General features: G+C 62.8%; 48 protein-coding genes. 14 read left to right on the top strand and 34 right to left on the bottom strand.

The annotated features are described in order from the left end of the window. Window positions 1-191: hypothetical protein (locus tag J3350_RS12325; protein ID WP_207686826.1), on the top strand; the 191-nt coding region annotated here is incomplete at its 5' end. A 129-nt stretch (window positions 192-320) separates the two neighbouring features. Here the strand turns inward: J3350_RS12325 and J3350_RS12330 are convergent. From J3350_RS12330 to J3350_RS12410, 17 genes are all read right to left on the bottom strand, one after another. After that, a complete protein-coding gene (locus tag J3350_RS12330; RefSeq protein ID WP_207686827.1) occupies window positions 321-1,694 on the bottom strand; it encodes an MATE family efflux transporter in 1,374 nt (457 codons plus the stop codon). Between the two features lie 71 nt (window positions 1,695-1,765). Continuing rightward, window positions 1,766-2,590 (bottom strand): PHP domain-containing protein, encoded by an 825-nt coding sequence (locus J3350_RS12335; protein WP_207686828.1) that lies wholly within the window; start codon window positions 2,588-2,590, stop codon window positions 1,766-1,768. A gap of 6 nt (window positions 2,591-2,596) precedes the next feature. After that, the gene (gene hisIE / locus J3350_RS12340; RefSeq protein WP_097791791.1) at window positions 2,597-3,232 is read right to left on the bottom strand and encodes a bifunctional phosphoribosyl-AMP cyclohydrolase/phosphoribosyl-ATP diphosphatase HisIE; all 636 of its coding nucleotides are present in this window, start codon (window positions 3,230-3,232) and stop codon (window positions 2,597-2,599) included. A 68-nt stretch (window positions 3,233-3,300) separates the two neighbouring features. Next, on the bottom strand, window positions 3,301-4,056 hold the full coding sequence (gene hisF, locus J3350_RS12345) for an imidazole glycerol phosphate synthase subunit HisF (protein ID WP_207686829.1): 756 nt from the start codon (window positions 4,054-4,056) through the stop codon (window positions 3,301-3,303). Window positions 4,057-4,074: 18 nt separating this feature from the next. Continuing rightward, window positions 4,075-4,794: a 1-(5-phosphoribosyl)-5-[(5-phosphoribosylamino)methylideneamino]imidazole-4-carboxamide isomerase gene (gene hisA / locus J3350_RS12350; RefSeq protein ID WP_097791793.1), complete on the bottom strand. Its 720-nt coding sequence runs from the start codon at window positions 4,792-4,794 to the stop codon at window positions 4,075-4,077. 130 nt (window positions 4,795-4,924) lie between these two features. Continuing rightward, window positions 4,925-5,533, bottom strand: coding sequence for an imidazole glycerol phosphate synthase subunit HisH (hisH, locus tag J3350_RS12355; protein WP_207686830.1), 609 nt, complete (start codon window positions 5,531-5,533; stop codon window positions 4,925-4,927). Next, window positions 5,530-6,120, bottom strand: coding sequence for an imidazoleglycerol-phosphate dehydratase HisB (gene hisB / locus J3350_RS12360; protein ID WP_097791795.1), 591 nt, complete (start codon window positions 6,118-6,120; stop codon window positions 5,530-5,532). Before hisB ends, hisH begins: the two co-directional genes overlap by 4 nt. Before the next feature lie 3 nt (window positions 6,121-6,123). Next, entirely contained in the window at window positions 6,124-7,185 is a 1,062-nt protein-coding gene (gene hisC / locus J3350_RS12365; RefSeq protein ID WP_207686831.1) for a histidinol-phosphate transaminase, read from the bottom strand. A 141-nt stretch (window positions 7,186-7,326) separates the two neighbouring features. Further along, window positions 7,327-8,601 carry a histidinol dehydrogenase gene (hisD, locus tag J3350_RS12370; protein ID WP_207686832.1) on the bottom strand — a complete coding sequence of 425 codons (1,275 nt, stop codon included), beginning with the start codon at window positions 8,599-8,601 and terminating at the stop codon, window positions 7,327-7,329. Further along, window positions 8,598-10,190, bottom strand: coding sequence for an ATP phosphoribosyltransferase (gene hisG / locus J3350_RS12375; protein ID WP_207686833.1), 1,593 nt, complete (start codon window positions 10,188-10,190; stop codon window positions 8,598-8,600). Before hisG ends, hisD begins: the two co-directional genes overlap by 4 nt. Window positions 10,191-10,493: 303 nt before the next feature. Then, window positions 10,494-10,805, bottom strand: coding sequence for a thioredoxin (trxA, locus tag J3350_RS12380; RefSeq protein WP_207686834.1), 312 nt, complete (start codon window positions 10,803-10,805; stop codon window positions 10,494-10,496). 178 nt (window positions 10,806-10,983) lie between these two features. Further along, a complete protein-coding gene (locus J3350_RS12385) occupies window positions 10,984-11,322 on the bottom strand; it encodes a hypothetical protein (protein ID WP_097791800.1) in 339 nt (112 codons plus the stop codon). A gap of 108 nt (window positions 11,323-11,430) precedes the next feature. Next, window positions 11,431-11,772 (bottom strand): hypothetical protein, encoded by a 342-nt coding sequence (locus tag J3350_RS12390; RefSeq protein ID WP_097791801.1) that lies wholly within the window; start codon window positions 11,770-11,772, stop codon window positions 11,431-11,433. 204 nt (window positions 11,773-11,976) lie between these two features. Then, the gene (locus J3350_RS12395) at window positions 11,977-13,140 is read right to left on the bottom strand and encodes a DHHW family protein (RefSeq protein ID WP_207686835.1); all 1,164 of its coding nucleotides are present in this window, start codon (window positions 13,138-13,140) and stop codon (window positions 11,977-11,979) included. Between the two features lie 14 nt (window positions 13,141-13,154). Then, a complete protein-coding gene (locus tag J3350_RS12400; protein WP_097791803.1) occupies window positions 13,155-14,573 on the bottom strand; it encodes an MBOAT family protein in 1,419 nt (472 codons plus the stop codon). Window positions 14,574-14,633: 60 nt separating this feature from the next. Next, a complete protein-coding gene (locus J3350_RS12405) occupies window positions 14,634-15,209 on the bottom strand; it encodes a DUF4358 domain-containing protein (RefSeq protein WP_118553688.1) in 576 nt (191 codons plus the stop codon). Between the two features lie 161 nt (window positions 15,210-15,370). Continuing rightward, complete coding sequence (locus tag J3350_RS12410; protein ID WP_207686836.1) at window positions 15,371-16,285, bottom strand: M15 family metallopeptidase; 915 nt, start codon at window positions 16,283-16,285, stop codon at window positions 15,371-15,373. A 61-nt stretch (window positions 16,286-16,346) separates the two neighbouring features. On the opposite strand from J3350_RS12410, the gene J3350_RS12415 reads away from it, so the two are divergent. From J3350_RS12415 to J3350_RS12425, 3 genes are all read left to right on the top strand, one after another. Further along, window positions 16,347-16,787 carry a SpoVA/SpoVAEb family sporulation membrane protein gene (locus J3350_RS12415; RefSeq protein ID WP_097791806.1) on the top strand — a complete coding sequence of 147 codons (441 nt, stop codon included), beginning with the start codon at window positions 16,347-16,349 and terminating at the stop codon, window positions 16,785-16,787. A 111-nt stretch (window positions 16,788-16,898) separates the two neighbouring features. Then, on the top strand, window positions 16,899-17,921 hold the full coding sequence (locus J3350_RS12420) for a stage V sporulation protein AD (protein WP_207686837.1): 1,023 nt from the start codon (window positions 16,899-16,901) through the stop codon (window positions 17,919-17,921). Further along, entirely contained in the window at window positions 17,918-18,274 is a 357-nt protein-coding gene (locus J3350_RS12425; RefSeq protein WP_097791808.1) for a SpoVA/SpoVAEb family sporulation membrane protein, read from the top strand. The genes J3350_RS12420 and J3350_RS12425 overlap by 4 nt, the downstream gene beginning before the upstream one ends. Window positions 18,275-18,409: 135 nt before the next feature. Here J3350_RS12425 and rpsT read toward each other — a convergent pair whose 3' ends face one another. Then, on the bottom strand, window positions 18,410-18,670 hold the full coding sequence (gene rpsT, locus J3350_RS12430; protein ID WP_005929709.1) for a 30S ribosomal protein S20: 261 nt from the start codon (window positions 18,668-18,670) through the stop codon (window positions 18,410-18,412). A 178-nt stretch (window positions 18,671-18,848) separates the two neighbouring features. Between rpsT and gpr the strand changes: the two genes are divergently transcribed. Continuing rightward, entirely contained in the window at window positions 18,849-19,631 is a 783-nt protein-coding gene (gpr, locus tag J3350_RS12435; RefSeq protein WP_207686838.1) for a GPR endopeptidase, read from the top strand. Window positions 19,632-19,711: 80 nt separating this feature from the next. After that, complete coding sequence (spoIIP, locus tag J3350_RS12440; RefSeq protein WP_207686839.1) at window positions 19,712-20,818, top strand: stage II sporulation protein P; 1,107 nt, start codon at window positions 19,712-19,714, stop codon at window positions 20,816-20,818. Window positions 20,819-20,866: 48 nt separating this feature from the next. Here spoIIP and J3350_RS12445 read toward each other — a convergent pair whose 3' ends face one another. Continuing rightward, a complete protein-coding gene (locus J3350_RS12445) occupies window positions 20,867-22,360 on the bottom strand; it encodes a hypothetical protein (protein WP_207686840.1) in 1,494 nt (497 codons plus the stop codon). 502 nt (window positions 22,361-22,862) lie between these two features. Here J3350_RS12445 and asnS point away from each other — a divergent pair. The 6 genes from asnS to J3350_RS12475 all read left to right on the top strand — a co-directional run bounded on the left by asnS (window position 22,863) and on the right by J3350_RS12475 (window position 28,498). Next, window positions 22,863-24,251, top strand: a complete 1,389-nt coding sequence (asnS, locus tag J3350_RS12450; RefSeq protein WP_207686841.1) for an asparagine--tRNA ligase — start codon at window positions 22,863-22,865, stop codon at window positions 24,249-24,251. Between the two features lie 165 nt (window positions 24,252-24,416). Beyond that, entirely contained in the window at window positions 24,417-25,469 is a 1,053-nt protein-coding gene (gene mutY, locus J3350_RS12455) for an A/G-specific adenine glycosylase (protein WP_207686842.1), read from the top strand. 199 nt (window positions 25,470-25,668) lie between these two features. Then, on the top strand, window positions 25,669-25,851 hold the full coding sequence (locus tag J3350_RS12460) for a phosphatase (protein ID WP_097791814.1): 183 nt from the start codon (window positions 25,669-25,671) through the stop codon (window positions 25,849-25,851). Window positions 25,852-25,950: 99 nt separating this feature from the next. Further along, entirely contained in the window at window positions 25,951-27,255 is a 1,305-nt protein-coding gene (locus J3350_RS12465) for a murein hydrolase activator EnvC (RefSeq protein ID WP_207686843.1), read from the top strand. 88 nt (window positions 27,256-27,343) lie between these two features. After that, window positions 27,344-28,009 (top strand): zf-HC2 domain-containing protein, encoded by a 666-nt coding sequence (locus tag J3350_RS12470; protein ID WP_207686844.1) that lies wholly within the window; start codon window positions 27,344-27,346, stop codon window positions 28,007-28,009. 3 nt (window positions 28,010-28,012) lie between these two features. Next, on the top strand, window positions 28,013-28,498 hold the full coding sequence (locus J3350_RS12475) for an RNA polymerase sigma factor (RefSeq protein WP_207686845.1): 486 nt from the start codon (window positions 28,013-28,015) through the stop codon (window positions 28,496-28,498). A 54-nt stretch (window positions 28,499-28,552) separates the two neighbouring features. Here J3350_RS12475 and J3350_RS12480 read toward each other — a convergent pair whose 3' ends face one another. The 5 genes from J3350_RS12480 to J3350_RS12500 all read right to left on the bottom strand — a co-directional run bounded on the left by J3350_RS12480 (window position 28,553) and on the right by J3350_RS12500 (window position 33,083). After that, window positions 28,553-28,897: a type II toxin-antitoxin system RelE/ParE family toxin gene (locus J3350_RS12480; protein WP_207686846.1), complete on the bottom strand. Its 345-nt coding sequence runs from the start codon at window positions 28,895-28,897 to the stop codon at window positions 28,553-28,555. Next, window positions 28,890-29,144 (bottom strand): type II toxin-antitoxin system prevent-host-death family antitoxin, encoded by a 255-nt coding sequence (locus J3350_RS12485; protein ID WP_097791858.1) that lies wholly within the window; start codon window positions 29,142-29,144, stop codon window positions 28,890-28,892. The genes J3350_RS12480 and J3350_RS12485 overlap by 8 nt, the downstream gene beginning before the upstream one ends. A 124-nt stretch (window positions 29,145-29,268) precedes the next feature. Further along, window positions 29,269-30,252: an aldo/keto reductase gene (locus tag J3350_RS12490; protein WP_207686847.1), complete on the bottom strand. Its 984-nt coding sequence runs from the start codon at window positions 30,250-30,252 to the stop codon at window positions 29,269-29,271. 144 nt (window positions 30,253-30,396) lie between these two features. Next, on the bottom strand, window positions 30,397-32,001 hold the full coding sequence (locus tag J3350_RS12495; protein ID WP_097791819.1) for a peptide chain release factor 3: 1,605 nt from the start codon (window positions 31,999-32,001) through the stop codon (window positions 30,397-30,399). A gap of 224 nt (window positions 32,002-32,225) precedes the next feature. Continuing rightward, the gene (locus J3350_RS12500; protein WP_207686848.1) at window positions 32,226-33,083 is read right to left on the bottom strand and encodes a GNAT family N-acetyltransferase; all 858 of its coding nucleotides are present in this window, start codon (window positions 33,081-33,083) and stop codon (window positions 32,226-32,228) included. A 196-nt stretch (window positions 33,084-33,279) separates the two neighbouring features. On the opposite strand from J3350_RS12500, the gene J3350_RS12505 reads away from it, so the two are divergent. Then, window positions 33,280-34,671 carry a S1C family serine protease gene (locus J3350_RS12505; RefSeq protein WP_207686849.1) on the top strand — a complete coding sequence of 464 codons (1,392 nt, stop codon included), beginning with the start codon at window positions 33,280-33,282 and terminating at the stop codon, window positions 34,669-34,671. Between the two features lie 94 nt (window positions 34,672-34,765). Here the strand turns inward: J3350_RS12505 and pulA are convergent, their stop codons facing one another. Next, window positions 34,766-36,715, bottom strand: a complete 1,950-nt coding sequence (gene pulA, locus J3350_RS12510; RefSeq protein ID WP_207686850.1) for a type I pullulanase — start codon at window positions 36,713-36,715, stop codon at window positions 34,766-34,768. 157 nt (window positions 36,716-36,872) lie between these two features. Here pulA and J3350_RS12515 point away from each other — a divergent pair, with 157 nt between their 5' ends. Then, window positions 36,873-38,912, top strand: coding sequence for an AAA family ATPase (locus J3350_RS12515; RefSeq protein ID WP_207686851.1), 2,040 nt, complete (start codon window positions 36,873-36,875; stop codon window positions 38,910-38,912). A gap of 51 nt (window positions 38,913-38,963) precedes the next feature. On the opposite strand, the gene J3350_RS12520 is transcribed toward J3350_RS12515, so the two are convergent. The 9 genes from J3350_RS12520 to J3350_RS12560 all read right to left on the bottom strand — a co-directional run bounded on the left by J3350_RS12520 (window position 38,964) and on the right by J3350_RS12560 (window position 48,180). Further along, window positions 38,964-39,929 (bottom strand): YafY family protein, encoded by a 966-nt coding sequence (locus J3350_RS12520; RefSeq protein ID WP_207686852.1) that lies wholly within the window; start codon window positions 39,927-39,929, stop codon window positions 38,964-38,966. A 9-nt stretch (window positions 39,930-39,938) separates the two neighbouring features. Beyond that, a complete protein-coding gene (locus tag J3350_RS12525; protein WP_207686853.1) occupies window positions 39,939-40,802 on the bottom strand; it encodes a prephenate dehydrogenase in 864 nt (287 codons plus the stop codon). Continuing rightward, window positions 40,792-42,066 (bottom strand): 3-phosphoshikimate 1-carboxyvinyltransferase, encoded by a 1,275-nt coding sequence (aroA, locus tag J3350_RS12530; protein ID WP_207686854.1) that lies wholly within the window; start codon window positions 42,064-42,066, stop codon window positions 40,792-40,794. The genes J3350_RS12525 and aroA overlap by 11 nt, the downstream gene beginning before the upstream one ends. 66 nt (window positions 42,067-42,132) lie before the next feature. Then, window positions 42,133-43,149, bottom strand: a complete 1,017-nt coding sequence (aroF, locus tag J3350_RS12535) for a 3-deoxy-7-phosphoheptulonate synthase (RefSeq protein ID WP_097791828.1) — start codon at window positions 43,147-43,149, stop codon at window positions 42,133-42,135. A gap of 67 nt (window positions 43,150-43,216) precedes the next feature. Further along, a complete protein-coding gene (locus J3350_RS12540) occupies window positions 43,217-43,681 on the bottom strand; it encodes a type II 3-dehydroquinate dehydratase (protein WP_207686855.1) in 465 nt (154 codons plus the stop codon). Further along, window positions 43,662-44,924, bottom strand: a complete 1,263-nt coding sequence (locus tag J3350_RS12545) for a shikimate kinase (RefSeq protein ID WP_207686856.1) — start codon at window positions 44,922-44,924, stop codon at window positions 43,662-43,664. The genes J3350_RS12540 and J3350_RS12545 overlap by 20 nt, the downstream gene beginning before the upstream one ends. Next, complete coding sequence (gene aroC, locus J3350_RS12550; protein WP_207686857.1) at window positions 44,925-46,067, bottom strand: chorismate synthase; 1,143 nt, start codon at window positions 46,065-46,067, stop codon at window positions 44,925-44,927. A 2-nt stretch (window positions 46,068-46,069) separates the two neighbouring features. Continuing rightward, on the bottom strand, window positions 46,070-47,113 hold the full coding sequence (aroB, locus tag J3350_RS12555) for a 3-dehydroquinate synthase (protein ID WP_097791832.1): 1,044 nt from the start codon (window positions 47,111-47,113) through the stop codon (window positions 46,070-46,072). Beyond that, complete coding sequence (locus J3350_RS12560) at window positions 47,110-48,180, bottom strand: bifunctional chorismate mutase/prephenate dehydratase (RefSeq protein WP_207686858.1); 1,071 nt, start codon at window positions 48,178-48,180, stop codon at window positions 47,110-47,112. The genes aroB and J3350_RS12560 overlap by 4 nt, the downstream gene beginning before the upstream one ends. Between the last annotated feature and the right edge of the window lie 273 nt (window positions 48,181-48,453).

Genomic DNA, 48,453 nt, shown 5'->3' on the forward strand with positions numbered 1-48,453 from the left:
TCATTCCAGAACGGATCGAAGAAATCATCGAACAGGTTTTCATGGAAAACAGTCGGCATAAGCATAAATCATTCCTCCAATCCCGGCGTTCGGGTCGGGGCAAAAAATCTGAAGCGTCCACTCGGAAAGGCTTTCCGGAGCGCCTTGCGGCTCTCCGTTTGCCCTTCCTCCTGAGCACGGCCCTGTTATAGCACATGTTTTTAGCACTGTCAATAGCAGAGTGCTAAAATTCACAGAAGGATAACAGTTTGATAAAATCCCATGCGATTTTTCCTCAAATCATGCTTCTCTGCGTCTGTTTTCGGTTTGTGCGCTGCCGTTCAGCGCTTTTCCTGTTTCGGGAAGACGAAGGGGTCGTGCCGATAGACGGCCACGAGGTAGGCTGCCATGACGCACCAGATGATGGGCTCACAGAGGATGACCGCATCGTACCCGAACTTCGGGATGAACAGCACGACGAAGACGACCTTGCCCACCAGCTCGATGACGCTGGAGAAGAGCGGCAGCACCTTGTTGCCAAGGCTCTGCAGGGCGTAGCGGGTGGAGAGCAGGATGCCCAGCACCGCGTAGAACGGTGCGTTCCAGAGCAGGTAGCGGGCACCGTTTTCAAGCACGATGGGCTCACTGGAGCCGGAGACGAAGGCCACCATCCACGGCGCTGCCACCCGCATCAATAGAACCGCAGCTACGGTCATGACGACCGAGTAGAGGTAGATCTCCTTCATCCCCTTGCGGACGCGGCCCGGCTGGCCCGCGCCGCAGTTCTGGGAAACAAAGGTCGAACCCGCCGACGCCATGCTCAGCAGCGGCATATCGGTGAACATGAACATCTTGCGGGCGGCGGTGTGCCCGGCGATGACCAGTGTGCCCAGCCCATTGATGCCATACTGCAAAACGACCGAGCCCGCCGAGACGATGCTGCTCATCAGGCCCATGCAGATGCTCTGGCTGAACAGCTCCCAGTACAGATGCCGACCGACCTGGAAGTGTTTTTTCTCCGGGAGAAGCAGCTTGACTTTGGCGAACACATACGCGATGCAGAGCAGGACCGACACGCCCTGGGAGATGACCGTAGCCACCGCTGCGCCCTGCACCCCCATCCCCATCCGGGCGATGAAGAGCAGATCCAGCAGGATGTTCAGGCCCGACGAGAGGAGCAGGAAGACCAGCGGCATGAAGCTGTTGCCGATGGCGCGGAGCAGACCGGCACAGAGGTTGTAAGCGAACATGACGAGGACGCCGTAGTTGATGACGATGATGTACCGGTAGGCGTCTTCGAGGATCTCCGCCGGGGTGTCCAGCAGCACCAGCAGCGGGCGCAGGCCCACCGCACCGGCCAGCGTGATGCAGAGCGAGGCAATAAGGCCGATGACAAGGGAGCCTGCCACCGTCTTCTTGAGCAGATCGTGATCCTGCGCCCCGTAGGAGCGCGCTGCGACGATGGCAAGGCCGTTGCCGATGCCGAGGCCAAAGCCTACCAGAAGCTCGTAGATCGAGCCGCAGGAGCCAATGGCGGCCAGCGCCGTGTCGCCCAGCACATTGCCCACGATCATGGTGTCCACCGTGTTGTAGAGCTGCTGGAACAGGTTCGAGACGAAGATGGGCAGCATGAAGACGACCAGGCTCTTGAAAATGGGGCCGTGCATCAGGTCTACGTTCATCGTAAATGGGGATCTTTTTGCGGTTTGGGTCATGCAGTTCCTCCTATCAGACCGGAAAATGACCCTCTCCGTCTGGGACAGAGAGGGCCATTCTGATGATACCGTTACAGTTCCTGTGCTTCGAAGCCGTTGACGGTGAGCACATCCACCTGGGTGAAGCCTGCGGCCCGGAGGGCAGCGGCTGCTTCGTCAAAGTCGAAGGTCAGGCTGGCCGTGTCGTGGGCATCGGCCGTGATGATGACCCTGCCGCCCATCTTCTGCCACTCGCCCAGCAGCCAGGCACCGGGGTAGAAATCCTTGCGGTAGCCGCGGTAGACGCCGCCGGTGTTCACTTCTAGGCGGCAGTTATGCTCTTTGGCCACGGCCAGCGCCTTGAGGGCAGCGGCCTTGTAGCGGGGAGACTCCTCGTCGAAGAACTCGCCCTCGCCGTTCAGCTTCTTGATGAGGTCGATGTGGGCCAGGATGTCCGGGCCTTTGGCCGCCACCTTCGCCACCTCGGCATAGTAGGCCTCGACTGCGGCCAGCGGGTCGCCGTCGAAGTCATCGAAGATGCAGTCGTGCAGGTCCTGCGGGCGGAAGTCGATCTCGTAATACCGGCCGGTGTTCTTGCCGTACAGATGATGCGCGGCGCCGATCCAGTAATCGTAGTTTTCGGGCTTATCCTCACTCAGCACGTCCCACTCGATGCCGCAGAGGATGTCCACCTTGCCCCGGTACTCCGCCTTGAGCTTGGCGATGGTGGCCTTGTACTGCGCGGTGCGGCTGGGGCTCATGCAGTATTCGCGGTCGCGCTGGGTGTAGCTATGGCCGGAGAAGCCCAGTGTAGTCAGACCCTGCGCACAAGCGGCGCTGGCCATCTCCTGCAACGTATTTCTGCCGTCGCACATTGTCGAGTGGCAATGCACGCTGGACTTCCTGTAATCTGCCATAGAAACTCACTGCATCCTTTCCTGTTTGACCTTGTGGTCGATGACATGTCGTTTTTCAAGCTCACGGGTGATGTCCTCCACCGTGATGCCTGCCTGGACCATCAGCACCAGCACATGGTATGCCAGGTCGCTGATCTCGTAGATGGTCTCGGCGCGGTCTTCCTTTTCGCCTGCAATGATGACCTCGGTGCACTCTTCGCCCACTTTTTTCAGGATCTTCTCCTTGCCCTTTTCGAACAGGTAGGTGGTGTAGCTGCCCTCCTGGGGGTCGGTCTTGCGGCCTTTGATGAGCGCATAAAGCCCCTGCCAGCTGAACTGCTTGAGTTCCGGCGAGAGATACACTTCGTGGAAGAAGCAGCTCTCGGCACCGGTGTGGCAGGCGGGGCCGTCCTTGACCACCTCCACCACCAGCGCGTCGTTGTCACAGTCGGCGGTGATGGACACCACATGCTGGACATTGCCGCTGGTGTCGCCCTTGCGCCAGATCTCCTGGCGGCTGCGGCTCCAGAACACGGTCCGCCCCTCGGCGATGGTCAGTGCCAGCGTCTCGGCGTTCATGTAGGCAAGGGTGAGCACCTCTTTGGTGTAGTGGTCCTGCACGATGGCAGGAATGAGGCCCTTTTCATCAAATTTCAATTCCATCGTAGTTCTCCTCCCCCTCAAAAGGGGATACTTACAGTTTATCCTAAATGGGGCCGAAACGCAAGAGCTTAGACCCGCATTTCGATGCCATTTTCGTTCAGGTAGGCTTTCAGGTCGGCAATGGAGAGCAGTTTCTGGTGGAAGATGCCCGCCGCAAGGCCCGCGTCGATGCCCTTGTGGTGGAACAGTTCCAGAAAATCTTCTTTTCTGCCTGCGCCGCCGCTGGCGATGATGGGCACATGCACCCGCGCGGCCACGGCGTCCAGCATTTCGAGGTCAAAGCCGTTCCGCACACCGTCGGTGTCGATGCTGTTCAGGCAGACCTCCCCGGCCCCGTGCTCGGTGCACCAGGCGATCCAGTCCAGCGCATCGCGGCCGGTGTCCTCGCGCCCGCCCTTGGCAAAGACGCGGAACTGGCCGTTCACCCGCTTGACGTCGGCGGAGAGGACGACGCACTGGTCGCCGTAGCGCTGAGCGGCCGCCGGGATCAGACCGGGGTCCTGCAGCGCACCGGAGTTGACGCTGACCTTGTCGGCCCCGCACTTGAGCACCCGGTCAAAATCTTCCAGCGTGTGGATGCCACCGCCCACGGTCAGCGGGATGAAGATCTCGCTCGCCACCTGGGTGAGGATATCGGTGAAGAGGGCGCGGCCCTCAAAGCTGGCCGTGATGTCGTAGAACACCAGTTCATCGGCCCCGGCGGCGTTGTAGAGCTGTGCCATTTCCACAGGGTCGGCCACATCCCGGATACCCTCAAAGTTCGTGCCCTTGACCACCCGGCCATTCCGCACGTCCAGGCAGGGAATGATGCGTTTCGTTATCATGTTCTGCTCCCTTCCGGTTCAGCGCTGCACCCGCGCAGCGCAGCGTTTCAGGTCCAGCGCACCGGTGTACAGGCTCTTGCCCAGGATGGCCGCCGCCACGCCCATCCGGTCCAGCTCTTCCAGCTCGGCTTCCGACGAGATGCCGCCGCTGGCCGTGAAGGCCACGCCGGGCACTTCGGCCTGCAACTGCCGGTAGAGGGCCAGATTCGTGCCCTGCATCGCGCCGTCACAGGCAATGTCGGTGTAGATGATGGCCCGGCAGCCCGCCTCAGCCAGCCGCTTGCAGAAGTCCACGCCCTGTTCGGTACTGACCTCCTTCCAGCCATGGATGGCAACGTATCCATCCTTCGCGTCCACGCCCACGGCGATCCGGTCGCCGTACCGTTTCAGCATCCGGGCCGTGAAGTCGAAATCGGTCACGGCCACGCTGCCCAGGATGCAGCGGCCCACGCCGAGCGACAGATACGTCTCGATCCGCTCTTCGGTGCGGATGCCGCCGCCGACTTCAATGTACAGGCCGCCCTGTTTTGCCAGCGCGGCGATGGCCTCGTAGTTGGAAAGGGTGCCGTCCTTGGCACCGTCCAGATCCACGACATGGAGATTTTTTGCCCCGGCTTCCAGGAACTTCCGCGCCTGGGCACAGGGGTCTTCGCCGTAGACGGTCATCCGGTCGTAGTCGCCCTGCGTCAGGCGGACGACCTTTCCGTCCCGTAGATCAATGGCTGGAAATAATTGCATTATAGATCTCCTTTAACTGGCTTCCCCCTCTCAGGCGCTTCACGCCAGCTCCCCCAAAGGGGGAGCTTTTTAACCTCCCACTTCGGGGGAGGTGGCATCGCGTAAGCGATGACGGAGAGGGTTGGGCCGTTCACAATTCACTGAAGGCTTTCAGGATGCGCAGGCCGGTGTCTCCGCTCTTTTCGGGGTGGAACTGCGTTCCATACACCCGGCCCGCACGGACCACGCCGGTGACGGGGATGGAATAGTCGCTCACCGCCAGCGTACTCTCCGCACAGTTCGTGCCGTAGTAGCTGTGCACGTAGTAGACGTATTCGCCCGCGCGGATGTAGCGGAACAGCGGGTCGTCCCGGACGATGTGCAGCGCGTTCCAGCCGATCTGCGGCACCTTCAGCGTCCGGTCTGCAAGGTCGGGTTCCAGCGGGCAGACCTCGCCTTTCACAAAGCCCAGGCCCGCGTGTTCGCCGTACTCATAGCTTTTTTCAAACAGCAGCTGCATCCCCAGGCAGATGCCCAGCAGCGGCTTTTTGGTGGCTTCTTCCCGGAGGACGGGCACCAGGCCGGTGGCTTCCAGCTTGGCCATGGCGTCGCCGAACGCCCCCACACCGGGCAGGATGAGCCGGTCGGCCGCGCGGATGACCGCCGGGTCGGCGGTAACGACGGCCTCCTGCCCCAGATGGGCCAGGCTCGACTTCAGGCTGAACAGGTTGCCCACCCCATAATCAATGATCGCGATCATACCAGCAGTCCTTTCGTGGAGGGGATCTCGTCCCGGTGGGCGGCGTCGATCTTGACCGCTGCAGCCAGCGCGTGACCTGCGCCCTTGAAGCAGGCTTCGAGGATGTGGTGGGTGTTCTCGCCCGCAAACTGGACGAAGTGGACCGTGGCGGGCACGTTCCGGGCAAAGCCCAGCCAGAACTCTGAGGCGCACTCCACATCAAAATCGCCGACCTTTTCGGTCTTGCAGCGGACATCCCAGTTCAGGGTGCACCGACCGGACAGGTCCACGGCGCAGAGCACCAGTGCCTCATCCATGGGCAGATAGAAGCTGCCATAGCGGCAGATGCCCCGCATATCGCCCAGCGCCTTGGCAAACGCCTGCCCCAGTGCGATGCCGATGTCCTCGGCGGTGTGGTGGTAGTCCACCTCCACGTCGCCGTGGCAGGTAAGCACCAGGTCGAACCGGCCATGCCGCGCAAACAGCTCCAGCATGTGGTTCAGAAACCCGCAGCCGGTGTCCACCTGATACCGGCCTGCGCCGTCCAGATTGAGGGTCAATTCGATCTGCGTCTCGTTGGTGTTGCGTTCCAAACTCACTTCCCGCATGGGTCAGTCCTCCAGTATCTTGTCCAGTGCGGCCAGCAGCGCCTGCATCTGGGCCGGTGTGCCGATGGTGATGCGCAGCCAGCTGTGGATGCGCGGTGCATCGAAATGCCGCACCAGCACACCGTTTTCCTTCAGTTTTCGGTACAGAGTGCCGCCGTCCTGCCGTGCCGTACGGACGAACAGGAAGTTCGACCGGCTGTCCAGCACCGTGAAGCCGCGTGCTTCCAGCTGCTGCCGGGTCCAGCTGCGCGTCTCGACGATGGCGGCGCGGGTGGTGTCGAAGTAGGCGGTATCTTCCAGCGCGGCCTGCCCGGCTTTCAGGGTCAGGCGGTTGATGTTGTAGGGGTTCAGGCTGAACTTGACCCGGTTCAGGTCGGCGATGATCTTCGCGTTGCCCATGGCCAGACCCAGCCGGGCACCGGCCAGCTGGCGGGACTTCGAGAAGGTCTGCACCACCAGCAGGTTCTCGTACCGGTCGATGAGGGGCACACAGCTCTCCCCGCCGAAGTCCACATACGCTTCGTCCACGATGACCACATGGTCGGGATTGGCCTGCAGGATGCCCTCGATGGCGCTGCGGGGCAGGGCCAGACCGGTGGGGGCGTTGGGGTTGGCCAGCACGATGGTGGTGTTCAGGCCGTAATAGTCGGCAGGGTCCAGCGTGAAGTCCTCCCGCAGCGGGATGATCCGGCTGGGGATGTGCATCAGCCCGCACCAGACGCCGTAGCAGCCGTAGGTGATGTCCGCATAGGCCAGCGGGTGTTCCTCGTCGCAGAAGGCCCGCAGCGCGAAAAACAGGTTCTCATCGCTGCCGTTGCCGGGCATGATCTGGTCCGGCTGCAGCCCGAAGTGCTTTGCTGCTGCGTTCAGCAGCTCGGCACAGGCCGGGTCGGAGTAGAGCCGCAGCTTTTCCACCTCGGCACGGCTCACGGCCTCCAGCACCGCCGGGGAGGGCGGATAGGGGCTTTCGTTGGTGTTCAGCTTGATGTACTGCTGATCCTGCGGCTGCTCGCCGGGGGTGTAGGGGGTCACCGTATCCAGCCTCGGTGAAAGGAATCTACTCATACGCTTTATCTCCTTGTCAGCGTCCTCACCCTCTCAGGCCGCTTCGCGTCCAGCTCTCCCAAAGGGAGAGCTTTTCAACCTCCCACTTTGGGGGAGGTGGCATTGCGAAGCAATGACGGAGAGGGGAAAACGCCTTCCCATTTATTCGTACCGGATCGTCACGCTTCTGGCGTGGGCGTGCAGGCCCTCGCGCTCGGCAAAATCGGCGATGCGGGGGGCCACTGCCTCCAGCGCATCGCGGGTGTAATAGAGGAAGCTGGACTTCTTGACGAAGTCGTCCACGCCCAGCGGGCTGGAAAAGCGGGCCGTGCCGCTGGTGGGCAGGGTGTGGTTCGGGCCGGCGAAGTAATCGCCCAGTGCCTCCGGGACGTTCCGGCCCAGGAAGATGCTTCCCGCATTCTTGATCTCGTTCAGCACGCCGAAGGGGTCTTCCACGCAGACTTCCAGATGTTCCGGCGCAATGATGTTGCAGGCCTCAATAGCCTTGTGCAGGTCGGTGCAGACGATGATCTTGCCGTTGTCGTCCACGCTGGCGCGGGCGATGGCGGCACGGGGCAGCTGGGGGATCTGGACTTCCAGCTCTGCCTGCACGGCTTTGGCCAGCGCTTCGCTGTCGGTCACGAGGACGGGGCTGGCCAGCTTGTCGTGCTCGGCCTGGCTCAGCAGGTCTGCCGCCACCCAGGCCGGGTCACACCCGCCGTCTGCCAGCACCAGGATCTCGCTGGGGCCGGCGATCATGTCGATGCCCACCTTGCCGAAGACCTTCCGCTTGGCCGTGGCCACGTAGATATTGCCGGGGCCGACGATCTTATCCACGGCCGGGATGCTCTCGGTGCCGTAGGCCAGCGCTGCCCCCGCCTGTGCGCCGCCGGTCTTGAAGATCTTCGTCACGCCCGCCGTAGCGGCAGCGGCCAGGATGACCGGGTTCACCCTGCCGTCCTTTCCGGCGGGGGTGGTCATAACGATCTCCGACACCCCGGCCACCTTGGCCGGGATGACGTCCATCAGCACCGTAGAAGGATAAGCAGCCGTACCGCCGGGCACATAGACGCCTGCCTTTTCGATGGGGGTGTATTTCTGGCCCAGCACCACGCCGGGCTTGTCGTTCATCACAAAATTCTTGTGCACCTGCTGGCGGTGGAAGGCCTCGATGTTGGCAGCGGCCTCCTTCAGCGTTTCCAGGAAATAGGGGTCCATGTTCGCGAAGGCCTCGTCGATCTCCGCCTGGGTCACCTGCAATTCTTCGATGGACGCGCCATCGAATTTCAGGGCGTATTCCTTCAGGGCCGCATCGCCGCGGGCGCGGACGTCGGCAAGGATGCCGTCCACGACATCCTCCACATTCTTTTCGGCGCGGATGTCCCGGTTCAAGATCTCTTCCGGTTTCAGTTCGTCAAATTGGTACAGCTTGATCATTTTGCAGCCTCCTGTAAGGTCTCCCGCAGTTGTTCGAGCATTCGGTCCACTTCCCGGTGTTTGAACTGGTAGCTGGCCTTGTTGGCGATGAACCGGGCCGAGATGGGCAGAAATTCGGTCACGACCTTCAGGCCGTTCTCCCGCAGGGTCGTGCCGGTCTCCACGATGTCCACGATGACATCCGAAAGGCCCAGGATGGGGGCCAGCTCAATGGAACCGTTCAGCTTGATGATATCAATGTCCCGCCCGATGGACGCATAGTAGTTCTTGGCGATGTTCACGAATTTGGTAGCGACCCGCACCGGGCGGCTGGGGTCGTCCTGATAGTCGTTCGGCGCTGCCACGCACATCCGGCATCTGCCGAGGCCGGTGTCCAGCAGCTCATACACGTCGGCGGAGGCTTCGGTGAGGATGTCCTTTCCCACGATGCCCACATCCGCCGCGCCGTGCTCGACATAGATGGCCACATCGCTGGGCTTGACGAGGAAATACCGGATGCCCGCTTCGGGGTTCTCGACCACCAGCTTCCGGGTGGCATTGTAGTCCTCGGCGCAGCCGTAGCCGATGCGGGCCAGCAGGCCATAGACCTTATCGCCCAGACGGCCTTTCGGCAGAGCCACATTCAGCATCACCCGGTCGGTCTTCTGCTGCTGGACCGGCGGCAGCGGGGCGCTCAGGCGGTCCAGCTCATCCAGATAGACCGCAAACCCGATGGCGTCCGCGCCGGGGGTGAATTTCTGCATCAGCAGGTCGTAGCGTCCGCCCTTGAGCAGCGGGCGGGGCAGGCCCTGCAAATAACCCTGAAAGACCAGCCCGTTGTAATACTCCATCTCGCCCGTCAGCGAGAGGTCCAGCCGGACGCTCCCGCCCCCGGCGCTCAGAGAGCGCGTCAGCGCCCGCAGCTCGGCGGCAGCGGCCCGCATCCGGTCGTTTTTGCAGAAGGCCTCGGCGCGGGCCAGCGTCTCTTCGCAGCCGCCGCAGAGGGTCAGCAGCGCACACAGCGTATCGGCCCCGGCATCGTCCAGCCCGGCGGCCTTTGCGGCGGCCCGCAGCTCGTGGGCGTTCTTCTCGCGCAGCAGGTCCAGCAGGGCGGGGCGGGCCGTTTCGGGCACTGCCAGCGCATCCAGCAGACCGAACAGATACCCCATGTGGCTCAGCTCCAGCACCCAGGCCGCGCCCAGCTGTTCCAGCGATTTTGCCGCCAGCCCGACTGCCTGCTGCACCTGCGCTTCGCCCACGGCTCCCAGCATCTCCAGGCCCATCTGCGCGATCTCCTTGAAGGTGTGGCTCTCTGCCGAGGGGCGGTAGACGTTCTCGTGGTAGTAGTATTTCAGCGTCTCGCCGGGGGCGGGCTGGGCCGTCTTGGCAATGGAGAGGGTCACGTCCGGCTTGAGCGCCAGCAACCGTCCGTCCAGGTCGGTGAAGGTGATGACCTGTTCCGACGACAGAAAGCTCCGGTTCTCCTGATACAGACCGTATTCCTCAAAGCGGCCCATGTGGTATTTGCGGCAGCCCGCCGCCTCATACAGTGCCCGCAGCGCAAAGGAGGCCCGCTCCTTCGGCTGCAGATCCGACAGATCAAATCCCATTCTGGTTTCCCTTTCCTCTTTCCCGCCCTGTGCGCGGCACCGTCCGCGCCATTTGCTCTGCGAAATCGTTCTTGAATTTATTTTACTTTATCTTGATAAAGTTGTAAAGTACGAAAGTATCAAACTTTTCTCTTTTATCTTACCGTTTTTCTGTGCGTTTGTACAGAAACGCGAAATTGTTTCATCGTACCGGCAAATCAGATGATGCGTTCCGCAAACGCACCGCTCCCCAAAGCGCAAAAATGCCCCGCCGGGCGCAGGATGCGCACAGCAGGGCAAAACGCGATTCTTCGGGGGGCCGACTCAGCAATCCAGCAGGGCCAGCACACCGCTCTTCGGGCGGGCACCGACCGCCTGATTGACGAGCCTGCCGTTCTGGAAGACCAGCAGCGTGGGGATGCTCATGACGCCGAACTGAGCGGCGAGGTCCGGCTGCTCGTCCACATTGACCTTGCCCACCTTGACGTCGCTGCGCTCCTCGGCCACCTCGTCCACGATGGGCGAGAGCATCCGGCAGGGGCCGCACCAGCTGGCCCAGAAGTCCAGCAGCACCGGCTTTTCGCTGTGCAGCACCTCGGCGTCAAAGTTTTCGGTCGTGATCGTAATGGGTTCCATATCTTCTACCTCCTGCGGGTGTGTTTGTTGTTCGATGGTCTTAGTATACCCCAAATGCCGCCCCGCTTCCGTAACCGGGTCACAAAACACAACAAAAAGCGGCGGCCCGCCCCGGTTGGGGAGAGCCGCCGCTTTTCATTGTTCTTTGGAGTACTCCGGGCTGTCTGGCCTCAATGTTTTAGGCAGTGATGATGACCAGAGCGGTGATGGGCCACAGGCCGACAGCAGCCGAACCAGCGCAGATGCCCTTGAATGCGCTGATCAGATCCTTCTGCAGGTAGTTCACATAGGTGTTCATGCCGCCCTCCAGCAGAGCTGCGGTATCCTGGCCCTTGTGCGCTGCGACATAGTTGCGGGTAGCGACCATGCCCTTGTAGTAGTTGTACAGGCCCCAGATGCTGAATGCAGTGCCAGCCAGAGCAGAAACAGCACCAAAAGCGCTGCCGCCCTGCGTATAGGTCATTTCCTCTTCGTTCATGACGTTGTAGTTCGCGGGCATCTTCATCTTGTTTTCCATAATAACACTCCTTTGAAAAAGCAATAATATCCCAAGCAGTGCATTCGCTGCACTGCAGGTTTCCAAACAAATGCTAAGGGGTTCCAAGAGGCATCCGGGACTGTCTGCTCAGATGAGCATCAGCACCACGCTGACCGGGGCCAGACCCACCACCGCAGCGGTGGAGACCACATCCCGCAGGAAGTTGGACGGGCTCTGGCTCATGTCCTCGCCGATATCATCCAGCGCACGGCCGATCACCGTAAAGACATTGCCCTTGCGGTTCTCTTTCTGGTTCAGCCAGCTGCGGGCCGTTCCGATGCCCCAGACATAGCTGGCACCCAGCACTACGGCTCCTACGACCGTTGCCGCCGTCGAGAGCGCATCCAGATAGCTGCCGCCCTCAACATAAGTCATCTCATCTTCCGACACCACGGCGCAGTGTGCGGGCATCTTCAGTTCGTTCTTCATTCCTAATTTTCCCTCATTTCGACGGTTTCTGTTCCTCCGCCGCATACAGCAACCCTGCTGCATTCCTCACTCACTCTTTGTACGCTCATTTTACTACGTCTGTCGATTTTCTGCAATAGATTCTGTGCAAAACTATGAAAAATCGGAAAGTCGCATGAAAACTTCGCGAAAAGTTTGTGAAAAAGGACTGCGTTTTTTTACAGCTCAGCCTGCCACGCCCGCACGGTAGAGATACGGGTCGCTGGTAAAGCTGGAATAGCTGTACAACACCAGGATGGCGTCGTAGTCGTTGTCTGCGATGAGCTGGTCCAGACCGTAGTTGTAATTGCGGAAGTCCACCACGTCGATGGCCGCATAGTTTGCCGTCAGATACGGCACGAAGCTGTTGGCGTAGCTGTCCTTGATGACGAGGATCTTGCCGGTGCCGTCGCCCTCCACCCGGCTCAGGCCGTTGTTGCCGTGGAGGAACATGGCGTACTTGTCGTAAACGTCCAGCTTGCCCGTATCGTACAGGCCGGTCTGTGTGCCCTCGGTGGGCTGGCCCGGCGCAGTGACGTTCCAGATGGTGAGCCGATTCTGCAGATCATACCAGGTGATGGTGTCCGGCTCGGCATTCCAGGTGCGCGCCTTGGAGTAGTGGGTGCCGTAGAAGTTTTCCGCCGTCTCCACAGGATGCGCACTGCGGTCAAAGGGCGTCAGGCCCTGCGCTTCGCAGAACTGCTCGTAGGCGTAGTAAGCCCCCAGCGTCGTCCAGTGGTGGTCGGTGCGATAGTACAGATACTCGTCCTTGTGCGCCCGCAGCGCATCGGTGACGCGGAGAAACTGCACCGCCGGGAGCGCTGCCTGCGCTTCGTCGATCCGCCCTTCCTCGTCCATCTGGGGCGCAGCGAGGGGCAGGTCTTCCGGATAGAGCACGGAGGCCGACGGCACGAGCATGAAGCTCACCTTGCCGGGGTAACGCTCGCCCAGCGACTGCACCGCCGCCAGATTCTTGTTCCAGACCCGCTCTTCGGTGGGCAGAACGCGGTAGCGACGGGCAAACATCCGGTGCTCCCGCCCCAGCAGGATGCCGCCGCTCTGGGTCTTCTGGAACAGGGTCGTCTCGGCCAGGCTCTGCAGGCTGATCCACTGGTCCCGCCCGAAGACCTGATCCTTCACATACTTGGTATAGTTCGTAAAATAATTGTTCAGTCCATCCACCGACACGGCCGTCAGTTTGGGCCGCTGGGTGAGGGTAGTGTTTTCCAGCTCGCTGTAGGCGCGGTCCGGCGTCACCAGGTCCAGCACGAACAGCGCCGCGAAGAACAGGGTGAAGGCCGCCAGCACCGGGTACTGCTTCAGGGAGGAAACACGCTTTTTCGGATCCATGCTTTACGTCCTCCTCAGAAATTGAAATACAGGAACGGGCTGTTCGTGCTGCCCACGACATAGGCCGTGGAGAGCACCAGCAGCACCAGCACCGTGGCCACCCGCGTTGCGGTGCGCTTCTTCAGCAGGTCCCAGATTTTTTCGATGAGCGGGGTGCAGCAGACCACCGACACCGCCAGCAGCACACCGTAATTCCGCAGGAAATACACCGGCGACACACCGCCCGCAGGCACGAAGAGCTTATAGAACAGGTAGTTGAACCCGACGCCCCAGTCGTTGCCCACGAACATGGCCCAGCCCACCACCACGAGGAAGAGGGTGTAGACATGCGGCCAGACTTTGCCTTTTTCAAGGTATTTCAGCAGGAACAGCTTCTCGACGGCCAGCAGGATGAAGTAGTACAGACCCCAACAGATGAAGTTCCAGTCCGCACCATGCCAGATGCCGGTGAGCAGCTCCACGACGAAGAGGTTGAAGATCTGCCGCTTGAGGCCCTTGCGGTTGCCGCCCAGCGGGATATAGACATACTCCCGGAACCAGCCGGACAGGGTCATGTGCCAGCGCCGCCAGAATTCCGTGATGGAGCGCGAGATATAGGGGTAGTTGAAGTTCTGCGGGAAATCAAAGCCCAGCATCTTGCCCATGCCGATGGCCATCATGGAATAGCCGGAAAAGTCGAAATACAGCTGCAAGGAATAGGCGATGACGCCCAGCCAGACCAGCGCCGTGGAGGCATTGCCCAGACCCACATAGGTGGTGGAGGGACTGTTCTGGATGCCGATGATGTCGGTCCAGAGCGCGCCCACGGCATCCGCCAGCAGGACTTTCTTCGCCAGACCGAAGGTGAACAGGGTCATGCCCTCCTCGATCTGCCGGAGGCTGTAACGGTGTTCGTAGACATGCAGCTGAGCCGAGACATCGCGATATTTGACGATGGGGCCTGCGATGAGCTGCGGGAACATGACCACATAGGCACCAAAATCAATGATGTTATGCTCGGTCTTCACATCCCGGCGGTAGACATCAATGGTGTAGGAAAGGGTCTGGAAGGTGTAGAAGCTGATGCCCAGCGGCAGGGTGCTGATGCCCTGAATGGCCGCGAACTGGGTGCCGAACAGGCTGTTCAGGCTGGAGAGGACGAAGTTCGCATACTTAAAATAGAACAGCATCCCCAGGCTCCCCGCCAGAGCCACCAGCAGCAGCGCCGTGCGGGCGGCGGGCTTGTCCTCCATGCGTTCCAGCCCCAGGCCGCAGAGGTAGTTGATGAGGATGAGGGCCAGCATGACCGGGAAAAACCGGACTTCGCCCCAGCAGTAGAACACCAGACTGCACACAAAGAGCACGGTGTTCTTGAGTTTGGCGGGCGCAAGGTAATAGAGCGCCAGCGTGATGGGGAGAAACCGGAACAGAAAAAGGATGGTGCTGAAAACCAAGGTGTTCCTCCTTTGAAAAAGGGCCGATGCCGCCAAGGCACCGGCCCACGATGATCGTTGTTACTTGAGCAGAACGCCGTTGACGGCGTCGGTCAGGTCTTCCGTGCACGCGTTGGAGGCAATGACCATCACCACGCGGTCGGCGCTGTTGGCGATGACGGCATTTTCCACATTGGCCTGTGCCGCAGCAAACTCGGCATAGTTGCCGTAGAAGGCCACCTGGTCCTGCTGGTAGGCCTTCAGGGCCTCCACGATCTCTTCGGCCTTGCCCTCTGCCGGCTCGATGACCAGCACCAGACCGGCGTCGCCGTTGTCGTTGCTCTTCACGCCCTTATAGCTGGCCACATCCTCCGCCTTCAGGCCGAAATCGTACTCGATGTTCATGGCAGCGATCTCGAACTGGTTGGAGATGGGGTTGGCTTCCAGCAGCGCATCCACCTCGTCGGCCAGCGCATCGGGGCTGTTGGTGCCGTCGTCGGGCAGGGCGCTCTCCGCCTGGGATAGCACCACCGAGGACGCCGCCGGGCTTGCCGAGGACGCCGTGGAAGAGGAAGCCGCGCCGCCGCAGCCTGCGAGCAGAGCGCAGCCCAGCGTGGCAGCCACAGCGGACAGTATCAGTTTTGAACGGATCTTCATAGATTATTCCTTCTTTTGCATTCATTACACTCAGGCCCGGCGCTGTGCCTTCCGGCGCGGCTGGCCGGGCCATTGCTATCTTACCATACCCTTGCCGGAAATGCAAAGGTTCGCGCAAATTTTTACGGTTTCTTCACCGGTCTTTGCCAGCGCTTTTCCGCTCAGCCCGCAAGGGTGTGCAGCTGGGCGATGTAGTCCTCGAAGCACAGGCCGCTGGCACTGATCTTCCGGGCATTTTCCACGCCCACATAGCGCCAGTGCCAGGGCTCGTAGGTGATCTCGGTCTGGGCCTCGGCCCCCTTGGGGTAGCGCAGGATGAAGCCGTAATCTGCCGCATGCTCGCACAGCCAGCGGAAGGCCGTGGTGTTCTCAAAACCCTCGTCCAGGCCGGTGTACTCCGGGCTGTTCAGGTCTGCGGCCAGACCGCAGTTGTGCTCCGAATAGCCCGGCGGGTTGACGACCGCCGCCGCCTTTTCCTTGGCCGTGGCCAGGTCGTAGCCCTGGTCGGTGTAGTATTTCGTCTTCCGCTCGTACAGACCGGTCTGGTACTTGACGCTGCGGTAACCGCTCTGCATCCAGATGGTCACATTTTCGGCGGCAGCGGCTTTTTGCATCTCCAGAAAGGCATCGCAGGCCACGGTCTGCAGCGTCTTGTTCACAGCGGTCTTCGAGCCGCACTCTTTGGTCTCAAAGGTATAGTCGTCCGGCATCTTGTTGGTGTGGTTCACCAGCACCATCAGCGGGTCGGCCAGCATGGCAGCGGCCTCGTCTGCGGTCAGGCCCAGAGCATTGCCATTGGTCTCCTCCACCGTGTTGGATGCTGCCGGAAGCAGGCTGTTCTCCGCATCCTCCGCCGGGGCGCTGGCCGCGCTGGCGGAAAGCACCGGGGCGTGGCGGTTGAGCAGGAACGCAGCCCCGCCCATGAACAGGGAGACGGCGACGGTCAGCCCGCCCACGAACAGGCAGACGGCGACGGTCAGCCCGGCCACCCGGCGGATGGCGCGGCTGCGACGGCGGCGGCGCACTTCGGCGCGGGTCATGCGGCGGTGCGATTGGTTCACAGGTCGTTGATTCATAAGGCTTCTCCTTGTATATTCTCTCCGGGCCGGGGACATCCTATCCCCGGAGGTGTTCTGCATGAAACTGACAGCGCAGGAATATGCGCGGCGGGTGCAGCGGGCAGGCCCGCATTCGCCGCTGGGCACCGACTGCCTGTGGGCTTTCGGCGTGGGCGGCGGCATCTGCCTGCTGGGCGAGGTGCTCCGCCAGTGGTATCTGGGTCTGGGGCTCGAAGCCGACCTTGCCGGTACCCTGACCAGCTGCACCCTCATCGCCCTCTCAGCGGTGCTGACAACGCTGGGCCTTTACCAGAAGCTCGCCGCCCGCGCGGGGGCCGGGTCGCTGGTGCCCATCACGGGCTTCGCCAACGCCGTGGTCAGCGCGGCCATCGAGTTCAAGACCGAGGGCCGTGTGCTGGGCACCGGGGCCAAGATGTTCACCATCGCCGGGCCGGTCATCGTGTACGGCACACTGGCTGCGGTGCTGTACGGCGGGGTGCTCTGGCTGCTGGGCGGCTGATCCCTCTCACTTACCATACGCTTTGCCGGGCGCAAAGATTGCACTCTTCCGGCAATTTTCCAGTATACCACAAAATTCGCAAAAAAACATCCCTGAAAGGAGGAATTTTTCATGGCGACCCGGCGCGGCGACACCCTGATCTTCCAGACTCCGCCCGTCATCGCGGCCCATGCGGCGGTGGGCGGCAAAAAAGAGGGGGAAGGCCCCCTTGCGGCGGGCTTCGATGCGCTGAGCGCCGACAACCGGTTCGGCCAGTCCGGCTGGGAAGCCGCCGAGACCCAGCTGCAGCTGCGGGCGGCGCGGCTCTGCCTGAAAAAAGCGCAGACCACCGAAAAAGAGGTCAGTCTGGCTCTGGCCGGAGACCTGCAGGCCCAGTGCACGGCCTCCAATTACGCCATGCGGACGCTGGGCATCCCCTATGCGGGGCTGTTCGGGGCCTGCAGCACCATGGCCGAAGCGCTGGGGCTGGGGGCTGCGCTCTGCTCGGCCGGGCTGGCCGACGGCCTGCTGGCCATGGCGTCCAGTCATTTCTGCACCGCCGAACGCCAGTTTCGCACCCCGCTGAGCTATGGAGCCGTCCGCACCCCGACCGCCCAGTGGACGGCCACCGCCGCCGGGGCCTGTCTGCTGCGCCCCGCCGGGCAGGGGGTCGGCATCCGGGCCGTGACCTTCGGGCGGGTGCAGGACTATCAGATCCGGGACATCAACAACATGGGCGCAGCCATGGCTCCCGCCGCTAGCGCGACTCTGCTGCACTACCTGCGGGACACCCATGCAGAGCCGCCGGATTTCGATGCCATCTACACCGGCGACCTGGGCCATGTGGGCAGCCAGCTCTTCCGGGAACTGCTGGCCGCCGAGGGCCTGCTCATCAAGAACCATGTGGACTGCGGCTGCATCCTCTACGATGCCAACGAGCAGGCCGTGAAGAGCGGCGGCTCCGGTGCGGGCTGCTGCGCGGCGGTGCTCTGCGCCCACATCCTGCCCCGGCTGGAGCGCGGCACCCAGAAGCGGGTGCTCTTCCTCGCCACCGGAGCCTTGATGAGCCAGACCACCTTTCTGCAAAAGGAGAGCATCCCGGCCGTCGCCCATCTGGTGGAGCTGACAGCGCCGGAGAAAGGAGCCGCATCATGAACTATCTCTGGGCTTTCGTCATCGGGGGCGGCATCTGCGCCGCCGGGCAGATCCTCATCGACCTGACCGGCCTGACCCCCGCCCGCATCCTGACGGGCTATGTCGTCGCGGGAGTCGTGCTGTCGGCCCTCGGCTGGTACGCCCCGCTGGCCGAGCTGGCCGGGTGCGGGGCCACCGTACCGCTGCTGGGCTTCGGCCACCTGCTGGCCAAAGGCGTCCGCACCGCATTGCAGGAGGAGGGGGCCATCGGCATCCTCACCGGCGGGCTCACCGCCGCTGCCGCCGGCATCACCACCAGCCTCGTCTGCGGCGTGGTCTGCTCCTGGGTCGGCCGGAGCCACGACCAGAACTAGCCCGCAATCAAAAGCGGCGCTGCTTCGCGCCGGTTCGCGCCCGGCGGGTGGTAGGATGCAAAAAACAAAAACCCCCGCACCGGAAACCGGCACAGAGGTTTTGTTCGTCAGTCGATCACTCGATCAGGCATGAACTCAAGCGTTCTTGTTTGCACGCTTTGCCATACGGCTGATCTTGCGAGAAGCAGTGTTCTTCTTGATGACACCCTTAGCGCGAGCCTTGTCGATCGCGGAAACAGCAGCCAGGACAGTTGCGTCCTTGTCAGCGGCTTTAGCATCGATGGCAGCGTCTGCCTTCTTGACGACTGTTTTCAGGTTGGTCTTAATGGCCTTGTTGTGAGCCTGCTCAGCTGCAGCCTGCACGACGCGGTCCTTCTGAGATTTGATGTTAGGCATTCGTTCCACCTCCTTGGCTACCTATAACAGCGCACCTTATGATACCATATTTGCCGTACCAGCGCAAGCCTTTTTTCGATTTTTGTTTAGAAAAGTTTTCAAAATCCCATACTGAAACTGTAAAACCGGGCCAAAACGGCCCCAAATGCAAATTTCAGATGGGAAAGCGGGATGAATCATGCGGGAAACAGACCTTGCCGATGAGCTGTTCCGGGCACCGGGCAGTGCGCCGCCCACCGGTGTGCGGGTGGCCACAGCCAGGCGCGGCGGCGTGACCGTGACGCGGGTGGAGATCGCACGCGAAGGGCTGGAGCGCCCCCGCGGGCGGTACGTGACGCTGGAAGTGCCCCGCGTCAGCCTGCTGGACGAGCGGGACGAAGCAATCATCGAACCGGCTGCGGCAGAGCTGCAGGCCCTGCTGCCTCCGGCAGGGCCGGTGCTGGTGCTGGGCGTCGGGAACCGGCGGGTGACCTCCGATGCCCTCGGCCCCCGGACTGTACAGAAAATTTTCGTCACGATGGGGCAGCATGCCATCCCGGTGCAGGGCATCCGGCCGGTGGCGGCAGTGGCACCGGGCGTGTCGGCTGCCACCGGGCTGAGTTTGCAGCAGCTGGCCGGGGCACTGGTGCGGGAGATCCGCCCCGCTGCCCTGCTCTGCGTGGACAGCCTCTGCTCTTCCGAGCCGGAGCGGCTGGGCCGGACCCTGCAATTCTCGGACACCGGGCTGTTCCCGGCCCAGCCCGGCCACAGCCGCCATCTGGATGCTGCCCGGCTGGGGGTGCCGGTCGTAGCGGCAGGCATCCCGACCCTGATGCAGGCCGAGGAGGGCAGCGACCTTGTAGTGACCCCTCGCGAGCTGGACAGCGTCATCGCCCACGGGGCCGCCCTGCTGGCCGCGGCCATCAACCGTGCTTTGCAGCCCCGCCTGAGCATTGCCCAGCTGGGCTGGCTGACGAGCTGAGGCCTTGGCATTCCGGTATGGATTGTTCTATCCCCATAGGATATTTTCATACCCTATCAAGAGGGAAGGAGGTGTCCGCCATGCGCCGCAGGCAGGGAGATTTCGGGGCCGGGCCGGTGCTCAGTCTGGCCGGGGCGGCGGCGCTGATGCTGGCGCTGACCGTTTTTGCCCATGGGCTGGTGCTCAGTCTGGCGGCGCTCATCATCGGGCCGCTGCCCGCCGCGCAGACGGCCCTTTCTCTCAGCCGGAAGCAGGCCGCCTCCGCGCAGAGCGGCGGATCTGCGGCAGAAGCGCTTCCGCCCGAAGTCCTCGAACCCGCTCCGGGATCTCTGCCCGCCGCCGCAGACCGCTCCTACCTCGTCCCGCTGGAAGGCGACGACGCCCGGCCCGAAGACGCAGGCACTGTCCTCGAAAAGACCTATCCGCAGGGCAGCGGCGAAAAATACGTGGCCTGTGGGGCGGGCAGCATCAAGAACAACACCCGTGTCCCGGCGGCGGAGATCGCGGCCGAGGTCGAAGCTCCGCTCCCCTTTGCGGTGGAGTGGAACAGCCCGGAGCCGCAGGTTCTCATCATGCACACTCACGCCACCGAGGACTACCGCCTCTCGGCCGGGCTGTGGTTCCGCCCCGGCGACGGCTCCCGCACCACCGACCGGAACTATAACATGTGCGCCGTGGGCCGCGTCATGGCCGACACCCTCAATGCCGCCGGGCTGAACACCCTCCATGACGAGACCCTGAACGACTACCCCAGCTACACCGGCAGCTACGCCAACAGCCGCGCTGTGGTGCAGCAGTACTTAGCCCAATACCCCAGCATCAAGGTGGTGCTCGATGTCCACCGCGACGCCATCGAGACCGAGAACGGCTCCCGGATGGCCCCGGTCTGCACCGTGAACGGCCAGCAGGCGGCTCAGGTCATGATCATCTGCGGGTGTGACAACGGCAGCAGCATCTCTCTGCCTAACTACCGCCAGAACCTCCGCTTCGCCGCCGCATGGGAGCGGGCGATGGAGGGGACATTCCCCGGCCTCACCCGGCCTGTGCTGTTCAGCTACCGCTTTTACAATCAGGACCTCACCACCGGAAGCCTGCTCATCGAGGTGGGCGGCCATGGCAACAACCTCAACGAAGCCCTGTACGCCGGACAGCTGGCCGCCGAGGGGCTGATCAGGGCCTTGCAATAAAAAGCCCGCTCAGGCATCGCAGCGCCATACCTGAGCGGGCAAGATCCATTATTCGTATACCACGCAGCCCAGAACCGTCTTGCCCAGACGAGCGATCTGCTCTTTCTGGTCGTTCACGCTGCTGTAACGGGAGCAGCTGCAGTCGGCCACGAGCACCACCGCGTCGGCGGCGTTGACTTCCAGAACGGCGGTGGAGGAGACCAGTACGCTCTCGGCGCAGGTCAGCTTCCGGCTGCGGAGGGTGTCGGCAGCCTGCAGCTGGGTGGTCAGGGCAGACAGCTGCTCTGCGGGCAGATCGCCGGTGACGAGGATGCGATCTGCCTTGGGGGCACGGCTGGCAATGGTGGCGGCGATCAGGCGCACCGTCTCGTCGTCGCGGCTGCCATCGGGGCGGCCCTCCAGCTTGTTGAGTTTGGCGTCCAGCTTGACTGCCTTCCGGGCAGCGGCACCGGCCAGCGTACCGAGGATGGGCAGATTGCAGGTGGACTTGAGGTCCTTCGCAGAGTAGACGAGGCCGGAGGTCAGGAACTTGACGACCGCAGCGCCGGCTACCAGGATCACGCCGAGGACCAAGCCGATCACGGCAAACTTCACAAGAGAGGAGCTGCCGTTGCCCGGATCTTCCGGCACTTCGAGGGCAGCCAGGTCCTGATCGGCCTTCTGGATGTTCTGCTCCAGCAGGTCGTGCTGCGCCTGCAGATCGGTCATCTGGTTCTGCAGGCTGGTCAGGTTGTCGCGGGTGTTCTGCTGCTGGTCGCGCAGGTCGGTGGACACGGTGACGCTGCTGGTGCGGGACAGCAGGGTGATGCTGTGGTGCCCCACGGTGGACTCAATCGTCTCGTACAGGCCGTTCATCCGGGCGATGACAGCGTCCAGAATGGCGGTGGCATCTTCCTCGGATGCTGCGTTGATGCTGATGGAGAGCAGGCGGGTGGAGTCGTCGCCCCAGACGCTGACCAGCTCCCGCATATACCGCTCTTCCATGTTGAACTGCTCTGCAATGGCAGAAATAGCCTCGTGGTTGGTCAACAGGGAGGTGTATGCACTCAGGACCGAGCTGGTGTAGTCGGGGTTCTGGTAGTCCATGCCGGGCATGATCTTATAATCGGTGGTGACGTACAGATCCGCTCTGGCGTTGTAGACATTGTAAGGATCGATGCTGTTCAGGACCGACTTTTCCATGTACTCTTCGGCGTTGTCGATGTTGAACTGGACCGTCTGCTGCGAACGCTCGTTGTCGCGCAGCTGCTGGTTGTAGCTCTGCACGTCGGTATCGCGTTTGTTCTGTGCTTCGCGGTACTCGACCATGTCCTCTTCATACGTCTGCTGGGCCGAAGTGCGGGGTGCGGTCTCGCCCTCTTCTGCCGCCTTCTGGACGGCGGCGTTCCACGAAATGTTCTTCACAACAGCCACGCCTGCAAACAGTACGGCGCAGACCAGGGCTGCGGCCGCCATCTGCCGGTATTTGCGCAGGACTGTGAACAGCAGGGAAACGAGGTTGATCTCCTCTTCCTGCTCATACGGGATCTGGTTTTCAGTCATAAATGTCCTCCTAAAACAACAGAGAGTTTGCAGCGCGGGATGCCTCCCCGGAACGCCCGGAAACAGGATGGGTATAAAGCGCACAACATATCATTTTAGATGATATCATTTTTCGGCCCGGAATGCAAGACAAAGTCTTGATTTCCGATTGACAAAGCTGCTTTCCTGTGCTATTTTTAGAATTACCGAAAAGCACAGATCGGGAAAAGTAACGCATCCGGGACGCTTCCAGAGAACACGGCAGTTGCTGCGAGCCGTGAGCGCCCCCTGCGCGAACGAACACCCAGGAGCTGCAACCTGAACCCCAGTTTTTTGCAAAACTGCCAGTAGGTGCGCCGCTGCGCCCCGCGTTACAAGGGCAGCGCTTTCTTTTTGAGATGAGCGCGTGAGCGACCGGACACTTCCGGTAATTCAGGTGGCACCGCGGACATTACAAGACAGCTTGTTCGCCCTGAAACTTCAGGGCAAAGCTGTCTTTTTATTTTATATCGGAGGAGATACCATGGAACGCACTGAGATCGTTTCGCTGTACAAGAACCCCCCCGCCGACGGCACCGTCGTGACCGTCTGCGGCTGGGCAAAGAACATCCGCGACTCCAAGAACATCGGCTTCATCGCCCTGTCGGACGGCGGCTGCTTCAAGACCCTGCAGGTCGTGCTGGAAGCCGGCAAGCTGGAAAACTACGATGCCGTCATCCACACCGGCCTCTACAGCAGCCTGCGCATCGTGGGCCGCATCGTGCTGACCCCGCAGGCCAAGCAGCCCTTTGAGCTGAACGCCGATTCCGTCGAGATTCTGGGCGACTGCCCCGCCGACGAATACCCGCTGCAGAAAAAGAAGATGAGCATGGAGTATCTGCGCACCATGCCCACCCTGCGCCCCCGCACCAACACCTTCAACGCCGCCTTCCGCGTCCGCAGCGTGGCTGCTTACGCCATCCACAAGTTCTTCCAGGAGAACGGTTTCGTCTACGCACACTCCCCGCTGCTGACCGCATCCGACTGCGAGGGTGCCGGTGAGATGTTCCGTGTGACCACCCTCGACCTGGAGAACGTGCCCAAGAACGAGGACGGCACCGTCGATTACACCCAGGACTTCTTCGAGAAGCCGGTCAACCTGACCGTTTCCGGCCAGCTGGAGGCCGAGGCCATGGCCATGGCCTTTGGCAAGGTGTACACCTTTGGCCCCACCTTCCGCGCAGAGAAGAGCTTTACCACCCGCCACGCCGCCGAGTTCTGGATGATCGAGCCGGAGATGGCCTTCTGCGACCTGAACGGCTACATGGACACCGCCGAGGCCATGACCAAGTATGTCATCCGCTATGTGCTGGACAACTGCCCCGACGAGATGGCCTTCTTCAACCAGTTTATCGACAAGGGCCTCATCGAGCGTCTGGAGCTGGTGGCGAACAGCGAATTTGGCCGCATCACCTACACCGACGCCATTGAGGTGCTGAAGAAGAACAACAAGAAGTTCCAGTTCCCCGTCGAGTGGGGCGTGGACATCCAGACCGAGCACGAGCGCTACCTGACCGAGGTTGTCTTCAAGAAGCCTGTCTTCGTCACCGACTACCCGAAGGAGATCAAGAGCTTCTACATGAAGCAGAACCCGGACGGCAAGACCGTGGCCGCAGCCGATATGCTGGTGCCCGGCATCGGCGAGCTGATCGGCGGCAGCCAGCGTGAGGAAGACTACGACAAGCTGGTAGCCCGTATGGACGAGCTGGGGCTGGACAAATCCAGCTACGACTGGTACCTCAACCTGCGCAAGTTCGGCGGCGTGGAGCATGCCGGTTACGGCCTGGGCTTCGAGCGCATGATCATGTACCTCACGGGCATCCAGAACATCCGTGATGTCCTGCCGTTCCCCCGTACCGCTTACGGATTCTAAAAAATAAAGTACGACCCTCTCCGTCATTGCTTCGCAATGCCACCTCTCCCGAAGGGCGAGGTTTGGTTCTTCCGGTAAAGTACCGCACCAAAGCTCCCCCCTTGGGGGAGCTGGCGAGCGATAGCGAGACTGAGAGGGTTATTTTCAACATCGAGGTAACATTTCGTGGAAAACATTTCGCCCGCCCTGCTCCACTGGTTCCATGCGAACCACCGCATCCTGCCCTTCCGCTCCGACCCCACCCCCTACCATGTCTGGCTGAGTGAGATCATGCTGCAGCAGACCCGTGTCTCGGCGGCGCTGCCCTACTATGAGCGGTTCCTTGCCGCTCTGCCGGACATCCCCGCCCTTGCCGCCTGCGAGGAGGAAAAGCTCCACAAACTGTGGGAGGGTCTGGGCTACTACAGCCGGGTGCGGAACCTGCAAAAGGCGGCAAAGCTCGTCTGTGCGCAGTACGGCGGCGAACTGCCCGCCGACTACGATGCCCTCCGCGCCCTGCCCGGCATCGGCGACTACACGGCGGGTGCCATCGCCTCCATCAGCTTCGGCCTGCCGGTGCCTGCGGTGGACGGCAACGTGCTGCGGGTGTTTTCCCGCCTGTACAACGACGACCGCCTCATCACCGACCCCAAGGTCAAGCGGGAATTCACGGCCCGCGTCATGGAGCACCAGCCCCCGGCTGCCCCCGGCGACTACAATCAGGCCCTGATGGAGCTGGGTGCGCTGGTCTGCGTACCCAACGGTGCCCCGCTCTGTGCGCAGTGCCCGCTGGCCCACCTCTGCGCCGCCCATGCCGCCGGGACGGCCCTCACCCTGCCCCGCAAAGCGGCCCCCAAGGCCCGCCGCATCGAGCCGGTGACGCTGGCGCTCGTCCGCAGCCCGGAGGGCGTCCTGCTCCAGCAGCGGCCCGAAAAGGGTCTGCTGGCGGGCCTGTGGCAGCCGGTGCTCTGGGAGGACGAATCTCTCTCCGCCGACGAGGCCCGCGCCCGCCTGGCAGCGCTGGGCGTCGTCTGCACCTCCGATGCCGCCAAAGCCCTCCGCCCGGCCCGGCACATCTTCAGCCACATCGAGTGGCACATGGGCGGCTATCTCTTCACGGCAGAGCGCCAACCCGCCCCCGTCGGCTGCGTCTGGGCCAGCCCGGAACAGCTGGAAGCCGCGTACACCCTGCCCGGTGCGTTCAAGGCGTACCGCAAACTGCTGGCCGCTGCATTTTAACTTCTTTCATGCAGGTCGATGAAAATTTACGGATTGGCAGTTGTAATTTTTTTGCATTCCGGGTATAATATTCCTAACGCGATATTTCTACACGATATCCGCAAGGGCGGTTCCATGGCCCACCGCGAAACGGGCCACCCCGACACAAAGGATGTTCTGGACCCATCGTTCCGACCCAAAAAAGGAGTGTGCTGAACCTATGAAGAAATCTTGTTTGATCGCCGTGATCGCTACGCTGGCCGCCATCGCCGGTGCACTGGCCGCCGTGGCCGTTTATCTCCGCCGCCGCGAGAAGGAGCTTGATGAATACGAGCGCCTGCTGTTTGGCGAAGACAAGGCGGAACCCGCCGACGCACCTGCCGAGGACGCCGCAGAAGAATAACCGATCCGCTGAAGGGCGCACCCGGTGGTCAGTTCCTGACCCGCCGCGTGCGCCCTTTTTGCAACCCTGCACTTTCATGTCAGGAGGATGTTACATATCATGAAGCGATTTTTTCTTTGGATCATCGGCGTCGCGCTGGGCGTCGTCGTGCTGCTGGGGGCCGTAATGGCCGTGAGCTATTCCTTTACCGGCGAGGGAGCCCGCCCTGCGGCGGACGTACAGTTCGGCGGGCAAGCGCTGGAAGTGAACGGCTCCTGCTGGCAGGTGCCGCTGGTGGGCGGTGTGCTCGACAGGGTCTTTGCCGAGCCGGACACCCTTACCGTGCAAAAGCTGGGCACACTGTACGATGCCCACCCGGCACTCGCCCTGCCCGACTGGGCCACCTACACCACCCTGACTATCGAGACCGACGTCGGCAGCCTCGTATTCGCCGGTTCTGCCGGGCAGTATGAAGACTTCCTCTTCCCGGCCAACGGCAGCTACAAGGCCACGATGACAGTCTGGCGGCTCCCGGCCGACCTTCCTGCCACCCAGTTCGACGGCGGTACCAACGGTGCCATTCATAAGAACTGGGGGCAGGAACACCCGGCCCGGCCCACCGGTTGGTATCGGTTCTCCTTCCGGTTCACGCTGCAGGCCAGCGCCAACGTCGAGCTTTCGGCTGAGCGGGTCGAGCAGGGCGGCATCGTAGGCGTTGCCATCACCGGCATGGCCGGGGACACGGCCCCCACCCTGGAGACCGACCTCGGCAGTGTTTCGTGCACCCGCAGCCCCTCCGGCTGGCGGGCTTACATCCCTGCGGCCTACAACGCCTCCGCCGGAGCCCACGAGATCCGCATCACGGTCAACGGGGAGACGATTTCCCGGACGCTGACCGTTCTGCCCAAAGACTTCGGCACTGCGGAAGTCGAGGCTGAACCGGCCCCCACCGAGGCCGCGAACACCGAGTTCCGGAACAACATCTGGCCGCTGTATGAGTTGCCTGTGCGGGAGAAACTCTGGTCCGGCGGGTTCATCTGCCCGGCCGAGAACTATCTCATTCTGCTGGATTTCGGTCAGGTCAAGGTCACGAACGGCCAGCAGGGTTCCCGCTCCAACTCCACCAAGCTCTACACCATCCCCGGCGACCCGGCCCGCGCCCCGGCGGACGGCGTCGTCGTCTTTGCCGGGAACCTTGCCCTCACCGGCAACACCGTCGTCATCGACCACGGCTGCGGCCTGCGCAGCTACCTTTACGGCCTGCAGACCCTCTCCGTCAGCCGGAACGCGACCGTCCAGAAAGGGCAGGCCGTCGGTGCGCTGGGCGAAGAGATGACCATGGACTTCAAGCTGGGCAGCAAGAGCGTGAACCCATGGCTGCTGTTCCAGACCAGCGGCGGAGCATTCTGGCGCGAAAACGGGTGAAGCAAAAATAGTTTCGGAGATTCTTGTAATATTTTCGTCTTTGGGGCGTTATTGAGGTGAACGGACACGAAAAAAGGAGGTCGTACTCATGAAACTGCCCTGTGAACTCATCCGGGACCTGCTCCCCCTCTACGCCGAACACCTCACCAGCCCGGAGACCGGCCAGCTCATCGAAGAGCATCTGCAAAGCTGCCCGGCCTGCCGGGACGAACTGCACAGCATCTGCCTGCCAATCCCGGTGCAGGCCGATGCGCAGGCCGACGCCCCGCTGAAACAGGTCCATGCCGCCCTGCGGAAAAAGCAGCTGCTGACCATTCTGGCGGCCGTGCTGGCCGTGGTGTGCGCTCTGGCACTGGCCGTGTGGATGTACAGCGCCAAGGCTCCCGCCACCGTCGAGGAAGCCCGGTTCTGGACCTACAACCGGAAAGAAGACTCTGCCAACCTCTGCATCCTCGAAGTGCAGGGCGAGGGCGTCTGGCTGACGCTGGACGAGCCCTTCAGCTGGGGCAGCCCGACCGTGACGGTGCAGGCCGTGCGCTACCGTTTCCCGCACTTCCACGCCGCACTGGCCGGGGTGTTCGGGAGCGCGGCATCTTCCAAGACCATCGCCGTTTCCAACACCCAGCTGCTCGCCGTCGTCTGTGCCGACGAAACGCTCCATTACCGGGAAGGTCAGCCGGTCTCGGCCTACCGCCTCAATGGCACCATCGTCTACGGCACCGAGCAGGAGCTGGGCCTCTATCCGAGGGCCTAGCCCATGGACATGGATGCACTTTACCGGCTCTATTTCCGGGATGTGTTCCTGTTTTTGCAGGGGCTCACCCACTCGGAATCGCTGGCCGAAGAGCTGACGCAGGAGACGTTTTTCAAGGCCCTGAACGGTCTGAAGCACTTTGATGGCCGACAGGACATCCGCGCCTGGCTCTTCACCGTAGCGCGGAACTGTTATTACTCCCACTGCCGCAAGGCGAAACAGACCGTCCCGCTGGACGAGGCGTTCCCGCCCGCCGCTGCCCCGCAGCCGGACCTGGACGAACTGCTCCTCGACGAAGACGCCGCCTTTACCATCCACCAGTGCCTCCACCGGCTGGAAGAGCCGTACAAGGAGGTGTTCACCCTCCGGGTCTTCGGCGAACTCTCCTACGAAAAGATCGGCGCGATCTTCGGCCATACCGCCAACTGGGCCTGTGTGACCTACTGCCGCGCCAAACGAAAGATCCAGCAGATGCTGAAAGAAGCATAACAGCAAGGAGCCGCGGCCATTGGCCGCGGCTCCTCTTCGCTATGTTTTACACGCTCAGTCGTTTTCTTCTCGCGTTTCTTCTTTAAGGGCATCCTCGAACAGAATCTTCAGATAATCTCTGCCGCCATAAAGGACACGGTCAATGAAAACTTCTTTTCCGATCACATGGTAAAATACCAGATATTTTCCGCTGACCAGAAAACGCTCCTCACTATTGGCATTTGAAACAGACGAAATTGGTGCACCCATCAACGGATGTTCTTGCAACCGTCGAATTTTCTGCGTGATCTTCTTTACCGTCGAAATCGCTGCCGTTCGATTTTCCAAATCGTTTGCAATATAAGCTTTGATCTCCAACAAATCATACTGGGCAGCTTTTGATACTTGAAGTTTATTCATTCGCAATTCCGAGCGATTCTTCTACGGCCTCCATACTCAGCCACCCCTCCGTTTCTCCGGACCGCCTGCCCCTCGCGATCTCATTCATCAGGCGGATGGTCGCCTGCGCTTTCTCGTAGTCGTGCATATCGAGAATGGCATATTTCCCGCGGCCGTTCTTGGTCAGAAACACCGGCGAACCCTCTTCCACATCCCGGAGGACCTCCGTATAATTCCGCAGGTCAGAAATCGGTTTGATGTTCGGCATAAAATCAACTCCCTTCACATTCAGTATAGCGGATTCTGCTGTAAAATTCAACAGCAAATTTGCAGCAATCAGCACAGAAAAGAACCGGATGGCGTCCATCCGGTTCTTTTGGGTCAATTTTATCTTACGAAATGGCGTCCACATCCCACTTCATGCGGACGGCATCTGCGCCGTTGAGCTGGATGCGCAGGGCACCGGCGTTATCGCGCACCTGCTCCGGGGTGCGGGCACCGCAGAGCACATGCAGGCCGGGGATCATCCGGGCCGTCATCGCGATGACCAGCTGCGCGAGGGTGCAGTCGTATTTTTCGGTCAGATCGCCCCACTTTTCCAGCAGCTCAATGGCCTGCGCACGGCGGGCGGGCTGGAAGCTGGGGTTGGTGTTCCGGGTGCTGCCCTCCGGGTAGGTGGTCTCCATCGTGACTTTGCCGGTCAGCAGGCCCTGCTCCAGCGGAGAGTAGGCCTGAATGGACACGCCCAGCTCCTTGCAGGTGGGCAGCAGCTGCTTTTCCACGCGGCGGGTCAACAGGCTGTACTTCTCCTGGATGACGTCCAGCTGGCCGTACTTGCAATAGCCGCGGATGATGTCCGCCGTCACATTCGACGCACCGATGGCGCGGATCTTGCCCTGCTCCTTGAGCTTCATCATGGCCTCGACGGTCTCTTCCAGCGGGTAGAGGCCGAGATCCGGGCTCTGCCAGTGGGTGTACAGGACGTCCAGATGGTCGGTGCCCAGCCGCTTCAGGCTCTCTTCCACGTCTTCGATGATGCTCTGGGCGGACAGGTCGCGGTAGACTGCGGTGCCATCCACGACTTTGTGGAGCACCGGCGTCTCGTGCCGCCATTCCAGGCCGCACTTGGTGGAGAGGACCACCTTGTCGCGGTCGATGTGCCGGAGTGCCTCGCCCACGACCTGTTCGCTGTGGTACAAGCCGTAGATGGGGGCCGTGTCGATCCAGCGGATGCCTTGCTCGACCGCCGCTTCAATGGCCTTCACCGACAGGGCGTCGTCGTTGTCGCCCCACCAGCTGCCGCCGCCAATGGCCCAGGTGCCCATACCGAGAAAGGGCACCTCGATGCCGCTTTTTCCGATCGTGATATTCTGCATCTTATTTTCCTCCATGCCAGAAGTGTTCCCCATCGGGGGCCGGTCTCATCCCATTTCTGGCATTCTTTGTTGTATTTTTGATTTCTATCCAAAAAGAGCTGCTGTTTGGAGTCCCGCCCCGCACAGCAGCTCTTTGGGATCATTTTAGATGTTGCCGAACTCGCTCAGTTCCAGCGTTTCGTTGTGGGTCTCGGCCCAGCGGATGGCCCAGTCCGAGGTGAACAGCAGCAGACGGTTGCCCTTCATATCCTCCACGGCCTTGGTGTCGCTGGTCAGGTCGAGGTCCCGCAGGTTGTAGGTGTCGGGGTCGTTCTTCACCCAGCGCAGTTGCTCGAAGGGGAGCTGCTGCATCCGGATCTCGACGTTGTATTCGGTGTTCAGGCGGTACTCCAGCACTTCCAGCTGCAGCACACCAACGACGCCGACCACGACTTCTTCCATGCCGCCGCCCACTTCGCGGAAGATCTGGATGGCACCCTCCTGGGCGATCTGCTCCATACCCTTCACGAACTGCTTGCGCTTCATGGTATCCTTCTGCTCGATGCGCGCAAAGTGCTCCGGCGAGAAGGTCGGGATGCCTGCAAATTCCACCTTCTTTTTGCCGGTGCACAGCGTGTCGCCGATGGAGAAGATGCCCGGATCGAACAGGCCGATGATATCGCCTGCATAGGCCTCATCCACGATGGCGCGGTCCTGCGCCATCAGCTGGGTGCCGGTGGCCAGCTTGATGTTCTTGCCCTCCTGCACATGGTAGGCTTCCATGCCGCGCTCGAACTTGCCGGAGCAGATGCGCATGAAGGCGATGCGGTCGCGGTGGGCCTTGTTCATGTTGGCCTGGATCTTGAAGATGAAGGCCGAGAACTCTTCGCGGCAGGGGTCCACCGGCTCCCCGGTTAGGCTGTCCACACGGGCCAGCGGGGTGGGGGTCAGGCGGAGGAAGTTCTCCAGGAACGGCTCGACGCCGAAGTTGGTCAGCGCAGAGCCGAAGAAGACGGGGCTGAGCTCGCCGCGCAGCACCTTGTCCAGATCAAATTCCTCGGCGGCACCGTCCAGCAGCTCGATCTCATCGGAGAGCTGCTGGTGCAGATAGGGGGTCAGCAGCTCGTCCAGTGCGGGATCGCCCAGCTCGGCTTCGGTCTCCTCGACCTTCTTGACGCCGTTGGCGCGGCCGTCGCTGGAGAAGGCCAGCACCTTGCGGGTGTTGCGGTCGAACACGCCCTTGAACTCCTTGCCGCAGCCGATGGGCCAGTTCATGGGGTAGGTCTTGATGCCCAGGATCTCTTCGATGTTCTCCATCAGCTCAAAGGGGTCGCGGGCTTCGCGGTCCATCTTGTTGATGAAGGTGAAGATGGGGATGTGGCGCAGGGTGCAGACCTTGAACAGCTTGATGGTCTGGGCCTCAACGCCCTTGGCGGCGTCGATGACCATGACGGCAGAGTCCGCCGCCATCAGGGTGCGGTAGGTATCCTCCGAGAAGTCCTGATGGCCCGGCGTGTCCAGGATGTTGACACACTTGCCCGCATAGTTGAACTGCAGCACCGAGGAGGTCACGGAAATACCGCGCTGCTTCTCGATGTCCATCCAGTCGGAAACGGCGTGCTTGGCGCTCTGCTTGCCCTTGACGGAACCTGCCTGGTTGATGGCTCCACCGTACAGCAGCAGCTTTTCGGTCAGCGTGGTCTTGCCGGCGTCGGGGTGGCTGATGATCGCAAACGTCCGACGGCGCTCGATTTCTTCACGATTTGTCATAGATTTATAAGTCTCCCAATTTCAAGTCAGAGGGGTTTGTTTCGGGTCCTTTCTTCGTCACATGGGTCGTTCTCCATCGACAGGCCTGCCCTCTCAGGCGCTTTGCGCCCGCTCCACCAAAGGGAGAGGAGGCATCGCATACGCGATGCCGAAGAGGGTCCGGCCGTCTAAAAATCAAACAGCATTTATTTTAGCAGAAATTCCACCTAGATGCAAGACTTTTCTCATTTTTTCAGGAGAAAGCAGGGCAGGGGTGCCGTTTCGGCCCAATTGGCGAAATCGCAGACGAGGACGGTGCAGCGCGTCAGGGGCAGTGTGCGCATCCAGTGCAGGATCTCCGTTTTCTCGTCCGACCCGATGACCCGGCCGCTGTAAAGGATGGCGCTGAGCACCCCGCCGGGCCGCAGTGCGTCGAGGGCTGCTTCCAGCGCGGGGATGCTGCTCTCCGCGTGGGAAAAGACCGTGTGGTCTGCCCCCGGCAGCCAGCCGAAGTTGAACATCACGGCATCCGCCGTGCCGGGCTGGACATAATGCAGCAGGTCTGCATGGCTGCCGCAGTACAGCTCGGCGGAAAGCCCGTTCGCGGCCAGATTCCGTCGGGTGGAGGCAATGGCTTCGGGCTGGATGTCAAAGCCCAGCACCCGGCCCGTCCCGCCCGCCAGACGGCACAGAAACGCCGTATCTCCGCCGTTGCCGCAGGTGGCATCCACCAGCAGCTGCGGGTTTTGCAGCCGGGCTGCAAGGAAGTCCTGCACGAACTTCACAGCGGTCAGGTCCGGCGTCCGGCGGCGGCAGAGCCGCCCGGCCTCCTCCCGGAAGCCGAACTTTGCCCAGAACGCTTCCTCCCCCGGCACAGCGGGCAGCGGGGCCGTGAAAACGGTGGCCGTCTCCCTGTCATATCCGCCAAAGCGGCGCAATATCTCTTTTAGCAGATAAGACCCATAGCCTTTCCGCCGCCATTCTGGTACAATGGTAAGGCAGGCAACGTCCGCCCCTGCCGCCGTCCGGGTCAGCTGACAGCAGCCCACCTCGGTCTTCTCTTTATACAGTGCAAAGCCGCCAGGCCGTTCTTCCAGTTTCATACGCAGTCTCCTTTTCCCTTAAAATACCAAGCTCCCGCGCCGCTGTCAAGGCCTGCGGTTACGACCTTATTTCACACATTCTTCACCCGCTCAGCGATTCGTTTTCACAATTAGCGGCTACAATAGAGCCAGTTCCAGAGAGGGACGGGCGAAGCGCCCCTCCCGAACCAGTCCCTTCGAGAAAGGAAGTTATACCATGGAAAATGAAAACAAATGGGAATACGATTATTCCTCTGCAAATAGTTCGTCCGGCGATACCGGATACCCCAACGTCGGCTCCTCCGGCATGAACACCGCCAACACGGCGGGCACTTACAGCGACCCCGCCCCGGCCAGCCCGTCGGAAACTTCCACCGGCAATGGCGGCACCACGCCGCCCCCGGCAGGCCCGGAGCCGCAGGCCGCAGCCTCCAAGCCCCCGAAGAAGCGCCGCAAGCATAACGGCGGCCGCATCGCCCGCGGCGCCGTTGCGCTGGTGCTGGCCGCGGCCATGGGCTTTGCAGGCGGCTTCGTGGGCGCACGGGTCGGCAATGCAGGCAACAAGGTCGTCATCCAGCAGGTGGAGCGCACCGACAGCAGCGCGGCCTCCGGCACCGCCGTCGCGTCCAGCGGCATGACCACTTCGCAGGTCTCCGAGATGGTCAGCCCCAGCGTCGTGGTCATCACCACCGAACAGGTCGTCTACTCGCAGTGGTCCTGGTACGGCCAGAATCAGGTCGAGTCCGGCGCAGGCAGCGGTGTCATCATCAGCTCGGACGGCTACATCCTCACCTGTGCGCACGTCGTCTCCGGTGCATCGCAGATCACCGTGACCATCGGGGATACCGACTACACCGCCACCGTGGTGGGCGAGGACGACACCAGCGATGTCGCCGTGCTGAAGATCGACGCCACCGGCCTGACCCCCGCCACCGTCGGCGACAGCGACAGCCTGTCGGTCGGCGACAGCGTCCTGGCCGTCGGCAACCCGCTGGGTGAGCTGGGCGGCACCGTCACCAGCGGCATCGTCAGCGCACTGAACCGCAGCGTGACCATCCAGGGCACCAGCTCCACCAACACCATGTCCCTGATCCAGATGGATGCCTCCGTCAGCCCCGGCAACTCCGGCGGCGGTCTGTTCAACATGAACGGTGAGCTGATCGGTCTGGTCAACGCCAAGTCCTCCAGCTCGGACGCGGAGGGTCTGGGCTTCGCCATCCCCATCAACGACGCCATTCAGGTGGCGCAGGACCTGCTGGAGAACGGTTACGTCTCCGGCCGGCCGTATATGGGCATCACCTACATCGCCGTGACCAACGCCCAGACGGCGGCCCAGCTCAACGTCAACGCCTACGGCGTCTATGTCGTGGACGTCGTGCAGGGCGGCCCGGCCGACAAGGCCGGTCTGAAGGCCGGTGACCGCATCGTCAGCATCGACGGCACCGAGATCGCCCAGAAAGACGACCTTGGCACCCTGATGCAGCAGCACACGGCCGGTGACACCCTTTCCATCACCGTTGCCCGCGACGGCCAGATGCAGACCGTCTCGCTGACGCTGGGCGAAAAGAATGCGTCGAACACCGCCGCACAGCGTTCGGCCAACAACTGAGCCACCCCCGCCGCAAGGCGTTATCAAGATTTGATTCCTTTCTTCTTCAACAATCCCCCGACTGGCGGTGACCCGCTGGCCGGGGGATTGCTGTTTATACCAAGCCGAAGATGGTCGCACTGACCGGGGCCAGGACCGCTTCGCCGCTCAGGATGCGGCTGTCGCCCCGCCACAGGCTGGACGAGGTGCCGTCGCTCAGCAGCTTCCAGCGCCCGTCGGGCAGCCGGATGGGCTGTTCCTGTTCGGTGGGGTTGTAGTAGACGCAGAGCGCACCCCACCACGCCCCATCGCCGGGCAGGGCAGGCAGACGCCAGCCCACCAGCGGCTGTTCCAAATCAAAAAATGCAATGGCGTTGGGGCTGGCCCTGTCCACCGCGCCCAGCCGCGGGAAGGCATTCCGCAGCCCGATGAGGCCCCGGTAGTAATCCACCAGCCCATGGAACTGCTCAGCCCGCTTCCAGTCCAGCCGGTTCAGCGCCGGGGAGGAGCGGTAGCTGTTGCCCTGCCCCTTTTTGGTGCGGGCGAACTCTTCGCCTGCCTGCCAGAAGGGCAGGCCCATGCAGGTGAGGTAGATGCCTGCCGCCAGCCGGTTCTGGGCCAGGGCGGCACGGTCCACCGCGCCGAACTCCGGGCGCTCGTAGCGCACCAGAAGCAGCTTGTCCCACAGGGTGAAATTGTCGTGGGCGGACACATAGCTGACGATCTGCCCCGGCGTATGGGGCGGGAACTTATCGCTGCGGCACCACGCCGCCACGGCCCCGCCGATGTCCCAGAAGCTGCCGGGCCTGCCCTCCACGTAGCCCGGCTCCCGCGCATTGAAGCAGCCGCCCTTGATGGCGTCGCGGGTGTCGTCGCAGAAGATGCCGATGCGGTCGTTCAGCATGGCCAGATTGTTCTTGTTCGCCTCGTACCGGTGCAGCGCACTGCTGCCGCCCTGCCACGGCTCGCCGTACATCAGGATGTCCCGCCCGCCGGGCAGCTTGTCCAGCTCGGCCCGCAGCAGGTTCATCGTCTCCACATCGTACAGGCCCATCAGGTCGAACCGGAAGCCGTCGATGTGGTACTCCTGCGCCCAGTAGAGCACCGAATCCAGAAAGTATTGCCGGGCCATGGGCCGCTCACTGGCAAACTCGTTGCCGCAGCCGCTGCCGTTGGAAAGGCTGCCATCCTCGTTCTGGCGAAAATAATAGAGGGGGACCGCTCGGTTCAGCACGTTGTCGAAGCGGTACATGTGGTTGTACACCACATCCATCACCACACCGATGCCCGCCGCATGGAGGGCCTGGATCATCTGCTTGCACTCCCGCACCCGGACTTCGCCGCGGGCGGGGTCGGTGGAGTAGCTGCCCTCCGGGACGTTGTAGTTGGCGGGGTCGTAGCCCCAGTTGTACTGCCGGGTCAGCGGGCGGCTCTCGTCCACGCTGCCGAAATCAAAGATGGGCATGAGCTGGACATAGCGCACCCCCAGCCGCTTGAGGTAGTTCAGGCAGGTGGGGTGGACGCCGTCGCCGTTCAGGGTCGTGCCCTGCTGGGTAAAGGCCAGAAATTTGCCCCGCCACGCATTGCGCACCCCGCTGGCCGGGTCCTGCGAGAAATCCCGGACGCTGACCTCCCAGACGCTCCGCTTCGACGCCGGGATGACCGGCCGTTTGTCCTGCTCCCAGCCCGGCGGGTCGGTGCGGGCCAGATCCACGATCATGCTCCGCGCCCCGTTCACGCCCGCCGCGCGGGCATAGGGGTCAGCGGTGGTCACGCTGCCCCACTCGGTGGTCACGTTGAAATGATAATACTTCCCGTGCTGGTCGCCGGGCAGATAAACGCCCCAGACGCCCTGCCCCAACGGGCTCAGCGGCAGACTGCCGATGCAGGCCCCGCCGTCGCCTTTCCGGTAAAGATCGACCCGGACCGACTGCGCCGTGGGTGCCCACAGCCGCAGGTGGGTGCCCGATGGGGAATACGCCGCGCCCAGCGGCCCCTGATAGCCGGTCTGACGGGCAAACTCCTCGCTTTCGAACCATGCTTTCCATTGTGCAGGCGTTTTCATTGACTCTCATCCTTTATCCTAACTTTCCCGCCCTCGCCGGAGGCAGGCCTTTTGAAATTAGTGTACCCGGCTTGCGCGGATTTTGCAAGAGTTTCCTTGCAAATGGGGCTGCGGTACACTATACTGAAAGAAATGAACCGATCACGGAGGCGATGACATGGCATACACAGACGATTGGGAGACTCTGATGAATGGAGTCTTCGGGCCGGGCGGCAGATTCAAGGCCGCCCCCGGCACCCCCGCCGAACCCCGGCAGCAGCCAAACAGCACTCTGAACGACCTGAACGCGGCGCTTCTGGAACAGCAGAAAAAGCTGGATGCGATGCTCAAGGCTCAGTCGGCCCAGCTGAAGACGCAGGACACCGCCGCCGAGGCCGCACTGGCCGACAGCCGCCGGATGCTGCGGGACATGGAGAACGACGGTCTGCTGGCCAAAGGCACCACCGACGTGAAACCCGAACATCTGGGCAGCTTCGAGGGGCTGGCCGACGAAGTCCGGCAGACCGTGCTGGGGCAGGACGCCTTTGTGGACGCGGTCGTCCGCGCCATGCGCCGCCCTTTTGTGCTGGGCACCGAACCGCCCGCCGCCCGGAACGTCATCCTGCTGAGCGGCGGCACCGGCACCGGGCGGCACTTCGCGCTGGAGGAGACCGCCCGCTGCATGGCTGCGCGGGGCCTGCTGCAAAACGACCAGATCGCCGCGCTCGACCTGGCGCTTTACGCGAACCCCGCCGCCGAAAAGCTCTTTTTGCAGGACCTCTACGCCGCGCTCCACGCCCCCGGCGAGATCGTGGTCTTTGAGCACTACGAGAGCTGCTGCCCCAGCTTTCTGAAAACGCTGTCCGACCTGGCCGTCCGGGGCAGCGCCCCGCTCTCCAGCCGGTACATCGTCAACCGGGACGGCATTCTGGTGGACGCCGGAACGGCTCTGGCCCCCGGCGCGGTCAGCCGTCTCGACCCCTGCGGGAAGTACCTCATCTTCTTCTCGAATAAGGGCCGCGCCGCCATGGCGGACAAGTTCGGCGCAAGCATGATCTCGGCGCTGGGCGACGTCTGTGAGACGACCGCCTACCAGCGGGCAGACCTTGCAGCCCTCGCCGCCCAGCAGCTGAACGCGCTGGCCCAGAAGGTCACAGCTCGGCTGGGCCTGACCCTCGCCGCCGGGGCCGATGTGCGGGACTACGTCGCCGCCCAGTGCACCCCCCAGAAGGGCGCAGCCGGGCTGTCCGGCTGCTGCAACCGCATCTTCCGCGCTCTGAGCGAATACTGCCTGCAAACGGACAAGCCGCTCACCGGCACCGTGACCCTGACCGCCGCACCGGAGGGCCTGCTCTTCCACCTGAACGATGCCGCCCCGGCCCCGCTGTTCGACCTGCTGCCCGCCGCCTACACCGGCGCGCTGGATGAGATCCGGGCGGAGATCTCGGAGCTGGTCGGTCTGGCCCCAGTCAAGGAATACGTGTTCGGTCTGGCCGACAATCTGCAGGTCCAGCAGCGCCGCGCCGCTGCGGGCATGAAGACGGCCAGCCTTTCGATGCACATGATCTTCACCGGCAACCCCGGCACCGGCAAGACCACCATCGCCCGGCTGGTGGCCAAGTACCTCAAGGCCATCGGGGCGCTCAAGGGCGGGCAGCTGGTGGAGGTGGGTCGCGGCGACCTCGTGGGCCGCTACACCGGCCACACCGCACCGCTGACCAACAGCGTCATCGAGAGCGCCCTCGGCGGCGTCCTCTTCATCGACGAGGCCTACAGCCTCTACCGCGGCGAGCAGGACAGCTTCGGCCTCGAAGCCATCGATACCCTCGTCAAAGGGATGGAAGACCACCGCGACGAGCTCGTGGTCATTCTGGCCGGGTACACCAGAGAGATGGAGACCTTCCTCACCGCCAACAGCGGTCTGGCCAGCCGCTTCCCCAACAAGATCGAGTTCCCGGACTACACCGCCGACGAGCTGCTGCAGATCACCCACGTCCTTGCAAAAAACAAGGGCTACACCCTCTCGGAGGCCTGCGAAGAGCCGCTGCGGAACTACTACGCCCGCCGTCAGGCCGCCGACGCCCGCACCGCCGGCAACGGCCGTCTGGCCCGCAACACCCTCGAAAAAGCCATCTTCCACCAGAGTCGCCGCCTCGTCGCCGAACCCGCCGCCGCGCTGGATGTGCTCCTGCCGAGCGATTTGGAACTGGACGAATAATTGCAGAACCACGCAAAAAACGGACCGCTGAAACGGTCCGTTTTTTCTTGTTTAGCGATGCTCTTCCGCCAGCTGTTCGGCCAGCGCCAGCATCCCGGTGCGGACGTCTTCGGGCGCAAGGACTTCCACCTTGCCGCCAAAGCCCGCCACCCAGCCGTAGAACGGCTCGCTGACACAGATGGGCACATCAAAGTGGAAGCGCCCGTCCTCCTCCGGCAGAAAGGTCGGCGAAGCGCCGAACCGCTCCCGCATGGCGTTTTCGAGGTCGGCCGTGCAGCGCAGGGTCACACGCCGTTCGGGGCCGCCGTACATGCTGAAGTGCTTGCGCAGGTAGGCAGGCAGATCGAAATTGGCAAACTGCTCCCGGCCGCGGCGGGGCAGCTCCAGCACCCGGACGCCGGACATCCGGTCCACCCGGTAGTGGCGGATGCCCACCGGCTCCCTTTCATCCTGATAGGCGATGAGGTAATAGCAGCCGTTCTCCCACGCCATCTGCCATGGGCTGATGACCCGCTTTTCGGGCCGGCCCACTTTTTTGTAGTGGAACTCCACCATCCGGCCGGTGTTGATGGCCTCGTGCAGCGCGTCGATGCTGTACAGCAGGCTCCTGCTGTCGGTCTTGGGGCGGCCGTCCACGTAGACCTGACGCTGCAGCTGGCTGCCCTCGTAATTGGAGCAGAGCTTTTCCAGCTTCCGGATCAGGCGGCGGCTCGTGGCGCTGGACACCACCCGGCTGGCCTGCACGGCGTCCACCAGCAGCTTCAGCTCGGCCAGGTCAAAGGTGCGGCTGGCCAGAAAATAGCCGCCGCCCCGGCCCCGCCGGAGCTGGATGTCGTACCCCAGTGCGTTCAGCGCGTCGATGTCGCTGTACACGCTCTTGCGCTCGCAGAGGATGCCCTGCTGTTCCAGCAGCCCCACCAGCTGGGGCACGTTCAGCAGGTGGTTTTCGTCGGTCTGTGTCTCAAAGATGCGCAAAAGCGCCAACAGTTTGGATTTCTGGCCTTCCTGCTTGGGCATAGGTTCACCTCATTCGGGGAGCTTCTTGTCGAACGCCGCACGGCGCTGGGTGGAAAGGCGGAACATCTCTTCGAGCTTTTCGCGGTCGCCCGCCACCAGCGCGTTGCGCAGTGCGCCGAGCGCGGCGTCGAACTGGTCGATCTCCGAGATGAGGTTGTCCCTGTTCCAGAGGAACAGTTCCGCCCACATTTTGTCGTTGATGCGTGCGATGCGGGTCAGATCCCGGAAGGAGTCGCCCGTGTACTCGCACAGCGAGGTGTTGTCGTTGGCGCACATCAGGCTGACGGCGATGGCATGGCACAGCTGGCTGACATAGCCGACCATCCGGTCATGCTCCTGCACGGTCAGGGTGCAGATGTGTTTGAAGCCCAGCACCTCGGCCAGCTCTCGGACCCAGGCGATGGCCTCCGGGGTATTCTTCCCGGTCGGGGTGATGATGAAGTTCGCCGGGGCAAAATTCACCTCGGCGGCGTGTTCCACGCTGGAGGTCTCGCGGCCTGCCATCGGGTGGCTGGCGATGAACTCGACCCCCGCCGGGCAGAGGGCCTGCACCGGCTCCACCAGGCCGGTCTTGACGCCGGACACATCCGTGAAGATGCAGCCGGGCTTGAGGAGCGGGCCGTACGTCCGGAACCACTCGATGAGGGCCGTGGGGTAGAGGCCGAAGATGATGTGGTCGGCCTCCCGGACAAGGTCTTCAAAATCGTGGGTTTTGCCCCGCTCGATGTAGCCATGGTCGAGCGCGAACTGCAAGTGGCCCTCGCTGCGGTTGATGCCGTCCACATGGAACCCGGCTTTGGAGAGTTCCAGCGCATATTTGCCGCCCAGCAGGCCGAGGCCCACCACGAGATAACGTTTCGTTTTATCCAACATCTTCTACCTCCGCGCCCAATGGCTTGATGGCTGTAAAGAAATTCGGCCAGCTCTTCGTGATGGCCTCGGCGCCGTCGATGGGCAGCCGCAGCCCCGCCGCCAGTGCCAGCACCGACAGGCTCATGACGACCCGGTGGTCGTTGTGGCCGGAGAGGACGCCGTCCGGCGCATGGAGCGCCCCGGCACAGCCCTCGATGGTGATGGTGCCGCCCGCGCTGGACAGCACCCCGCCGCATTTGCGCAGCTCTGTTTCCATAGCCTCGATGCGGTCGCTCTCCTTGATGCGGAGGCGTTCCGCGTTCCGGATGACCGTCTGCCCCTCGCAGGACAGGCCCAGCACCATCAGCACCGGGCCGAGGTCGGGGCAGTCGGCCAGGTCGATGTCCGTGCCGTGGAGCGGCGCTTTCCGGAAGACGATGCCCTGTTCGGTGCGGGAGAAGTCGGCCCCGCACCGGCGCAGGATGTCCAGAATGGCCGCGTCGCCCTGCAAGGTCGGTTCGGCCAGACCGGTCAGCGTGACGCCGCCGGTGACAGCCCCCAGCACCGCCGGGAAGGCCGCCTGGCTGTAATCGCCCTCGACGGTGTAGTCACAGGGGCGGTATGCCTGCCCGCCGGGGATCTCCAGCGTCGTTTCGTCCACCCACCGGCTCGTGACGCCGAACGCCGCCTGAACGGACCGGGTCATGTCGATGTAGCTGCGGCTCTCCACCGGCGGGAGCAGGTGAAGGGTGCTGGTGCCGCCCAGCAGCGGCAGGGCGAACAGCAGCCCGCTGATGAACTGGCTGGACACATTGCCTGCCAGCGTATAGTCCCCGCTGGAGAGCGCCCCCTCCACGGTCAGGCCGGAAGGACTCTGCGCAAAGCGGAGGCCCTGCTCCCGGTACAGCGCTTCATACACCGACTGGGGCCGCTCCATCAGCCGCCCGCGGCCCACAAAGGTCATTTCCTGGCCGGTGAGGCTGGCCAGCGGGATGAGGAAGCGCAGGGTGCTGCCGCTCTCGCAGCAGTCCACCGGGGCTTCCACGGGCAGAAAACGGCCCAGTCCCTCCACCACTGCATCGTTCCCGCCGGTGGTGACGCGGGCGCAGAGCTGGTCCGCCGCCGCGAGGGTGGCGGCGATATCCTTGCTGAACTCCAGATTCCGGATGTGCGAGGTGCCCTTTGCCAGCGCCGCACAGAGCACGGCCCGGTGCGCCATGCTCTTGCTGGGCGGAGCCATAATGACTCCGTCAATGTTTCTGTCTGGTTGGATCGTGATCTGCATTTGCAGCCCTCCTTCTGCCCGTTCTGCCAAACGCTCTCCCTGCGGGAGAGCTGGGGCCTGAGAGGGTCACATCTCCCGCCCGATGGCCCATGCGACCTGGCGGCACTTGGCCATGGCCTGTGCAAAACTGTCCGGGGTCAGGCACTGGGCACCGTCGCTCCATGCGTGGCGGGGGTCGTAGTGGACCTCCACTTCCAGACCGTCGGCACCAGCGGCCACCGCAGCGATCATCATCGGCTCCACGAGGTTGGCCTTGCCGGTGGCGTGGCTGGGGTCCACGATGACGGGCAGATGGGTCTTTTCGTGGATGATGGGCACGGCGGAAAGGTCCAGCGTGTTGCGGGTATACTTTTCAAACGTGCGGATGCCGCGCTCGCAGAGGATGACCTGCTCGTTGCCGCCGGCCATGATGTACTCGGCGCTCATGATCCACTCCTCGATGGTGTTGCACAGGCCGCGCTTGAGCAGGACCGGCTTGTGCATCTTGCCCACCGCCTTGAGCAGCTGGAAGTTCTGCATGTTGCGGGCACCGATCTGCACGACATCGACGTACTCTTCAAACTCCGGGATGCGGTCTTCGCTCATCAGCTCGGAGACGATGGGCAGGCCGGTGGCTTCGCGGGCCTTGACCATGTCGAGGATGCCCTCGGTCTCCAGACCCTGGAAGGAGTAGGGAGAGGTGCGGGGCTTGTAGGCACCGCCACGGAAGAGGGCGGCACCGCCGGCCTTGACGCTCTGGGCGATGCGCAGGGCCTGCTCCTCGCTCTCGATGCTGCACGGGCCGGCCATGACGGCGATCTTCTCCCGGCCGCCGATCCGGACGCCGCCGCAGTCGATGACCGAGTCGGCGGGATGGAACAGGCGGTTGGCGCGCTTATACGGGGCCGACACACGGGTCACGTTGTCGATCCAGGGGTTGGCGAGCACATCGCGCTCGTCGATCTTGGTGGTGTCGCCCACCAGACCGAAGACGTTGTAGTCCTTGCCGGTGATCAGGGTGACATCGAGGCCCTGCTTTTCAAAGCGGTCCACGATCTTTTCCAGTTCTTCCTTCGGGGTGCCTTTTTTCGTCGAAATGATCATCTTCTTGCATTCCTTTCCCTTTTATCAACGTGTCAACCTCTCAGCCACTGCTGAGAGGTTTCTTTCTTTATTGCACCATGTGCGATTGTGCGCCGCCGTCCAGCCGGAGCAGCTGCACCAGATAACTGCATGCGTGGAGATAGCCGCCGATGCCCTCGCCCGCAAAGCGGCCCTGACAGCCGAACGAGACGACGTCCGTGTTCCGGAACGGCTCCCGGCCGCTGGGTTCGCTCATGAGCACCTCCACGGCGGGCACACCGCAGAGCTGCAGCGCTTCCAGAATGGCCACGCTGTAATAGGCATAGCCGCCCGGATTGAGGATGATGCCGTCGGCGCGGCCTGCGGCCGACTGGATCTCATCAATGATGTCGCCCTCGTGGTTGGACTGGAAGAAATCCGGCTCGATGCCCATCTGCTGGCAGCAAACGTCCAGATAATCCAGCAGGCCGTTGTAGTCCACTTCGCCCTCCACACCGGGCTCGGTAAAGCGGGTGATGTTGACGTTTGGCCCGTTAATGAACAAAAATCGCATCCAATGCCTCCAGTGCCGCCGCAACGGCGTCTGCAACGGTCGTTTCGTTCGGGATGACCGCATCGGCTGCGGCCAGATAGAGCGGGCGGCGCTGGGCTTCCATGGTCTTCAGCGCCTCGGCGCTGGTGGAGAGCGGACGCCCGCCGCCCACGGTCAGGGCGTCCAGCGGGCGGTCGATGAAGAGCACCACGCCGTTCTGCCGCAGGGCCCGCAGGTTTTCGGGCCGCTTGACGACCCCACCCCCGCAGGAAAGCACCTGACGGCCCTCTCTGGCGAAGCGGGCGGTCTGCTCGGCCTCCCGTGCCCGGAAGCCATCCTCGCCCTCTGCGGCGAAGAGGTCCGGGATGCTGCGGCCCGCGGCCCGGACGATCTCCTCATCCAGGTCCACGAACCGCTTGCCCAGCCGGTCGGCCAGCGCGCGGCCGATGGTCGTTTTGCCGCAGGAGGGCATCCCGATGAGCGCCACGTTCAGCTGCTCTTTCCGGAGCTGGGCGGTGATGGCGCGGATCTCGGCCGGGGCATCGTCAAACTTGCGGTCCAGGAAGTATTCCGCCGCATACACGGCCTGGGCCACCAGCATTTCGAGGCCGCCCACGGCCACCGGCACACCCGCCTCCTCGGCGCGCAGGATCAGTTCCGTTTTGTCCGGATTGTAGACCACATCGAGGACGGCTTCCAGCCCCGGCATCGCGGCCACATCCAGATTGCAGACCCCCACGTTCGGGTACATGCCCGCCGGGGTGGTGTTGATGACAATGTCGGCCCCGCTGTGAACGGCTTCCGCATAGGAAAGCTCGCCCTTTTCGGGGTCTGGATGCCGGCTGACGGTCAGCACTCTGGCCGCGCCCTTATCTTTTGCCACGGCGCTCGTGGTGTTGTGGGTGCCGCCGGTGCCCAGAATAAGGACGGTCCGGCCAGCGAACTCCACGCCGTGGGCATCGGCCAGGTAGGCAAAGCCGAGATAGTCGGTGTTATAGCCGTAGAGCAGGCCATTCCGGTTCACGACCGTGTTCACGGCCCCGATGGCCTTGGCGCGCGGGTCGATGTAGGAGCAGGATCCCATGACCAGCCGCTTATACGGGATGGTCACATTGATCGCCTTGAAGGCCCGCCGGGTCAGGAAGGCCCGCGCCTCCTCCTCGGTGGGCAGCGGGCACAGGTCGTACCGGTAGCCGCAGAGCATCTCGTGGATGATCTTCGAGTACGAGTGCCCCAGTTTGGAGCCGATGAGTCCGTATTCCATTTACAGCTCCTCCTTGCGGTAAGCGGTGGGCTGTTCCATCCAGGCCATGCCGTACTTCGCGGTCAGCAGGTCGCCGACGGCCAGCGCCGCCGCGCAGGTCTGCACGATGGCCGCACGGGGCACGATGCAGGGGTCGTGACGGCCCTGGATGGAAAGTTCCGCGTTCTGTTTTGCAATGTAATCCACGGTATCCTGTGGTTTGTAGATGCTGGGCGTGGGCTTGACCACGGTGCGGAAGACGACCGGCATCCCGTTGGAGATGCCGCCGTTCAGGCCCGCGTTGTGGTTGGTGGCCGTCACGATGCGGCCCCCCTGCATCCGGAAGGCATCGTTCGCCTCGCTGCCCTTCAGGTCGGCGAAGCCGAAGCCGGTGCCGAACTCGATGCCCTTGACGGCCGGGACCGAGAAGGCCATGTGGGCCAGCTCGCTTTCCATGCTGTCAAAATAGGGTTCGCCGACGCCTGCGGGCAGGCCAAGGATGGCGGTCTCCAGCGTACCGCCCACACTGTCGCTTGCGCTGCCTGCGGCGCGGATGGCCGCTTTCATCGGCTCTTCGGCTTCCCCGTTCAGCAGGGCAAAGCCATCGCCCCGGCTCAGCAGCGCTTCGGCCTGCGCCCCCAGTGCCGCCGGGTCATCCAGCGCAAAGGGGGTGTCCGCAACGCCCGCGCACCGCCCGATGTGGGTCACGATGTTGATGCCGGCCCGGTCGAGGGCACCCAGCACCACCGCACCGCCCGCCACCAGCGCCGCCGTGATGCGGCCGGAAAAGTGTCCGCCGCCCCGCGCATCCTGAAAGCCGTGGTATTTGGCATAGGCCGTGTAATCCGCATGGCCGGGGCGGAGCAGGTCGGCGGTCTTGGCATAGTCGCCGCTGCGGGTGTTCTGGTTCTCGATCATCAGGGCGATGGCGGTGCCGGTCGTCCGGCCGTTCACAACACCGGAGAGGAACTGCACCCGGTCCGCCTCCACGCGGGGGGTGGACAGGCCGTCGCCCCGCGCCCGGCGCTTGTCCATGCAGGCGGCAAGGAACGCCTCATCCACCGGCACCCCCGCCGCCATGCCGTCCAGCACGGCGCCGATGGCGCGGCCATGGCTCTCGCCGAAGATGGTCAGGGAGAGGGCAGACCCGAACGTGTTCTTCATGGTCATTCCTCCATGCCCAGCAGGGGGCGCAGGCCCTCCACCGGGATGGTCTCAGCGCGCCAGCAGCCCAGACCCGGTACCTTGATGATGGTGATCTGCCCGCCCTGCGCCTTTTTGTCGTGCAGCATCTCGGCCAGCACCTTTTCTTTGTTGTAGGTGGTGCGCAGGGGCAGGCCCAGGCGGCGGTAGACCGCCCGCACCCGCTTTTGCAGCGCCTTGGATTCGATCATGGGCAGCATCCCCAGCGCCACGCACTCGCCGTGGAACAGGCCCACGGTGCGGCGGCCCTTGATGCCCTTGACGGCCTCGATGCCGTGGCCGATGGTGTGGCCGAAGTTGAGGGCCTTGCGCATCCCGCGCTCGGTCTCATCCTGCTCGACGATGTTTTTCTTGAACCGCAGGCTGCGGTAGATGATCTCGTTGATCTGGCCGTCGATGTCGCCCTTTTCAAAGATGCCGAACAGCTCCGGGTCGGCCAGCAGGCTGGCCTTGACCGCCTCGGCCAGGCCGTTGATGTAGTGGCGGCGGGGGAGGGTGGCCAGCGTATCCGGGTCCACGATGACCAGTTTGGGCTGCCAGAAGGCACCCACGATGTTCTTGGTATCGCCCAGATCCACCGCCGTCTTGCCGCCGATGGAGGAATCGATCATCGAGAGCGTGGTGGTGGGGCAGTTGATGAAGTCGATGCCCCGCATATAGATGGAAGCGGCAAATCCGGCCAGGTCGCCCACGACGCCGCCGCCCACCGCCACGACCAGGTCGCCGCGGCCCATGTTGAAATCGAGCATCTGCTGTAAAACGCTCTCCAGGATCTTGAAGCTCTTGCTGGCCTCGCCCTGGGGCACCGTGATGATCCGGGCCTCGCGGCACTGGTCGGCCACCCGCTGGGCATACTGGGCCGGGACGCCGCTGTCGGTGACGACGGCCACCCTGCGGTCCAGCCGGGCGAACTGGTACAGGTTCTCCAGTGCGCCGTTCTTCAGGATGATGTCATAACTGCGCTCGCCCAGATTCATGGTGAGCTTGGTTCCGATAAAATCGCTCATTTGTTGTACACTCCTAACAGCCGTACCGTGCGGCAGACATGGTTCAGCGCGCGCAGCAGCGCGGCGGTCTCTTCGGCGGTGGGGTCGCCCACCAGCTCAACGTAAAAATAGTAATCGAAGGGGACATGGGGCAGCGGGCGGCTCTTGATGGACTCCATATCGTAGCCGCTGGCACCGATGATCTGGATGACCTCGGCCAGCTTGCCGGGCTTGTTGTCCACCGTGAACAGCAGCGAGAAGCGGTTGCCCGCCGTGGGCTTTTCGCGGCTGAGGACGATGAACCGGGTGGTGTTGTCGCCATCGGTGTTGATGCTGGGCACCAGAACTTCCAGCCCGTACAGCGCCGCCGTTTCCACGCTGGCGATGGCCGCCTGCGTCCGGTCGCCGCTCTCGGCCACGAACTTGGCCGCCATGGCCGTGTTGGGCATGGCTGTGGCCGGCAGGCGGAACTGCTTTAAGAAGGTCTCGCTCTGGGCAATGGCCTGCTGGTGGCTGTACACATGCTTCAGCTCGCTCATTTGGGTGCCGGGCAGGACCAGCAGGTTCTGCGAGATGGGCAGGTCGTACACATCCACGACCCACAGGGCGGGGTGGTTGTAGCACAAGTCCAGCACGGCGGACACATCGCCCGCGTGGCTGTTCTCAAAGGGGACCACGCCATGGGCTGCATCGCCGCGTTCCACCGCGTCGAAGACCTCGTCCCAGGTGGGGTAGCTGACCGCCTCCGCATGGGGGAAGAGCGCCTTGAGCGCGATGTGCGCAAAGGCTCCCTCCACGCCCTGATAGGCGGCGCGGTTCCGGCCCAGCACCTCGGCCTCGTACTGCTTGGCCACATCCATCATGTGCTGTACGTGGTCGCGGTAATAGGGGCGCAGGGCAGGGTCCTGAATGCGCGCTTCGGCTTTGTCCAGCACCACGGCTTCCCGCGCGGCATCGAAGATCGGCAGGCCGTGGGCCTTTTTGTATTCGGCGACCGCCAGCACAGCCGCCATCCGCCGCTCGAACAGCGCGGCCAGCGCAGCGTCCACCGTGTCGATCTCTCGGCGGGCTTTGTCCAGTGCGTCCATGGGTTCCACATCCTTTGTTTTCATGATACCGGAGATGATACGGAATGAGTATACCATAACCCGGACACAGAAACAACAAACCCCGCCCAGGTTCTGTGCGGAGTTTTTTTCAGATTTTGCTTTGGAAAAACGAAAGAGTCTCATCTGCCATCGGGCGGATGAGACTCTTTTGTCGGGTCATTTTCGCAGGTCTTCCCAGCTTCGCGCCTTCCCGTAATACCGGCCATAGGGGTTGTCGAGGTCGGCGGCGCGGGGCGGGGCGCGTTTTGGCTC

Origin of the sequence: Faecalibacterium sp. Marseille-Q3530 (genome assembly GCF_017377625.1) — a bacterium.
Lineage (GTDB): Bacteria > Bacillota > Clostridia > Oscillospirales > Ruminococcaceae > Faecalibacterium > Faecalibacterium prausnitzii_E.

Bases quoted from the DNA above. Each gene is read 5' to 3' on its own strand.
- J3350_RS12330 (WP_207686827.1), bottom strand. From the start codon at position 1,694: ATGACCCAAACCGCAAAAAGATCCCCATTTACGATGAACGTAGACCTG.
- J3350_RS12335 (WP_207686828.1), bottom strand. From the start codon at position 2,590: ATGGCAGATTACAGGAAGTCCAGCGTGCATTGCCACTCGACAATGTGC.
- hisIE (WP_097791791.1), bottom strand. From the start codon at position 3,232: ATGGAATTGAAATTTGATGAAAAGGGCCTCATTCCTGCCATCGTGCAG.
- hisF (WP_207686829.1), bottom strand. From the start codon at position 4,056: ATGATAACGAAACGCATCATTCCCTGCCTGGACGTGCGGAATGGCCGG.
- hisA (WP_097791793.1), bottom strand. From the start codon at position 4,794: ATGCAATTATTTCCAGCCATTGATCTACGGGACGGAAAGGTCGTCCGC.
- hisH (WP_207686830.1), bottom strand. From the start codon at position 5,533: ATGATCGCGATCATTGATTATGGGGTGGGCAACCTGTTCAGCCTGAAG.
- hisB (WP_097791795.1), bottom strand. From the start codon at position 6,120: ATGCGGGAAGTGAGTTTGGAACGCAACACCAACGAGACGCAGATCGAA.
- hisC (WP_207686831.1), bottom strand. From the start codon at position 7,185: ATGAGTAGATTCCTTTCACCGAGGCTGGATACGGTGACCCCCTACACC.
- hisD (WP_207686832.1), bottom strand. From the start codon at position 8,601: ATGATCAAGCTGTACCAATTTGACGAACTGAAACCGGAAGAGATCTTG.
- hisG (WP_207686833.1), bottom strand. From the start codon at position 10,190: ATGGGATTTGATCTGTCGGATCTGCAGCCGAAGGAGCGGGCCTCCTTT.
- trxA (WP_207686834.1), bottom strand. From the start codon at position 10,805: ATGGAACCCATTACGATCACGACCGAAAACTTTGACGCCGAGGTGCTG.
- J3350_RS12385 (WP_097791800.1), bottom strand. From the start codon at position 11,322: ATGGAAAACAAGATGAAGATGCCCGCGAACTACAACGTCATGAACGAA.
- J3350_RS12390 (WP_097791801.1), bottom strand. From the start codon at position 11,772: ATGAAGAACGAACTGAAGATGCCCGCACACTGCGCCGTGGTGTCGGAA.
- J3350_RS12395 (WP_207686835.1), bottom strand. From the start codon at position 13,140: ATGGATCCGAAAAAGCGTGTTTCCTCCCTGAAGCAGTACCCGGTGCTG.
- J3350_RS12405 (WP_118553688.1), bottom strand. From the start codon at position 15,209: ATGAAGATCCGTTCAAAACTGATACTGTCCGCTGTGGCTGCCACGCTG.
- J3350_RS12410 (WP_207686836.1), bottom strand. From the start codon at position 16,285: ATGAATCAACGACCTGTGAACCAATCGCACCGCCGCATGACCCGCGCC.
- J3350_RS12415 (WP_097791806.1), top strand. From the start codon at position 16,347: ATGAAACTGACAGCGCAGGAATATGCGCGGCGGGTGCAGCGGGCAGGC.
- J3350_RS12420 (WP_207686837.1), top strand. From the start codon at position 16,899: ATGGCGACCCGGCGCGGCGACACCCTGATCTTCCAGACTCCGCCCGTC.
- J3350_RS12425 (WP_097791808.1), top strand. From the start codon at position 17,918: ATGAACTATCTCTGGGCTTTCGTCATCGGGGGCGGCATCTGCGCCGCC.
- rpsT (WP_005929709.1), bottom strand. From the start codon at position 18,670: ATGCCTAACATCAAATCTCAGAAGGACCGCGTCGTGCAGGCTGCAGCT.
- gpr (WP_207686838.1), top strand. From the start codon at position 18,849: ATGCGGGAAACAGACCTTGCCGATGAGCTGTTCCGGGCACCGGGCAGT.
- spoIIP (WP_207686839.1), top strand. From the start codon at position 19,712: ATGCGCCGCAGGCAGGGAGATTTCGGGGCCGGGCCGGTGCTCAGTCTG.
- J3350_RS12445 (WP_207686840.1), bottom strand. From the start codon at position 22,360: ATGACTGAAAACCAGATCCCGTATGAGCAGGAAGAGGAGATCAACCTC.
- asnS (WP_207686841.1), top strand. From the start codon at position 22,863: ATGGAACGCACTGAGATCGTTTCGCTGTACAAGAACCCCCCCGCCGAC.
- J3350_RS12460 (WP_097791814.1), top strand. From the start codon at position 25,669: ATGAAGAAATCTTGTTTGATCGCCGTGATCGCTACGCTGGCCGCCATC.
- J3350_RS12465 (WP_207686843.1), top strand. From the start codon at position 25,951: ATGAAGCGATTTTTTCTTTGGATCATCGGCGTCGCGCTGGGCGTCGTC.
- J3350_RS12470 (WP_207686844.1), top strand. From the start codon at position 27,344: ATGAAACTGCCCTGTGAACTCATCCGGGACCTGCTCCCCCTCTACGCC.
- J3350_RS12475 (WP_207686845.1), top strand. From the start codon at position 28,013: ATGGACATGGATGCACTTTACCGGCTCTATTTCCGGGATGTGTTCCTG.
- J3350_RS12480 (WP_207686846.1), bottom strand. From the start codon at position 28,897: ATGAATAAACTTCAAGTATCAAAAGCTGCCCAGTATGATTTGTTGGAG.
- J3350_RS12485 (WP_097791858.1), bottom strand. From the start codon at position 29,144: ATGCCGAACATCAAACCGATTTCTGACCTGCGGAATTATACGGAGGTC.
- J3350_RS12490 (WP_207686847.1), bottom strand. From the start codon at position 30,252: ATGCAGAATATCACGATCGGAAAAAGCGGCATCGAGGTGCCCTTTCTC.
- J3350_RS12495 (WP_097791819.1), bottom strand. From the start codon at position 32,001: ATGACAAATCGTGAAGAAATCGAGCGCCGTCGGACGTTTGCGATCATC.
- J3350_RS12500 (WP_207686848.1), bottom strand. From the start codon at position 33,083: ATGAAACTGGAAGAACGGCCTGGCGGCTTTGCACTGTATAAAGAGAAG.
- J3350_RS12505 (WP_207686849.1), top strand. From the start codon at position 33,280: ATGGAAAATGAAAACAAATGGGAATACGATTATTCCTCTGCAAATAGT.
- pulA (WP_207686850.1), bottom strand. From the start codon at position 36,715: ATGAAAACGCCTGCACAATGGAAAGCATGGTTCGAAAGCGAGGAGTTT.
- J3350_RS12515 (WP_207686851.1), top strand. From the start codon at position 36,873: ATGGCATACACAGACGATTGGGAGACTCTGATGAATGGAGTCTTCGGG.
- J3350_RS12520 (WP_207686852.1), bottom strand. From the start codon at position 39,929: ATGCCCAAGCAGGAAGGCCAGAAATCCAAACTGTTGGCGCTTTTGCGC.
- J3350_RS12525 (WP_207686853.1), bottom strand. From the start codon at position 40,802: ATGTTGGATAAAACGAAACGTTATCTCGTGGTGGGCCTCGGCCTGCTG.
- aroA (WP_207686854.1), bottom strand. From the start codon at position 42,066: ATGCAGATCACGATCCAACCAGACAGAAACATTGACGGAGTCATTATG.
- aroF (WP_097791828.1), bottom strand. From the start codon at position 43,149: ATGATCATTTCGACGAAAAAAGGCACCCCGAAGGAAGAACTGGAAAAG.
- J3350_RS12540 (WP_207686855.1), bottom strand. From the start codon at position 43,681: ATGCGATTTTTGTTCATTAACGGGCCAAACGTCAACATCACCCGCTTT.
- J3350_RS12545 (WP_207686856.1), bottom strand. From the start codon at position 44,924: ATGGAATACGGACTCATCGGCTCCAAACTGGGGCACTCGTACTCGAAG.
- aroC (WP_207686857.1), bottom strand. From the start codon at position 46,067: ATGAAGAACACGTTCGGGTCTGCCCTCTCCCTGACCATCTTCGGCGAG.
- aroB (WP_097791832.1), bottom strand. From the start codon at position 47,113: ATGAGCGATTTTATCGGAACCAAGCTCACCATGAATCTGGGCGAGCGC.
- J3350_RS12560 (WP_207686858.1), bottom strand. From the start codon at position 48,180: ATGGACGCACTGGACAAAGCCCGCCGAGAGATCGACACGGTGGACGCT.